The sequence below is a fragment of the Streptomyces sp. NBC_01198 genome (assembly GCF_036010485.1).
Taxonomy (GTDB): Bacteria; Actinomycetota; Actinomycetes; order Streptomycetales; family Streptomycetaceae; genus Actinacidiphila.
Genome location: NZ_CP108568.1, coordinates 6,148,530 through 6,205,565, shown reverse-complemented (window position 1 = coordinate 6,205,565; position 57,036 = coordinate 6,148,530). Strand labels below are relative to the sequence as shown.

General features: G+C 72.3%; 48 protein-coding genes, 1 tRNA gene and 1 pseudogene (2 of these 50 running past the window's edge). 13 read left to right on the top strand and 37 right to left on the bottom strand.

Features of this window, described 5'->3' with window-relative positions:
- A protein-coding gene (hrpB, locus tag OG702_RS27610) for an ATP-dependent helicase HrpB (RefSeq protein ID WP_327293399.1) crosses the window boundary here: on the top strand, positions 1-238 show its 3' end. It extends 2,264 nt beyond the left edge of the window; the window shows 238 of its 2,502 coding nt (coding positions 2,265-2,502); the start codon falls outside the window, past its left edge; it ends in the stop codon at positions 236-238.
- A gap of 63 nt (positions 239-301) precedes the next feature.
- Here hrpB and OG702_RS27605 read toward each other — a convergent pair whose 3' ends face one another.
- A complete protein-coding gene (locus tag OG702_RS27605) occupies positions 302-1,570 on the bottom strand; it encodes a lytic transglycosylase domain-containing protein (RefSeq protein ID WP_327291644.1) in 1,269 nt (422 codons plus the stop codon).
- Positions 1,571-1,895: 325 nt separating this feature from the next.
- On the bottom strand, positions 1,896-4,616 hold the full coding sequence (polA, locus tag OG702_RS27600) for a DNA polymerase I (protein ID WP_327291643.1): 2,721 nt from the start codon (positions 4,614-4,616) through the stop codon (positions 1,896-1,898).
- Between the two features lie 255 nt (positions 4,617-4,871).
- On the opposite strand from polA, the gene OG702_RS27595 reads away from it, so the two are divergent.
- Both OG702_RS27595 and OG702_RS27590 read left to right on the top strand, forming a co-directional pair.
- Positions 4,872-7,157: an FdhF/YdeP family oxidoreductase gene (locus OG702_RS27595; protein ID WP_327293398.1), complete on the top strand. Its 2,286-nt coding sequence runs from the start codon at positions 4,872-4,874 to the stop codon at positions 7,155-7,157.
- A gap of 85 nt (positions 7,158-7,242) precedes the next feature.
- On the top strand, positions 7,243-7,716 hold the full coding sequence (locus OG702_RS27590) for a PaaI family thioesterase (protein ID WP_327291642.1): 474 nt from the start codon (positions 7,243-7,245) through the stop codon (positions 7,714-7,716).
- A gap of 5 nt (positions 7,717-7,721) precedes the next feature.
- Here OG702_RS27590 and OG702_RS27585 read toward each other — a convergent pair.
- Both OG702_RS27585 and OG702_RS27580 read right to left on the bottom strand, forming a co-directional pair.
- A pseudogene (locus OG702_RS27585) lies at positions 7,722-8,470 on the bottom strand (transcriptional regulator).
- Positions 8,471-8,578: 108 nt separating this feature from the next.
- Positions 8,579-8,653: transfer RNA gene (locus OG702_RS27580), tRNA-Leu, on the bottom strand.
- 207 nt (positions 8,654-8,860) lie between these two features.
- Between OG702_RS27580 and OG702_RS27575 the strand changes: the two genes are divergently transcribed.
- Positions 8,861-9,436, top strand: a complete 576-nt coding sequence (locus OG702_RS27575; protein ID WP_442814739.1) for an ANTAR domain-containing response regulator — start codon at positions 8,861-8,863, stop codon at positions 9,434-9,436.
- A 66-nt stretch (positions 9,437-9,502) separates the two neighbouring features.
- On the opposite strand, the gene OG702_RS27570 is transcribed toward OG702_RS27575, so the two are convergent.
- The 6 genes from OG702_RS27570 to pyk all read right to left on the bottom strand — a co-directional run bounded on the left by OG702_RS27570 (position 9,503) and on the right by pyk (position 17,258).
- Positions 9,503-10,219, bottom strand: coding sequence for an ABC transporter ATP-binding protein (locus tag OG702_RS27570; RefSeq protein WP_327291640.1), 717 nt, complete (start codon positions 10,217-10,219; stop codon positions 9,503-9,505).
- Positions 10,216-11,079 carry an ABC transporter ATP-binding protein gene (locus OG702_RS27565; protein ID WP_327291639.1) on the bottom strand — a complete coding sequence of 288 codons (864 nt, stop codon included), beginning with the start codon at positions 11,077-11,079 and terminating at the stop codon, positions 10,216-10,218. Before OG702_RS27565 ends, OG702_RS27570 begins: the two co-directional genes overlap by 4 nt.
- 8 nt (positions 11,080-11,087) lie before the next feature.
- Positions 11,088-12,968, bottom strand: coding sequence for a branched-chain amino acid ABC transporter permease (locus OG702_RS27560; RefSeq protein WP_442814738.1), 1,881 nt, complete (start codon positions 12,966-12,968; stop codon positions 11,088-11,090).
- 5 nt (positions 12,969-12,973) lie between these two features.
- Positions 12,974-13,903: a branched-chain amino acid ABC transporter permease gene (locus tag OG702_RS27555; RefSeq protein WP_327291638.1), complete on the bottom strand. Its 930-nt coding sequence runs from the start codon at positions 13,901-13,903 to the stop codon at positions 12,974-12,976.
- Positions 13,904-14,046: 143 nt separating this feature from the next.
- A complete protein-coding gene (locus OG702_RS27550) occupies positions 14,047-15,312 on the bottom strand; it encodes a branched-chain amino acid ABC transporter substrate-binding protein (RefSeq protein ID WP_327291637.1) in 1,266 nt (421 codons plus the stop codon).
- A 509-nt stretch (positions 15,313-15,821) separates the two neighbouring features.
- Entirely contained in the window at positions 15,822-17,258 is a 1,437-nt protein-coding gene (gene pyk, locus OG702_RS27545) for a pyruvate kinase (protein ID WP_327291636.1), read from the bottom strand.
- Positions 17,259-17,525: 267 nt separating this feature from the next.
- Here pyk and OG702_RS27540 point away from each other — a divergent pair, with 267 nt between their 5' ends.
- Entirely contained in the window at positions 17,526-19,358 is a 1,833-nt protein-coding gene (locus OG702_RS27540) for a bifunctional metallophosphatase/5'-nucleotidase (RefSeq protein ID WP_327291635.1), read from the top strand.
- Here the strand turns inward: OG702_RS27540 and OG702_RS27535 are convergent.
- From OG702_RS27535 to pepN, 3 genes are all read right to left on the bottom strand, one after another.
- A complete protein-coding gene (locus OG702_RS27535) occupies positions 19,327-20,805 on the bottom strand; it encodes a lysine N(6)-hydroxylase/L-ornithine N(5)-oxygenase family protein (RefSeq protein ID WP_327291634.1) in 1,479 nt (492 codons plus the stop codon). The two genes, OG702_RS27540 and OG702_RS27535, sit on opposite strands and share 32 nt — an antisense overlap.
- A 40-nt stretch (positions 20,806-20,845) precedes the next feature.
- Positions 20,846-22,240 carry a pyridoxal phosphate-dependent decarboxylase family protein gene (locus tag OG702_RS27530; protein WP_327293396.1) on the bottom strand — a complete coding sequence of 465 codons (1,395 nt, stop codon included), beginning with the start codon at positions 22,238-22,240 and terminating at the stop codon, positions 20,846-20,848.
- Between the two features lie 367 nt (positions 22,241-22,607).
- Positions 22,608-25,097 (bottom strand): aminopeptidase N, encoded by a 2,490-nt coding sequence (gene pepN / locus OG702_RS27525; protein WP_327291633.1) that lies wholly within the window; start codon positions 25,095-25,097, stop codon positions 22,608-22,610.
- Between the two features lie 83 nt (positions 25,098-25,180).
- On the opposite strand from pepN, the gene OG702_RS27520 reads away from it, so the two are divergent.
- Positions 25,181-26,104 (top strand): hypothetical protein, encoded by a 924-nt coding sequence (locus tag OG702_RS27520; RefSeq protein WP_327291632.1) that lies wholly within the window; start codon positions 25,181-25,183, stop codon positions 26,102-26,104.
- Positions 26,105-26,207: 103 nt separating this feature from the next.
- Here the strand turns inward: OG702_RS27520 and OG702_RS27515 are convergent, their stop codons facing one another.
- The 12 genes from OG702_RS27515 to OG702_RS27465 form a co-directional block, all read right to left on the bottom strand.
- Positions 26,208-27,671 (bottom strand): glutamate synthase subunit beta, encoded by a 1,464-nt coding sequence (locus OG702_RS27515; RefSeq protein WP_327291631.1) that lies wholly within the window; start codon positions 27,669-27,671, stop codon positions 26,208-26,210.
- The gene (gene gltB, locus OG702_RS27510) at positions 27,664-32,238 is read right to left on the bottom strand and encodes a glutamate synthase large subunit (protein ID WP_327291630.1); all 4,575 of its coding nucleotides are present in this window, start codon (positions 32,236-32,238) and stop codon (positions 27,664-27,666) included. Before gltB ends, OG702_RS27515 begins: the two co-directional genes overlap by 8 nt.
- Before the next feature lie 326 nt (positions 32,239-32,564).
- Positions 32,565-33,299: a VIT1/CCC1 transporter family protein gene (locus OG702_RS27505; protein ID WP_327291629.1), complete on the bottom strand. Its 735-nt coding sequence runs from the start codon at positions 33,297-33,299 to the stop codon at positions 32,565-32,567.
- 114 nt (positions 33,300-33,413) lie between these two features.
- Positions 33,414-34,460 (bottom strand): prolipoprotein diacylglyceryl transferase, encoded by a 1,047-nt coding sequence (lgt, locus tag OG702_RS27500; RefSeq protein ID WP_327291628.1) that lies wholly within the window; start codon positions 34,458-34,460, stop codon positions 33,414-33,416.
- A 109-nt stretch (positions 34,461-34,569) separates the two neighbouring features.
- Entirely contained in the window at positions 34,570-35,385 is an 816-nt protein-coding gene (locus OG702_RS27495; RefSeq protein ID WP_327291627.1) for a DsbA family protein, read from the bottom strand.
- 91 nt (positions 35,386-35,476) lie between these two features.
- Entirely contained in the window at positions 35,477-36,295 is an 819-nt protein-coding gene (gene trpA, locus OG702_RS27490) for a tryptophan synthase subunit alpha (protein ID WP_327291626.1), read from the bottom strand.
- Complete coding sequence (trpB, locus tag OG702_RS27485; RefSeq protein ID WP_327291625.1) at positions 36,292-37,539, bottom strand: tryptophan synthase subunit beta; 1,248 nt, start codon at positions 37,537-37,539, stop codon at positions 36,292-36,294. The genes trpA and trpB overlap by 4 nt, the downstream gene beginning before the upstream one ends.
- Positions 37,540-37,726: 187 nt before the next feature.
- Positions 37,727-37,879: a tryptophan biosynthesis modulator TrpM gene (trpM, locus tag OG702_RS35560; protein WP_442814561.1), complete on the bottom strand. Its 153-nt coding sequence runs from the start codon at positions 37,877-37,879 to the stop codon at positions 37,727-37,729.
- Positions 37,880-37,940: 61 nt separating this feature from the next.
- Complete coding sequence (trpC, locus tag OG702_RS27480) at positions 37,941-38,750, bottom strand: indole-3-glycerol phosphate synthase TrpC (protein WP_327291624.1); 810 nt, start codon at positions 38,748-38,750, stop codon at positions 37,941-37,943.
- A 157-nt stretch (positions 38,751-38,907) separates the two neighbouring features.
- Positions 38,908-39,345, bottom strand: coding sequence for a DUF2752 domain-containing protein (locus tag OG702_RS27475; RefSeq protein ID WP_327291623.1), 438 nt, complete (start codon positions 39,343-39,345; stop codon positions 38,908-38,910).
- Between the two features lie 78 nt (positions 39,346-39,423).
- Entirely contained in the window at positions 39,424-39,693 is a 270-nt protein-coding gene (locus OG702_RS27470) for an HGxxPAAW family protein (RefSeq protein ID WP_327291622.1), read from the bottom strand.
- 127 nt (positions 39,694-39,820) lie between these two features.
- Complete coding sequence (locus tag OG702_RS27465; protein ID WP_442814560.1) at positions 39,821-40,561, bottom strand: TIGR02234 family membrane protein; 741 nt, start codon at positions 40,559-40,561, stop codon at positions 39,821-39,823.
- A 350-nt stretch (positions 40,562-40,911) separates the two neighbouring features.
- Between OG702_RS27465 and OG702_RS27460 the strand changes: the two genes are divergently transcribed.
- A complete protein-coding gene (locus OG702_RS27460) occupies positions 40,912-42,120 on the top strand; it encodes a S53 family peptidase (RefSeq protein ID WP_327293394.1) in 1,209 nt (402 codons plus the stop codon).
- 68 nt (positions 42,121-42,188) lie between these two features.
- Here the strand turns inward: OG702_RS27460 and OG702_RS27455 are convergent, their stop codons facing one another.
- Together OG702_RS27455 and hisI are read right to left on the bottom strand one after the other, a co-directional pair.
- Positions 42,189-43,694, bottom strand: a complete 1,506-nt coding sequence (locus OG702_RS27455) for an anthranilate synthase component I (protein WP_327291621.1) — start codon at positions 43,692-43,694, stop codon at positions 42,189-42,191.
- 11 nt (positions 43,695-43,705) lie between these two features.
- Positions 43,706-44,065: a phosphoribosyl-AMP cyclohydrolase gene (hisI, locus tag OG702_RS27450; protein ID WP_327291620.1), complete on the bottom strand. Its 360-nt coding sequence runs from the start codon at positions 44,063-44,065 to the stop codon at positions 43,706-43,708.
- 183 nt (positions 44,066-44,248) lie between these two features.
- Here hisI and OG702_RS27445 point away from each other — a divergent pair, with 183 nt between their 5' ends.
- Together OG702_RS27445 and OG702_RS27440 are read left to right on the top strand one after the other, a co-directional pair.
- On the top strand, positions 44,249-45,151 hold the full coding sequence (locus OG702_RS27445) for a hypothetical protein (protein WP_327291619.1): 903 nt from the start codon (positions 44,249-44,251) through the stop codon (positions 45,149-45,151).
- A gap of 52 nt (positions 45,152-45,203) precedes the next feature.
- Positions 45,204-45,836, top strand: coding sequence for a TIGR03085 family metal-binding protein (locus OG702_RS27440; protein ID WP_327291618.1), 633 nt, complete (start codon positions 45,204-45,206; stop codon positions 45,834-45,836).
- Positions 45,837-45,917: 81 nt separating this feature from the next.
- Here OG702_RS27440 and OG702_RS27435 read toward each other — a convergent pair whose 3' ends face one another.
- Both OG702_RS27435 and OG702_RS27430 read right to left on the bottom strand, forming a co-directional pair.
- On the bottom strand, positions 45,918-47,156 hold the full coding sequence (locus OG702_RS27435) for an MFS transporter (protein WP_327291617.1): 1,239 nt from the start codon (positions 47,154-47,156) through the stop codon (positions 45,918-45,920).
- Between the two features lie 18 nt (positions 47,157-47,174).
- Positions 47,175-47,768 carry a helix-turn-helix domain-containing protein gene (locus OG702_RS27430; protein ID WP_327291616.1) on the bottom strand — a complete coding sequence of 198 codons (594 nt, stop codon included), beginning with the start codon at positions 47,766-47,768 and terminating at the stop codon, positions 47,175-47,177.
- 109 nt (positions 47,769-47,877) lie between these two features.
- On the opposite strand from OG702_RS27430, the gene OG702_RS27425 reads away from it, so the two are divergent.
- Positions 47,878-48,480, top strand: coding sequence for an O-methyltransferase (locus tag OG702_RS27425; RefSeq protein ID WP_327291615.1), 603 nt, complete (start codon positions 47,878-47,880; stop codon positions 48,478-48,480).
- 4 nt (positions 48,481-48,484) lie between these two features.
- Here the strand turns inward: OG702_RS27425 and hisF are convergent, their stop codons facing one another.
- Genes hisF through hisD form a run of 8 tightly spaced genes read right to left on the bottom strand, consistent with a single transcriptional unit; the run spans position 48,485 to position 54,225 of the window.
- Entirely contained in the window at positions 48,485-49,243 is a 759-nt protein-coding gene (hisF, locus tag OG702_RS27420) for an imidazole glycerol phosphate synthase subunit HisF (RefSeq protein ID WP_327291614.1), read from the bottom strand.
- The gene (locus OG702_RS27415; protein WP_327291613.1) at positions 49,240-49,653 is read right to left on the bottom strand and encodes a Rid family hydrolase; all 414 of its coding nucleotides are present in this window, start codon (positions 49,651-49,653) and stop codon (positions 49,240-49,242) included. Before OG702_RS27415 ends, hisF begins: the two co-directional genes overlap by 4 nt.
- A complete protein-coding gene (priA, locus tag OG702_RS27410; RefSeq protein ID WP_327291612.1) occupies positions 49,650-50,375 on the bottom strand; it encodes a bifunctional 1-(5-phosphoribosyl)-5-((5-phosphoribosylamino)methylideneamino)imidazole-4-carboxamide isomerase/phosphoribosylanthranilate isomerase PriA in 726 nt (241 codons plus the stop codon). The genes OG702_RS27415 and priA overlap by 4 nt, the downstream gene beginning before the upstream one ends.
- A 34-nt stretch (positions 50,376-50,409) precedes the next feature.
- A complete protein-coding gene (gene hisH, locus OG702_RS27405; RefSeq protein ID WP_327291611.1) occupies positions 50,410-51,045 on the bottom strand; it encodes an imidazole glycerol phosphate synthase subunit HisH in 636 nt (211 codons plus the stop codon).
- Between the two features lie 9 nt (positions 51,046-51,054).
- A complete protein-coding gene (locus tag OG702_RS27400; protein ID WP_327291610.1) occupies positions 51,055-51,207 on the bottom strand; it encodes a hypothetical protein in 153 nt (50 codons plus the stop codon).
- Positions 51,204-51,797, bottom strand: a complete 594-nt coding sequence (gene hisB, locus OG702_RS27395) for an imidazoleglycerol-phosphate dehydratase HisB (RefSeq protein WP_327291609.1) — start codon at positions 51,795-51,797, stop codon at positions 51,204-51,206. The genes OG702_RS27400 and hisB overlap by 4 nt, the downstream gene beginning before the upstream one ends.
- On the bottom strand, positions 51,794-52,915 hold the full coding sequence (locus OG702_RS27390; protein WP_327291608.1) for a histidinol-phosphate transaminase: 1,122 nt from the start codon (positions 52,913-52,915) through the stop codon (positions 51,794-51,796). Before OG702_RS27390 ends, hisB begins: the two co-directional genes overlap by 4 nt.
- Entirely contained in the window at positions 52,912-54,225 is a 1,314-nt protein-coding gene (hisD, locus tag OG702_RS27385) for a histidinol dehydrogenase (RefSeq protein WP_327291607.1), read from the bottom strand. The genes OG702_RS27390 and hisD overlap by 4 nt, the downstream gene beginning before the upstream one ends.
- A 172-nt stretch (positions 54,226-54,397) precedes the next feature.
- On the opposite strand from hisD, the gene OG702_RS27380 reads away from it, so the two are divergent.
- The 3 genes from OG702_RS27380 to ybaK form a co-directional block, all read left to right on the top strand.
- Positions 54,398-55,921, top strand: coding sequence for an oxidoreductase (locus OG702_RS27380; protein ID WP_327293393.1), 1,524 nt, complete (start codon positions 54,398-54,400; stop codon positions 55,919-55,921).
- Between the two features lie 277 nt (positions 55,922-56,198).
- On the top strand, positions 56,199-56,918 hold the full coding sequence (locus tag OG702_RS27375) for an LON peptidase substrate-binding domain-containing protein (RefSeq protein ID WP_327291606.1): 720 nt from the start codon (positions 56,199-56,201) through the stop codon (positions 56,916-56,918).
- Between the two features lies 1 nt (position 56,919).
- Positions 56,920-57,036 carry the start of a Cys-tRNA(Pro) deacylase gene (gene ybaK, locus OG702_RS27370; RefSeq protein ID WP_327291605.1) on the top strand. It continues 384 nt past the right edge of the window, so only the first 117 of its 501 coding nucleotides appear in the window; its start codon is at positions 56,920-56,922; its stop codon lies off the right edge, out of view.

Here is a 57,036-nt window from a genome sequence, read left to right as displayed (position 1 = left end):
ACTCCAGGAGTTGTTCGGCCTCGCGGACACCCCGCGGATCGCCGGGGTGCCCGTGCTCGTCCACCTGCTGTCGCCCGCGGGCCGCCCGGCCGCGGTGACCGCGGACCTGGCCTCGTTCTGGCGGGAAGGCTACCGGGCGGTCCGCGCCGAACTGCGCGGCCGCTACCCGCGCCACCCGTGGCCCGAGGACCCCTCGACGGCCGCCCCGACCAAGCGCACCAACGCCCGGCGGGGCTAGGCCGTGTCTGACAAAACCCGCCTGGCCCGCGGTGTCTGGCACGGCCTAGGTCGTCAGCCGGGGTCAGTCCGCGTCGGTGGTCGCCTCGGTGGTCACGGTGACGCTGGCCGCCGGGGTCGGGGTGGACGAGCCGGACGGGCTCGGCGTGGGGGTGTCGCACGGGTCGCCGGTGGGCGTGTCCGTGGGCGTGGGCGTGGCGGTCTCGCTCGGGGTGGGGGTCGGCGACTCGGTACCGCAACCGGGGGTGGTCGGCGGGTCGGTGGGCGTCCCGGTCGGCGGGGTCGTCGTCGGGCCGCCCGGCGGGGTGCTGGGCTGACCGGTCGTCGGGGGGATGCTCGGCTTGCCCGGGCTGCTCGGCTTGCCGGGCGCGGCCGGCGGGCGGCTTACCGACGGCCTGGGGCTGGCCGGCGCGGTGGGCGGCGCGGACGGCGTGCCGGTCGGCGTACCTGTCGGTGTACCGGTCGGAGTACCGGCCGACGAGATCGGGTTGCCGCTGCTGCCGGGGGTGCCGGAACGGTCGGGCATCGACACGGCGCCACCCTGCCTGAAGTGGTCGTACCAGGACCTGACCAGGTCCAAGTAGGCCTGCGAGTGGTTGTAGCCGAGGATCGCCCGGTCCATCTCCTTCGGCACGGCCAGGTCGCGGCCGCCCGCGCACAGGTAGTGGGCGGCGGCGAGCGCGGCGTCGTAGACATTGTTGGGGTTGTCGACCCCGTCGCCGTTGCCGTCCACACCCCAGTGCTCCCACGTGGAGGGGATGAACTGCATGGGCCCGACGGCCCGGTCGTGCACCGCGTCGCCGTCGTAACGGCCGCCGTCGGTGTCGGTGATGTCCGCGAAGCCCTTGCCGTTGAGCACCGGGCCCAGGATCGGGGAGTACGTGGTGCCGTTCGCGTCGACCGCGCCGCCGCGGGCCTGGCCCGACTCCACCTGACCGATGGCGGCGAGCAGTTGCCACGGCAGGTGGCAGCCGGGGTCGCTCTCGGCGACGGACGCCTCGGCGCGCTGATACGCCGCGAGCACGGTCGCGGGCAGTCCCGCGCTGCCGCCGGGCAGGTTCACCGAGGTGCCGGGCGTGGTCGGCGGGGTCACCAGCGGCGGGCCGGTCGGGGTGTTCAGCGGCGGCAGGTCGGTGATGTACGGCGAGCCGCCGTCGATGGCCGGGCCGGGCGGCGGCGCGACCGCGGACGGGGCCTCCTGATGCTCGGCTGCGTGGGCGACCGGGAGGAAGCCCGGTGCCTGCGACGCGCTGAGCGCCGCCATCGCTGCGGCGGCGACCGCGGTGCCCGCCGCTCCCCTGCGTAGCCTCCGGCCATACCGCCGCGCTGCCATGGAGCGGTCCCCTCCCAGTACTCGAACGCGCCGTCTCCGGCGCCACAACTTGACCGACCCTACGGCAACTTGCATCACGTGACCACCACAAAGGCGTGCTCAAAATGTGCGCAAACGGGCAGTGCCCGCTTGTCACCGTGCAGCGTTTCCCCCCTGGTCATCCGCACGTCGTCGAAGCGTCCGCGCACCACGGAAGAACGCCGGTCCACCGCCGTACGGGCAGCGTGCGGTGCCCGTACGGCGGGGTCGGCGCGCCCGCACCGGCCCGCGCGGACCCGCACTTTCGGCCACGCCCGCCGGGTGGCGGCCCCCCCGCGTGACCCCCTCAGTGCGCGGCCGACTCCCAGTCCGGGCCGACGCCCACCGACACGTCCAGCGGCGCCCGCAGCGGATACGCCCCGGCCATCTCGCGGCGCACCAGTTCCTCGACCTTCTCCCGCTCGCCGGGGGCGACTTCCAGCACGATCTCGTCGTGCACCTGGAGCAGCATCCGGGAGCTCAGCTGCTCCGCGGTCAGCGCCTCGTCCACCCGCAGCATGGCGATCTTCACGATGTCGGCCGCCGAGCCCTGGATCGGGGCGTTCAGCGCCATCCGCTCGGCCGTCTCCCGGCGCTGCCGGTTGTCGCTGTTGAGGTCGGGCAGATAGCGGCGGCGGCCCAGCAGCGTCTGCGTGTAACCGGTGCCGCGGGCCTCCTCCACCACCCGGTGCAGATAGTCCCGCACCCCGCCGAACCGCTCGAAGTACGTCTCCATCAGCGCCCGCGCCTCGGCGGCCTCGATCCCCAGCTGCTGGGAGAGCCCGAACGCCGACAGGCCGTACGCCAGACCGTAGGACATCGCCTTGATCTTGCGGCGCATCTCCGGGTCGACCGCGTCCCTGCCGACCGCGAAGACCTGCGAGCCGACCGTCGTGTGCAGGTCCTCGCCGGTGGTGAACGCGGCGATCAGGCCCTCGTCCTCGGACAGATGGGCCATCACCCGCAGTTCGATCTGGCTGTAGTCGGCGGTCAGCAGCGATTCGTACCCCTCGCCGACGACGAAGCCGCGCCGGATCGCCCGGCCCTCGTCGGTGCGGATCGGCACGTTCTGCAGATTCGGGTCGGTGGACGACAGCCGCCCGGTCGCCGCCACGGTCTGGCTGAAGCTGGTGTGGATCCGCCCGTCCGGGGCGATCGTCTTGACCAGGCCCTCCACCGTGACCCGCAGCTTGGCCTGCTCCCGGTGCCGCAGCATGATCACCGGCAGCTCGTGGTCGGTCTGCGCGGCCAGCCACGCCAGCGCGTCGGCGTCCGTGGTGTAACCGGTCTTGGTCTTCTTGGTCTTGGCCAGCGCCAGCTCGCCGAACAGCACCTCCTGGAGCTGCTTGGGCGAGCCCAGGTTGAACTCGTGCCCCACCGAGGCGTGCGCCTCGCCCACCGCATGCTGCACCGCGGCGGCGAACTGCTCCTCCAGTCCCTCCAGATGAGCGCGGTCCGCCGCGATCCCGGCGCGCTCCATCCGGGCCAGCAGCGCCGACGTCGGCAGCTCCACGTCGTGCAGCAGCTCGGTCGCGCCGACCTCGGGCAGCCGCTCGCCGAAGACCTCGCCGAGGTCGAGGACCGTACGCGCCTGGACCATCAGCGCACCCGCCGCGGCCGCGCCCTCGTCCTCCTCCTCGCTCTCCTCGCCGAAGGCCAGCTGCCCGCTGCCGGAGTCCACCGGTGCCAGCTCGCGGCCCAGATACTCCACCGACAGCACGTCGAGCGCGAAGGAGCGGCGGCCGGGCTTGATCAGATACGCGGCCAGCGCGGTGTCCATCGACACCCCGGCCACCGACCAGCCGTGCTCGGCGAAGACCCGGGCGACGTTCTTCGCGTTGTGCAGCACCTTGGGGCGCTGCGGGTCGGCGAGCCAGCCGACGAAGGCCTGCTCGTCGGCCTCGTCCAGCTGCGCCGGGTCGAACCACGCGGCGTCCTCCGCGGACGCCAGCGCGACCTGGGTGACACTCCCGGCGCCCAGCCCCCAGGCGTCCACGCTGGCCAGGCCGAGCGGCCCGGCGCTGCGCGCGGCCAGCCACCCGGGCAGGTCACCGGCGGCCAGCACGGTGCCGTCGACGGCGACGCCCGCGGCGACCTCCACCTCCTCCAGCTCTGCGCCGGGATCGGCGGCGAACAGCCGCTCCCGCAGATTCGCGTTGTGGAACTCCAGCACGTCGAGCACCCCGACCAGCGTCTGCCGGTCGTACGGCACCCGCGCCAGGCCCTCGGGGGTCAGCGGCAGCTGGACGTCCCGCACCATCTCGGTCAGCCGCCGGTTGAGCTTGACGGCGTCCAGGTGGGCCCGCAGATTCTCACCCGCCTTGCCCTTCACCTCGTCGACCCGCTCGACCAGCTCGGCGAACGACCCGAACTGGGTGATCCACTTGGCCGCCGTCTTCTCCCCCACGCCGGGAATGCCCGGCAGGTTGTCCGAGGGGTCGCCGCGCAGCGCCGCGAAGTCCGGATACTGCTGCGGGGTCAGTCCGTACCGCTCCTCGACCTTCGCCGGGGTGTAGCGGGTCAGCTCCGAAACGCCCTTGGTCGGGTAGAGCACGGTGACATGGTCGCTGACCAGCTGGAACGCATCCCGGTCGCCGGTCACGATCAGCACGTCGTACCCCAGCTCCTCGGCCTGGGTGGCCAGGGTGGCGATGATGTCGTCCGCCTCGTACCCGTCGACCGCGAAGCGGTTGACCCCCATCGCGTCCAGCAGCTCGCCGATGAGCTCCACCTGGCTGCGGAACTCGTCGGGGGTCTTGGAGCGGGTCGCCTTGTACTCCGGATACTCGTCGAAGCGCCACGTCTTGCGCGACACGTCGAAGGCGACCGCCAGATGCGTCGGCGCCTCGTCACGCAGCGTGTTCGACAGCATGGACGTGAAACCGTAGATCGCGTTCGTCGGCTGGCCCGTGGCAGTGCTGAAGTTCTCCACGGGCAGCGCGTAGAACGCCCGGTACGCCAGCGAGTGCCCGTCAAGCAGCATCAGGCGGGGGCGGTCGTTCGTCGTCTTCGATGCGTTCTTTGCCACACAGGAATCCTCCCACGCCCCACCGACAGTCTTTCTGCCGCCTTCTCGCCTCCGGGCGCTTTTGATCCGGTGTCGACGGTCGATCGTGCTCGATCCCTTCGTTCCTCAGGGACCTCCGCGCGTTCTCCCTTTCGACACCGGCGCGCCCTTTGGCTCGCCGGCTACACCGGGGCAGGTTCGGGCCCGGAGGCGGGAAGGCGGCAAAAACAGCCGGGGTCCGGCAGCGGGGTGGCGGCATAGAGTTGGGCCATGGCCATGGCAAGGAAGCCGCCCGCAGGGGACCCCGTCCAGGACGCGCCGCGGGTCGGTGTGCCGAAGCAGGCTGCCGCCGGGCTGCCGGCGATCGGGCACACCGTCAAGGCGGCCGGGGCGCAGATGGGCGCCAGACGCTCGGCGCTGACACTGCTCAAGGTCAACCAGAAGAACGGGTTCGACTGCCCCGGGTGCGCGTGGCCGGAGCCGGAGCACCGGCACACCTTCGAGTTCTGCGAGAACGGCGCCAAGGCCGTCGCCGAGGAGGCGACCCTGCGCCGGGTCACCCCGGACTTCTTCGCCCAGCACCCCGTCGCCGACCTGGCCGGCCGCAGCGGCTACTGGCTGGGCCAGCAGGGCCGGATCACCCAGCCGATGTATCTCGCCGAGGGCGCGGAACGCTACGAGGCGGTGCCCTGGGAGCGGGCCTTCGAACTGGTCGCCGACGAGTTGCAGGCGCTGGACAGCCCCGACGAGGCCGTCTTCTACACCTCGGGCCGCACCAGCAACGAGGCCGCCTTCCTCTTCCAGCTCTTCGCCCGGGAGTTCGGCACCAACAACCTGCCGGACTGCTCCAACATGTGCCACGAGTCCTCGGGCTCCGCGCTGATCCAGACGCTGGGCGTCGGCAAGGGCAGCGTGCTGCTCGACGACCTCTACCAGGCCGAGCTGATCATCGTCGCCGGGCAGAACCCGGGCACCAACCACCCGCGGATGCTGTCGGCACTGGAGAAGGCCAAGCGCGGCGGCGCGACGATCGTCACCGTCAACCCGCTGCCGGAAGCGGGACTCGAAAGATTCCGCAACCCGCAGAACGCCGCGGGCCTGGTCGGTGCCGGCACCGTGCTGACCGACCTGTTCCTGCCGGTCAGGCTCGGCGGCGACCAGGCGCTCTTCCGGGCCCTCGGCCGGCTGCTCATCGAAGCCGGCGCCGTGGACCGGGAGTTCATAGCCGAGCACACCCACGGCTTCGCCGACTACGAAGCTGCGGCCCTGGCGACCGACTGGACCGAGGTGCTGCGCGCCACCGGCCTGGACCGGGCCGAGATCGACAAGCTGTTCGCGCTGGCCCGCGACGCGAAGAGCATCGTCGTGTGCTGGGCGATGGGCCTGACCCAGCACAAGCACGCGGTGCCCACCATCCGCGAGGTCGTCAACTTCCTGCTGCTGGGCGGCAACGTCGGCCGCCCCGGCGCCGGAGTGTGCCCGGTGCGCGGCCACAGCAACGTGCAGGGCGACCGCACCATGGGCATCTTCGAACGGCCCGCACCGGCCTTCCTCGACGCCCTGTCCAAAGAGTTCGGCTTCGAACCGCCCCGGCAGCACGGCTTCGACGTCGTGCGGGCGATCCGGGCACTGCGGGACGGCGACGCCAAGGTCTTCTTCGCCATGGGCGGCAACTTCGTCGCCGCCTCCCCCGACACCGCGGTGACCGAGGCCGCCATGCGCCGCGCCCGCCTCACCGTCCACGTGTCGACCAAGCTGAACCGCTCGCACGTGGTGACCGGCGCCCGCGCGCTGATCCTGCCGACGCTGGGGCGTACCGAGAAGGACCGGCAGGCCGGCGGCGAGCAGTTCGTCAGCGTCGAGGACTCCATGGGCATGGTGCACGCCTCGCACGGCGGCCTGGCGCCCGCCTCCCCGCACCTGCTCTCCGAGCCGGCCATCGTCTCCCGGCTGGCCCGGGCGGTGTTCGGGGACCGCAGCAACGTGCCGTGGGCGGACTTCGAGGCCGACTACGACCTCATAAGGGACCGCGTCTCGCGCGTCGTCCCCGGCTTCGACGACTTCAACGCCAAGGTGCGCCGCCCCGGCGGCTTCACCCTTCCGCACGCCCCGCGTGACTCGCGCACCTTCCCCACCGCCACCGGCAAGGCCAACTTCACCGCCGCGCCGCTGGAGTACCCCGAGGTGCCCGAAGGGCGGCTGCTGCTCCAGACGCTGCGGTCGCACGACCAGTACAACACCACGATCTACGGCCTGGACGACCGCTACCGCGGCATAAAGGGCGGCCGCCGGGCGGTCCTGGTGCACCCCGACGACGCGGCCGCCGCGGGCCTGGCCGACGGCGAACTCGCCGACCTGGTCAGCGAGTGGACCGACGGCAGCGAGCGCCGGGCCGACGGCTTCCGGGTGGTGCACTACCCCACCCCGCGAGGCTGCGCGGCCGCCTACTACCCGGAGACCAACGTCCTCGTCCCGCTGGACCACACCGCCGACACCAGCAACACGCCCGCGTCGAAGTCCGTCGTCATCCGGCTGGAACGACCCGACCCGGCCCGCGGCTGATCCGGTCGGTGCGGTAGAAAGCCGGGTAGAAAGCTGTCCGGTACACCGAACACCGCAGCACCCGAGGCCGATCGGAGCCGACCGCATGGGCGAGCAGACCGTCACCCAGTTCCCGCAGGAGATCCTGGAGCAGTACGCCGGGCTCGGCATCGACCTGCAGGCGCTCTTCTCCGCCGGGCACCTCGGTGAGCGGATGGGCATCCGCATCCTGGAGGCCTCGCCGGACAAGGTGGTCGGCACGATGCCCGTCGAGGGCAACACCCAGCCGTACGGCCTGCTGCACGGCGGCGCCTCGGCCGTCCTGGCCGAGACCCTGGGCTCGGTCGGCGCGATGCTGCACGGCGGCCCCAGCAAGATCGCGGTCGGCGTCGACCTCAACGCCACCCACCACCGCGGCATGAGCTCCGGCCTGGTGACCGGCACCGCGAGCCCGGTGCACCGCGGCCGCTCCTCGGCCACCTACGAGGTCGTGATCATGGACGACGCCTCCGGCAAGCGCGTCTGCACCGCCCGCCTCACCTGCATGCTCCGCCCCGCCGCCCCGGCGGCGACCGCCTGACCCGGTCAGTGCTTCGGGCCGATGTGCAGGTCCATGAGCGCCACCGACGTCCGCCGGGCGACGGATATGTTGTACGGCTGCCCGCCGCGGCGGGTGACCTTCCACTCGACGCCGACGCGGTCGAGGGTGGTGGAGAAGAGGGTCAGGATGTCCTGGGACTTGTTGGTGAAGAAATACCGCGGGTATTCGTAGCGCCGCAGCTCACCGGCGACCGGCCGGATCGTCCAGTTGGTGATCCGGCAGCCGTCGGAGTGCACGAGCCCCCGGATGAACTCCCACGGATACGCGTCGACGGTCCGCTGCTGCCACGGCTCCAGCGCGATGCGGCGCTCGTGCTTGCGGCCCGGGCCGTGCTGCGGAAGACCGTGGGCCACTGCTTGCTGCAGGCCGTGACCTGGACACAGCCCTGCTGCTGCACGCGGCAGACGGCACCACCGGGGCGGACGGCACGGATGGCGCGCTCACAGGCGTTGATGAGGCCGGGCCAGGAGTCGGCGCAGGCGATGCGTAAGGCGTAGACACCGCGGTGGCCCCTACTGAGGCAGCCGTCGCCCAGATAGAGGCCGAGCAGATACGGGTAGGCGGGGCCGTCGGTGCGCAGCGGTGGCCGGCCGGCACGTGACGACTCGGGGCCGCGCGTGGCCGAGTCGCGGATGGCCGCACGGGATATGCCGGTCGCGCGGCTGGTGGCGTTGAGCGAGTGGCCTTCGGCAAGGAGGGCGAGCGCCCGGCGGCGCGCCTGGAGGTCGTACATACGATCGAGAATGCGCGATCGCACCAGGCGGCGGGGGCGGCCGAACAGAGGTTCACTCTGTTCAGCGATCTTGCTAAAGATGCCTCTACCTTGGATTTGAAGGCGAAGTACCCCGGGTGGGACTCGAACCCACACTGTCGGCTGTTTGAGAGCCGCCTCTCTAACCAATTGGAGTACCGGGGCTCCTTCGAAACAGAGGATAGCCTACCGTTCCGGTACTCAAACTCTACCGGACCTGGGTAGGCTCGTGAGGCAATACCCCGCCGCAGCACGAGGAGCACCGTGAGCGCCCCCGACGAGTCCGCCGCTCGGTCCGAGAAGCAGCCCGATGAGCAGTCCGCCGGGCAGTCAGGGCCGGCAGAGCAGTCCGAGCAGTCGCACGTACCTCCGCTGACCACGCGGGTGGTCATCGCCGAGGACGAGGCGCTGATCCGGCTGGATCTGAAGGAGATGCTGGAGGAGGAGGGGTACTCCGTCGTCGGTGAGGCCGGGGACGGGGAGACAGCGGTCAAGCTCGCCGAGGAGCACCGGCCCGACCTGGTGATCCTGGACGTGAAGATGCCGGTGCTCGACGGGATCTCGGCGGCCGAGCGCATCGCGGGCGAGAAGCTGGCGCCGGTGCTGATGCTGACCGCGTTCTCACAGCGGGAACTGGTGGAGCGGGCCAGGGACGCCGGGGCGATGGCGTATCTGGTGAAGCCGTTCAGCAAGAGCGACCTGGTGCCGGCGATCGAGATGGCGGTCAGCCGGTTCCAGGAGTTGCGGGCGCTGGAGGGGGAGATCGCGGATCTGTCGCTGCGGCTGGAGACCCGCAAGCTGGTGGACCGGGCCAAGAGCGTGCTGCAGACGAAGTACGGGCTGAGCGAGCCGGCGGCTTTCCGGTGGATCCAGAAGACGTCGATGGACCGGCGGATGTCGATGCAGGCGGTGGCGCAGGCCGTGATCGAAGAGGTCACCGACAAGTAGCCGTCCAGACATGCGTGAGGGGCCGCACCCGGTGCCGGGTGCGGCCCCTCACGCGTGGGCGGGCGGTCAGTCCTCGCCGAGGTAGGTCTTGCGGACGCCCTCGTCGTGCAGCAGGTCCTGGCCGGTGCCGGAGATCTTGATGGAGCCGACCTCCATCACGTGGGCCTGGTCGGCCAGCGACAGCGCGGCCTGGGCGTTCTGCTCGACGAGCAGGATGGTGGTGCCCTGGGACCTGAGCTCGACGATGGTGGCCATGATCTTCTGCATCATGATCGGCGAGAGGCCCATCGAGGGTTCGTCGAGCATGAGCAGTTTCGGCCGGCACATCAGGGCGCGGCCCATGGCGAGCATCTGCTGCTCGCCACCGGACAGCGTGCCGGCCGCCTGCCGCCGGCGTTCGCCGAGGATGGGGAAGAGCTCGTAGGCGCGGTCGATGTCCTGGGTGATGCCGGCGGCGTCCTTGCGCAGGTAGGCGCCGAGCTGCAGGTTCTGCTCGATGGTGAGCCGGGGGAAGATGTGCCGGCCCTCGGGCGAGTGGGCCAGGCCGAGGGCGACGATCTTGTGCGGCGGGACCCGGGTGAGGTATTTGCCGTCGAAGACGACCCGGCCGCCGGTGGGCTTGAGCAGACCGCTGAGGGTGCGCAGCGTGGTGGTCTTGCCGGCGCCGTTGGTGCCGATCAGGGTGACCACCTGGCCGGCCTCGACGGCGAAGGAGATGCCCTTGACGGCTTCGATCTTGCCGTACGCGACGCGCAGGTTCTCCACTTCGAGCAGTGCGGTCATCGGTCGTTCTCCTGCTCGCCGGTCGTCTGCGGCCCGTCCTCGGCCGCGCCTTCGAAGGGCTCGCCGAGGTAGGCGGCGATGACCCGTTCGTCCTGCTGTACGACCTCGGAGGTGCCCTCGACCAGCTTCTCGCCCTGGACGAGGACGGCGACCCGGTCGCACAGGTTGAAGATGAACCGCATGTCGTGCTCGATGACGAGGACGGCGACGCCCTGGTCGCGTACGGAGAAGACGAGTTCCTCGGTGGCCCTGGTCTCCTGCGGGTTCATGCCGGCGGTGGGCTCGTCGAGCAGCAGCAGCCCCGGCTCGCTGGCCAGGGCGCGGGCGATCTCCAGCTTGCGCTGCTCGCCGTAGGGCAGGTTGCGGGCCAGGTGCTCGGCCTTGGCGGCCAGGCCGGTGAACTCCAGCAGTTCCATGGCCCTGGCTCGGGAGCGGGCCTCCGCCCGGTGGTAGCCGGGGCCGCGGATGAGCGCGGACAGCAGGCCTTCGCGGGTGCGGGTGTGCCGGCCGACCAGGACGTTCTCCAGCACGGTCATGTTGGCGAACAGCCGGATGTTCTGGAAGGTGCGGGCGATACCGGCCTTGGTGACCAGGTGCGGCTTGGGCGGCAGTACGGTGCCGCGGTAGCTGACGGTGCCTTCGGTGGGGACGTACAGCCCGGTGAGGCAGTTGAAGAAGGTGGTCTTGCCTGCGCCGTTGGGGCCGATCAGGCCGACGATCTCGCCGGTGTTGACGGTGAGGTCGACGTCCCGGACGGCGGTGAGGCCGCCGAAGCGCATGACGACGCCGCTGGCCTGGAGCAGCGGGGTCCCGTCGGGGGCCTGCTCCGGGGTGGGCTGCTGCGGGATGGTGGTGGTCATGGTGTTCCTCACGCCCCTGCCGTGCCGGCCGGGACGGTGTCGTCGCCCAGGGTGCGTTTGCCCGGCGTGGTGGCTTCGTCCTCGTGGAATTCCAGCTGCCGCCGCCGGTTGGCGATGATGCCCTCGGGCCGGAAGCGCATGATCAGGACGAGCGCGATGCCGAAGGCGAAGAGTTCGTACCTGGCGAGGAAGTCGAGCTTCTCCGGGATGACGTAGAGCAGCGCCGCACCGAGGATCGGGCCGCTGACCGTACCCATGCCGCCGAGGACGACGGCGGCGAGCAGGAAGGCGGAGTTGGGCGGTACGGAGCCGGAGAAGACGTACGGGTCGGGCACCACGCTGTTGGTGACGTGCGCGCTGACGGTGCCGGCCAGGCCGGCCAGCGAGGCGCCCAGCGCGAAGGCGACCAGCTTGACCCGGAAGCCGTTGATGCCCATGGCGGTGGCGGCGGTCTCGTCCTCCCGGATGGCGATCCAGGAGCGGCCGATCCGGGAGTCGGAGGCCCGGGTGAAGACCAGCACCACGATCACGGTGATGACCAGCATGAGCAGGTAGTAGTTGGCGAACCGGCCCAGGGTGTACGAGCCGATCTCGTGCGTGTCGCCGAGGTTGTACCCGAAGATCGACAGGTCGGGGATCTGCGCGATGCCGTTGGGGCCGTTGGTGACCTCCGGGCCGCTGACGCCGTCGAGGTTCTTCACGACGATGCGGAAGATCTCTCCGAAGCCGAGGGTGACGATCGCCAGGTAGTCGCCGCGCAGCCGCAGGGTCGGGGCGCCGATGAGGATGCCGAAGACCAGGGCGGCGGCGGCGCCGGTGAGGGCGGCGGCCCAGAAGGGGAACTGCACGCCGGACCAGATGGAGTACTGCGAGCCGGAGACCAGTGCCGCGGTGTAGGCGCCGACGCCGAGGAAGGCGACGTAGCCGAGGTCGAGCAGGCCGGTGAGGCCGACGACGATGTTCAGGCCGAGCGCGACGGTGCCGACGATCAGCACGCTGACCCCGAGGTTGGCCCAGTGCTCGTTGTTCTGGGCGAAGGGGTAGGCGATGGCGGCCACGATGCCGACGCTGGAGGAGAAGACCCGGTTCTCCCGGGTGATCTGCTGGAACTGCCGCAGCAGGCCGCTGGCGCCCAGGCCCCAGAAGGTGAAGGCGACCACGATGAGGTAGCCGATGAAGATGTCGCTGTAGCTGGTCGCCAGGCCGAAGGTGAGGACCTTCAGGCCGGCGGCGTAGACCGCGACGACGGCCAGCCGCTGCAGCCAGACGTTGAGCGCGCGCGGGTCGGAGACTTTGAGGTCGCCGTGGTTGAAACGCAGTTCGCGCAGCCGGCGGTAGGCGCCGACGGCCAGGTCGGAGCTGCCGAGGGCGCCGAGTTCGATGTATTCGGCGTCCTCCTCCTCGCGCGGGTGGCGGTCGATCGGCAGCGCGAGGGCGCCGGCGAAGAGCACCAGGCTGCCGACGGCGGCGACGAAGGCGCCGGGGTCGAGGTTGGCCAGGCCGCCGAGCTTGGCGGCGATGTCGATCACCGTGTACCAGGTGGTGGCGAGCGTGCCGAGGGCCAGCAGCAGCACCGAGTTGTACGAGCGGCTGGGGTTGAGCCAGGCCAGGCCCTTGAGCTTGAAGGCGCCGAGGGCGACGACACCGGTGATGATGGCGCCGATCAGCGTCATGACCTGGAGGCCGCCGGGGTACCCGCTGACGGTGAGGTCACCGGGGAAGTCGGTGGTGTAGGTCCAGGACATGAACGTCGAGGCGGTCGTGGCGACCGCGCCGACCAGGGTCACCAGTTTGGCGACGGGCAGCGACAGCGGGAGGTACTGCTCGGTCCTGCGGGCGCCGGGGGCGGCGGTGGTCATGGACGCGGCGTTCGTGGAGAGGTCGGTCATCGCCATCACGCCCTGTCCGCGACGCGCTCGCCCAGCAGGCCCTGGGGCCGTACCAGCAGGACGACGATGAGCAGCACGAAGGCCCACACGGTGTTCCAGCTGCCGCCGCCGAGCTGTTCCATGCCGGGGATGTCGGAGATGTACGCGGAGGCGCAGGATTCGGCGATGCCGAGGACGAGGCCGCCGAGCATGGCGCCGTAGATGTTGCCGATGCCGCCGAGCACGGCGGCGGTGAAGGCCTTCAGGCCGGCCTGGAAGCCGATGTCGTACTTGATCTGGCCGTATTTGAGGCCGGAGGCGAGGCCGGCGACGGCGGCGAAGAAGCCGCCGATGGCGAAGGCGATCACGATGATGCGGTTGGTGTCGATGCCCATGAGCTGCGCGGTGTCCGGGTCCTGCGCGGTGGCCTGCATGGCGCGGCCGGTGCGCGAGGTGCGGACGAAGGCGGCGAGTGCCGCCATGCAGACCACGGCGGCGACGACCAGGAAGATGTCACCGCTCTGGATGTCGACGGATCCGACGTGGAAGGGGCCGCCGGGCAGTTGCGGGAAGCTCTTGCCGCTGGTGGCGTTCGGATACCACAGGAAGACTGCCTGCTGCAGGGCGAGCGAGAGGCCGATGGCGGTGATCAGCGGGGCCAGCCGTGGCGCGTGCCGCAGCGGGCGGTACGCGAGTCGCTCGGCGCCCACGGCGATCAGCACGGACACGATGGCGCCGCCGGCCAGCATGAGGGGCAGGGCGGCCCAGATGGACATGCCGTCCGGGAGGTTCGTGTAGACCGCGAGGGCGCCGAAGGCGCCGGTCATGTAGATCTCGCCGTGGGCGAAGTTGATGAGCTGGACGATGCCGTACACCATCGTGTAGCCGATGGCGATGAGCCCGTACATCGAGCCGATGAACAGCCCGTTGGCCAGCTGTTGCGGCAGGGTGTGCACCGCATGGCCTCCATGTCGCTGGGAGCAGGTGGGGAGAGCGGGGACGGTGGTGCGGCGCACCCCCGGGGGGACACGCGGGTGGGGATCGAAGGGCCGCGCGGCCGGAGGTCTCCGGCCGCGCGGCACCGGGTGGTGCGGTGAGGTCAGCCGCTGTAGGTGCCGGACTTGACGGCGACCCACTTGCCGCCCTTGACCTGGTACACGGTCAGCTGCTTGTTGGTGGTGTCACCGAACTCGTCGAAGGACACGTGGCCGGCCACGCCGTCGAAGTCGGTCTTCTGCACGGCGTCGATCAGCGACTTGCGGGCGTCGGGGATGGCCGGCAGCTTGCCGCCGTTGGCGTCCATGACGACCTTGACGGCCTTGATGATCGCGGTGGTGGCGTCGTAGGTGTAGCCGCCGTAGGTGCCGTAGTCACCGGCGTAGTGCTTGGCCTTGTAGGTGTTGATGAAGTCGGTGGCCGTCTTCAGCGTGGTGACGGGGACGCCGACCGAGGTGACCAGGTCGCCTTCCGCGGCGGCACCGGCGGTCTTGATGTAGGTGTCGGAGTACATGCCGTCGCCGCCCATCAGCGGGATCTTGACGCCGGCTGCCTTCAGCTGCTTGGTGATCAGCTCGGACTCGTCGTACTGGCCGCCGTAGTAGACCAGGTCGGCGTGCGAGTTCTTGATCTTGGTGACCAGGGTGGAGTAGTCGTTGTCACCGGTGTTGACATGGTCGGTGCCGGCGATCTTGCCGCCGAGGCTGCTGAACTTCTGCTTGAAGATGGCCGCGAGGCCGGCGCCGTAGGTCTGCTTGTCGTCCACGACGAAGGCGTTCGTCTTCTTGATCGTGTTGAAGGCGTAGTCGCCCGCGAAGCCGCCCTGGTTGGCGTCGGTGGTGGCGGTGCGGAAGTAGGTCGGGAACGGCCGGGTCTTCTTGCCGGTCGCCCAGTCCTTGCCCTGGGTCAGCGCCGGGTTGGTGTTGGCCGGCGAGATCTCCACCATGTTGGCGCTGGCGAACACCTGCTGCATCGACTGGGCGACGCCGGAGTTCAGCGGGCCGACCGCGGCGATGATGCTGTTGTCCGAGGTGAAGGCGGTGGCGTTCTGCTGGCCGGTGGCCGGCTGCGCCTTGTCGTCCTTCGCCTGGATCTTGAAGGTCACGCCGGGCACGAGGTTCTTGGCGTTGGCGTCGTCGGCCGCGATCTGGGCGCCGAACTGCAGCCCCAGGCCGGTGGCCGAGTTCGGGCCGGTCAGGGGTGCGTCGACGCCGATCACCACGGTGACGTTGTTCTTGGCACTGGTGGCACTGCCCGAACCGCCGGAACTACCACCCTTGTCGTCGTCGCTGCGCGAACCGCAAGCGGTGAGGGTAAGGGCCCCTGTGGTGAGTACGGTGGTCAGAATCAGCAAGGAACGGTGTCGCACGGTCAGTCCTTTCCCCTGGCGCGGCCGTCTCTGATGAGCGGCCGAGTCGTGCGCTGGAACCCGAACTGACAAATCCGGTGGCGCGGTGACTGGCCGTGACTCTAAGCCCGGTTCGGGGAGTGAGGCAGAGGTGCGGGGAAGAGTGTGACTGTCTTGTTATGCCAAACGGAAACTCTTGAGCTTCTCTTGAGACTGCGCACGGCTTTTGGGTACATTGCTCCCCCGTCCGGATGCTGAGAACCCGCACTTCCGGTGCCGCGTAGCCGACTTGTCGCCGGTCAACCGGTCGATCCCGGCGGAACCCGGCGGATCGGGGCGGCAGGGAATACCGGCGGGCGCCCCGGGCACGGAGCGCGCACGACCGGGACCGCGATTCCCCTATTGCGCGCGTGTTACGCAGCGTTAATTACGGTCGAAAGACATTTTCCACGGCTCAGGAAAGGCCGCGCCCCCGGCGGCGGGTGCCGTCGGGGGCGCGATGATGTCAGGACCAACACCGCAGTGACGCATTACGCCTTCGGCGCGTCGTCCTCGCCGATGTGGTGGACCCGGACCATATTGGTGGTGCCGGGCATTCCCGGCGGCGACCCGGCGGTGATGACGACGACGTCGCCCTTCTTGCAGCGGCCGATCCGCAGCAGCTCCTCGTCCACCTGCTGCACCATCTCGTCGGTGGTCTGCACCGTGGGGCCGAGGAAGGTCTCCACGCCCCAGGTGAGGTTCAGCTGCGAGCGGGTGGCCGGCTCCGGGGTGAAGGCCAGCACCGGGATCGGCGAGCGGTAGCGGGACAGCCGGCGGACGGTGTCGCCGGACTGGGTGAAGGCGACCAGGAAGCGGGCGCCGAGGAAGTCGCCCATCTCGGCGGCGGCCCTGGCGACCGCGCCGCCCTGGGTGCGCGGCTTGTTGAGGTCGGTGAGCGGCGGCAGCCCGGCGGTCAGCATGTCCTCCTCGGCGGCGACCACGATCCGCGACATGGTCTTGACCGTCTCGATCGGGTACTTGCCGACGCTGGTCTCGCCGGAGAGCATCACCGCGTCGGTGCCGTCCATCACCGCGTTGGCCACGTCGCTGGCCTCGGCGCGGGTGGGGCGGGAGTTGTCGATCATCGACTCCAGCATCTGGGTGGCGACGATCACCGGCTTGGCGTTGCGCTTGGCGAGCTTGACCGCCCGCTTCTGCACCAGCGGGACCGCCTCCAGCGGCATCTCGACGCCGAGGTCACCGCGGGCGACCATGATGCCGTCGAAGGCGTCCACGATGTCTTCGAGGTTGTCGACCGCCTGCGGCTTCTCGATCTTGGCGATCACCGGGACCCGCCGGTTCTCCTCGGCCATGATCCGCAGCACGTCCTCGACGTCCCGCCCGGAGCGGACGAAGGACAGCGCGATGACGTCGGCGCCGGTGCGCAGGCCCCAGCGCAGGTCGCGGATGTCCTTCTCGGACAGCGCGGGCACCGACACCGCCACGCCCGGCAGGTTCAGCCCCTTGTTGTCGGAGACCATGCCCCCCTCGATGCACATGGTGTGCACCCGGGCCCCGTCGACGTCGGTGACCTCCAGGGTGACCCGGCCGTCGTCGACCAGGATGCGCTCCCCGCGCGCCACGTCCGCGGGCAGCCCCTTGTAGGTGGTGCCGCAGATCTGCTGGTCACCCTCGATGTCGTCGGTGGTGATGGTGAACTCGTCACCGCGTTCAAGCAGTACCGGCCCTTCGGCGAAACGGCCGAGCCTGATCTTCGGGCCCTGAAGGTCCACCAGGATGCCGACGCTGCGGCCGGTCTCGTCGGACGCCTTGCGCACCCGTCGGTAGCGGTCCTCGTGCTCGGCGTAGCTTCCGTGGCTCAGGTTGAGCCGTGCCACGTCCATCCCGGCCTCGACCAGTGCCTTGATCTGGTCGTAGGAGTCGGTGGCGGGCCCCAGGGTGCAGACAATTTTCGCTCGGCGCATGTGTCGAGCGTATGACTTACTCGTTGGTAGCCATGACCACTGGATGCAACTGCCCAACGACGACTGGGTTAACGGTTGTTGACAACTCTCGAAGTGGCGCGTGTCCGCTCGGATGAGCGTTCCGGCGGGCGCCGGCGGTGTTCCGGGTGGCCGGGGAGGCGGCGGACGGCCGTCGTTAACCTGTGGGGTCTGTTGCGCGAGCACCTGCCTGGTCCAGAATCTACGCGCGTTGTGCCCTCAGCACGCCCGTGACGTCAAGGAGACGAGATGCCGCTCAACCGCAGGGACTTCATCAACCGCTCGGCCGCCACCGGCGCCGGCGTGGCGCTGGCGGGCACCGCGGGCGCGGTCGCCGCGGCCGGTCCCGCGCAGGCCGCCGAGCAGGGCCACGGGCACGGCCACGGCCGGCCGGAGCGGACCTTCAGCCTGCGGGTGCTGGGCACGACCGACCTGCACGGCCACGCGCTGAACTGGGACTACTTCACCAACGCCGAGTACGACGACGCCACCCACAACGACGTCGGCCTGGCCAAGGTCGCCACCCTGGTGGAGCAGGCCCGCGCCGAGAAGGGCCACGACCGCACGCTGCTGATCGACGCCGGCGACATCATCCAGGGCACCCAGCTGTCCTACTACTACGCCCGGGTGGAGCCGATCACCGGCGCCCGGCGCGGCCCGCGGCACCCGATGGCGCTGGCCATGAACCACATGAAGTACGACGCCGCCGCACTCGGCAACCACGAGTTCAACTACGGCATCCCGCTGCTGCGCGCCTTCCAGGACCAGTGCGACTTCCCGCTGCTCGCCGCCAACGCGGTGGACGCCACCACCCTCAAGCCCGCCTTCCCGCCCTACCTGGTCAAGGAGATCGCGGTGCACGGCGGCCGGCCGGTGAAGGTCGGCATCCTCGGCCTGACCAACCCCGGCATCGCCATCTGGGACAAGGCCAACGTGCAGGGCAAGATGTCCTTCCCCGGCCTGGTCGAGCAGGCGAAGATCTACGTGCCCAAGCTGCGCGCGCTCGGCTGCGACGTGGTGATCTGCACCGACCACTCCGGCCTGGACGGCTCCACCAGCTACGGCGACGCGGTGCCCTACCCGGAGAACGCCTCGTCGCTGGTCGCCGCACAGGTGCCGGGCATCGACGCGATCCTGGTCGGCCACACCCACGTGGAGCGCCCGCAGACCCTGGTCGTCAACGAGCAGACCGGCAAGACCGTGGTGCTGTCAGAGCCGCTGATGTGGGGCATGCGGCTGTCGGTCTTCGACATCGACCTGACCTTCGACCGCGGCCGCTGGCACGTCTCCTCGGTCACCGCCGAGGTGCGCAACGCCAACACCGTCGCCGAGGACCCGCACGTCGCCAAGCTGGTGCGCGAGGAGCACCAGAAGGTCGTGGACTACGTCAACCAGGTCGTCGGCACCTGCACGGTCGCGATGTCCGCGGCGGAGTCCACGTACAAGGACACCCCGATCATCGACTTCCTCAACCTGGTGCAGTCCGACACGGTGAAGGCGGCGCTGGCCGGCACCGCCTACGCCGGGCTGCCGGTGCTGTCCGAGGCGTCGCCCTTCTCGCGGACCGCCGCGATCCCCGCCGGCCAGGTCTCGCTGCGGGACGTGGCCGGGCTCTACGTCTACGAGAACACCCTGGAGGCCAAGCTGCTGACCGGCGCCCAGGTCAAGGACTACCTGGAGTGGTCGGCGGCGTACTACGTGCAGACCGCGCCGGACGCCCCGGTCGACGTCACGAAGATCACCAACGCCGACAACACCCCCGACTTCAGCTACGACGTACTCAGCGGCGTGTCGTACGACATCGACATCGCGCAGCCGGCCGGCTCGCGGATCGTGAACCTCACCGCGGGCGGCGCGCCGATCGACCCGGCCGCGCAGTTCGTGCTCGCGGTGAACAACTACCGCTCAAGCGGCGGCAGCAACTACCCGCACGTGGCCGCCGCCCAGCAGGTGTGGTCCAGCTCCGACGAGATCCGCAACACGATCATCGCCTGGGTGCAGGCGCACGGCACGATCGACCCGTCGGCCTTCGGCGGCGACCAGTGGCGGCTCACCCGCGCCGGAGTGCCGCTGTTCTCGTAGGCACGTCGCAGGCGGCGGCGCCGTCAAGACCGAAGGTGGTGAAGGCGGTCCTGGCCGGCAGCGGATAGTGCTCCGCGCCGGTCAGCAGCCCCGTCAGGTCGTTCAGCACGACGGCGGACCGCCAGGCGGCCAGGCCCAGGTCCGGGGCGCCGACGCCGTGGGTGTGGCGTTCGGCGTTCTGGACGTAGACCCGGCCGGTGATCCGCCGGTCGAGCTCCAGCCGGTGCCGCGCGTCGATCCGCGGCCGGCCCGCCGAGTCCCGCAGCATGTACGGGTGCAGCGGGGCGAGCAGCTGGTCGAGCGGTCGCTCGCGGTAGCCGGTGGCGAGCACCACCGCGCTGGTCACCAGGCGGGTGCGGGTGCCCTGGTCGGCGTGCTCCAGATGCAGTTCGACGCCGGTGGTGCCGATCCGGCCGGCGGTGCGCACTGTCACGCCGGGGGTCAGCACCGCGTCGGGCCAGCCGCCGTCCAGGGTGCGGCGGTAGAGCTCGTCGTGGATGGCGGTGATGGTCTCGGTGTCGATGCCCTTGTGCAGCTGCCACTGCTGCGGCACCAGCCGGTCGCGCACCTGCTCGGGCAGGCCGTGGAAGTAGCGGGTGTAGTCGGGCGTGAAGTGTTCCAGGCCGAGCCTGCTGTACTCCATCGGCGCGAAGGCCGGGGTGCGCGCCAGCCAGGTGATCGCCTCCCGGCCCGCGGGCCGGGACCGCAGCAGGTCCAGGAAGACCTCGGCGCCGGACTGCCCGGAGCCGATCACGGTGATGTGCTCGGCGGCCAGCAGCCGCTCGCGCTGCGGCAGGTAGTCGGCGGAGTGCACCACGGGTACGGTCGGCGCCTCCGCCAGCGGCCGCAGCGGCTCGGGCACGTAGGGCGCCGTGCCGATGCCCAGCACCAGATGCCTGGCGTAGGTGCGGCCCAGGGCCTCGGCCTCGCCGTGCAGGTCGAGCTGGGTGTGGTCGACCTCGAAGCGGGCGCGTGCGGCGTCCCAGCGGACCGTGTCGACCTGCTGCCCGAAGTGCGTGGACGGCAGCGCCTCGGCGACCCAGCGGCAGTAGGCGTCGTATTCGGCCCGGTGCACGTGGAAGCGCTCGGCGAAGTAGAACGGGAAGAGCCGTTCGCGGGTCTTGAGGAAGTTCAGGAACGACCAGCGGCTGGCCGGGTCGGCGAGCGTCACCAGGTCGGCGAGGAAGGGCACCTGCAAGGTGGCGCCGTCGACCAGCAGCCCGGGGTGCCAGTGGAAGTCCTGCCGCTGGTCGTAGAAGGCCGCGGTCAGACCCGGCACGGCGTCGGCGAGCGCGGCCAGCGACAGGTTGAACGGGCCGATGCCGACGCCCAGCAGGTCGAAGGGCTCCTGGTCCTGGGCTTGGGCTTCGTCCTGGCCGGCTTCCTGGGCCTGGCCGGCCTCCTTGTCCTTCTCCGGTTCGTTCTCCGGTGCGGTCGGGGCGTTCATCGGTGCTGAACCTTCCTGGTCGGGTACGGCGCCGGGCGCGTCACGGTGCCGCCTGGGTCTGCCTGGCCTGCGCGTCGGTCACCAGCCGGAGCAGGGCGTCCAGGTCCTGCTGGCGGATGTGCGGGTTGAGCAGGGTCGCCTTGAGCCACAGCCGGCCGCCCGCCGCCGCGCGGCCGAGCACCGCCCGCCCCTCGTACATCAGCTCCCGGCGCAGCGCCGCCACCTGCTCGTCGTCGGCGCCCGCCGGACGGAAGAGCACGGTGCTGATCACCGGCTGCCCGTGCAGGTCGAGCGCCGGGTGCCGGTCGACGGCGGCGGCCAGCTCCTGCGCGTGCCCGCAGACGGTGTCCACCAGGGCGCCGAGGCCTTCGCGGCCCAGCGCCCGCATGGTGACGGCGATCTTCAGCACGTCGGGGCGGCGGGTGGTGCGCAGCGAGCGGCCCAGCAGGTCGGGCAGGCCCGCCTCGGTGTCGTCGGTGGCGTTCAGATAGTCCGCCTGATGGCCCAGCGGGCGCAGGGCGGCGCCGTCCGGTACGGCGAGCAGGCCGGCCGCGACCGGCTGCCAGCCGAGCTTGTGCAGGTCGAGGGTGACGGAGACGGCCGACTGCAGCCCGTCGAGCTTGCCGGCCTCGTGCCGGCTGAACAGCAGCGGGCCGCCGTAGGCCGCGTCCACGTGCAGCTCGGCGCCGTGCCTGGCCGCGGTCTGCGCCAGCTGCGGCAGCGGGTCGATCGCGCCGGTGTCCGTGGTGCCCGCGGTCGCCACGAGCATGGCGCGGCCCGGCAGTTCGTCCAGCGCGGCGTCCACGTCCGCGGGGTCGAGCACACCGCTGGGGGTGTCCACGACGACGGGGCTCGGCAGGCCGAGCAGCCAGGCGGCGCGCTGCACGCTGTGGTGCGCATTCGCCCCGCACACCACCTGCACGCGGGGTCCGCCGGCCGCCCGCTCCCGCGCCAGCAGCAGGGCGAGCTGGTTGGACTCCGTCCCGCCGGTCGTCATCAGCGCGTCGGGGGCCGGCAGGTCGGGATAGACGACCGCCGCCAGCGCGGCGGCGGCCCGCGCCTCGATCTCGGTGGCGGCCGGTGCCTGGTCCCAGGAGTCCAGCGACGGATTGAGCGAGGCCGCGGCCAACTCCGCTGCCGCGGCCAGGGCGAGGGGCGGGCAGTGCAGGTGGGCGGCGCAGTAGGGGTCCGCCGGGTCGGCGGCCCCCCGGGCCATCTCGCGCACCAGCGTGTGCAAAGCCTCGTGGGCGCCGGTGCCCATGCCTGGCAGGGGCCGGCCCACGGCGCCGGCCACCCGGCGCGCGGTCTCCTTCGGCCCGCCCGCCGGCATCGGGCCGCCCCGGGCGGCGGCGCCCTCCTCCAGGGCGGTCAGCACGGTGTCGACCAGGGGTCGCAGTTCCGCCGGGCCTTGCCGGCCACCCGCCAGGCCGGGCATCTCCTTCAACCGTCCTCCACGTGTTCTTTTCCCTCCCCCAGCACAACGACCCACTCCCCATGGCGGGCACGCCCCATTTCCCCGGGGAGTTGGGGGGTGGGTGCCACTTGCGGTGGCGTTCGCCGTTTCCCCGCCGTCGTGGCTGAGCGCGCCATTCCGCGCGCCTCTGAGGGGGCTGCCACTTGCGGTGGCGGCGCAGCTTTCCCAGCGCCGTGGTTGCGCGGGCAGTTCCTCGCGCCCCTGGAAAACGCTCACCCTCCGTGCGGAGGGCACCCCCAGGGGCGCGGGGAACTGCGCGACAAGCCACCCGCCGGGGCGCAGGCAAGCCGCCACCGCAAGGGGCGATCAGCGCGGCCCCGGAAAAAAACTACGCGCGGATGCGCAGCGTGCGGGAGAGGTCGTCCAGGCGGTCGGTCAGGGCGCGGTGGAGGGCTGGGGTGATGGAGGGGGTGGAGAGGCAGGCGTGGCCGAGGGCGAGGGTGGTGGTGGAGACCGCCGTCGCCGGGAAGGCCGTGCGCCCGGCCGCCTCCGCGATCGCGGTGCCGCGGCGGGCCGCAAGCGGCACCACCTCGGGGAAGTACCGCTCGACGTACTCCGCGGTGAGCGCGACGTGCTCGGGGTGCCAGAAACCCTGCGCGTTGGCCGTGAAGAGGTAGTTCGACTGCGAGTCGTCGTGGAACATCGCCTCCCACGCGGCAGCCTTGGCCGCGGCGTCCGGCAGCGCGGCCCGGCACCTGGCCGCGCCCTCGCGCCCGACGGCGCTGGGGTCGCGTGCGAGCTCCGCGTCGATGTCGGCGCGGCCGGCCGCGCCGAGTACCGCGAGCCGCAGCAGCATCCGCCAGCGCAGCTCGGGGTCCAGGGGCGGGCCCCCGGGGATCTCCCCGCCGTCGTACCAGCCGCGCAGCTCCCCGGCGTCGAGCGCCGCGTCGACCAGCGTGCGGGTGGCGCTGAGCCGGGTGCCGTCGAGGCCGGCGGCGAGCAGTGCGCGGGCGACCTCCGCGAGGGTGCGCAGCGCGTCGGGGCGCAGCGCCGGGTCGAGGTACTGGTCGGCGAGCGGCCCGCGGGCGAAGGTGAGGACGGCGTCGACGATGCCGGGCTCGGCCTCCCCCGGCAGGTGTGCGGCGGTCAGCGCCAGATATTCGGCCGGGGCGATGGCCCCGTCGCGTACGAGGTCGCGTGCCGCGTTCCAGACCACTGCCCGGCCGAGCGGGTCGGGCAGCCCGCCGAGGGTGTCGCGCAGTGTCGCCCAGGAGTGCGGGTCGAAGCGGACCTTGGCGAAGGTCAGGTCGCCGTCGTTGAGCAGGATCACGTCGGGCCGCGGCCCGGCCAGTTCGTGGTGTTCGGCGACCGAGTCGGCGGCGATGTCGACGGTGAGCCGGTCGCGCAGCACGAGCGTGCCGGGGGCGGTGACGGCCCGGTCGTAGAGCCCGACCTCGATCCGGTGCGGGCGCTGCCCGCGGTGGTCGATCTCCAGCCGCCAGCCGCCCTCGGGCCCGCCGGGCCCCACCGCGGGGGTCAGCGTGTCCAGGCCCGAGGTGCGCAGCCAGGCCGCAGCCCAGCCGGGGACGTCGCGGTCGGTGGCGGAGCCGAGGGAGTCGAGGAAGTCGGCGAGCGCGGCGTTGCCGAAGCGGTGCCGGGCGAAGTGCGTGTTGAGCCCGGCGGTGAAGGCCTTGGGCCCGAGCCAGGCGACGAGCTGGCGCAGCGCGGAGGCGCCCTTGGCGTAGGAGATGCCGTCGAAGTTGTTCATCGCGGACGCGGTGTCCGGCACCGCTTCCGGGTCGGGGGCGACGGGGTGGGTGGAGGGGCGCTGGTCGGCGTCGTAGCCCCAGGCCTTGCGGGCGATCGCGAAGTCCGTCCAGGTACCGGTGAATCCGGTGGCCTCGGAGAGCACCTGGCAGCCCATGTACTCGGCGAAGGACTCGTTCAGCCAGATGTCGTCCCACCAGCGCAGCGTGACGAGGTTGCCGAACCACATGTGCGCCATCTCGTGCGCGATGACCACCCCGCGGAACTGGGCCTCGACCGGGGTGACGGCCGAGCGGTGCACGAAGTCCTCCCGGAAGGTGACAAGACCCGGGTTCTCCATCGCCCCGGCGTTGAACTCCGGGACGAAGGCCTGGTCGTAGGAGTCGTAGGGGTACGCCTCGCCGAACAGCTCGTGGTAGCGGTCGTAGCAGCGCCGGGTGATGCCGAGGATCGCCGGGGCGTCGTGGTCGAGGTGGCGGGCCATCGAGCGGCGGCAGTGCAGGCCGAACGGCAGGCCGGCGTGCTCGGTGCGCACCGAGTGCCAGGGGCCCGCGGCGACGGCGACGAAGTAGGTGGCCAGCGGCGGGGTGGTGGCCAGCTGCCAGCGGCCGGGCGCGGTCCTGGTGGCGATGCCGTTGCCGAGGACGGTCCACTCCCGCGGGGCGCTGACGCTGACGTCGAAGACGGCCTTGAGGTCGGGCTGGTCGAAGGACGCGGCGACGCGCTGCATGTCGTTCATGAACAGCTGGGAGTAGACGTACGCCTCACCGTCCTCGGGGTCGGTGAAGCGGTGCATGCCCTCGCCGGTGCGGGAGTAGGACATGTCCGCCTCGACGCGCAGCTCGTGCTCGCCCGCGGCCAGGCCGGCCAGCGCGATCCGGTTGTCGGACAGCAGGCCGGGGTCGAGCTCGCGGCCGTCGAGTACGACGCGGCGCAGGGCGGCGGGCCGGATCTCGGCGAAGGTGTCGCAGTCGCGCAGGGCCAGGAACCGGATCACGGTCGTCGAGCCGAACGCCTCGTCACCTCCGGTCAGGTCGAGGTCGAGCGCGTAGTGGTGAACGGTGAGGTCGCGGGCACGGGTCTCGGCCTCCGCGTGGGTCAGAACAGGCATGCCGCACATGCTGCCGCAAGCCGTGCCACCGGGGACAGGCGCCCACGGCGGCGCGTAGGCTCGTCCGTCACGGGGAGGTGGTCATGGCCGAGTACGCGGAGCCGGGGGCGTCGACCGCGGGAGGCGGGGCCATCGTGCACGGTTTCCCGCACCTCGACACGGTACGGGCGGCGCTCACCGCGCTGTACCGCAGGCTGTCCGGCGACGGGGTGCAGCGCTTCCCGAGCAGCGTGCACCCGGAACTGGTGGACTTCCCGCCCGACGAGGACCTGTATCTGGGCGCGCAGCGGGTCGCCCGGGTGATGGTGCAGCACTTCCGGCTGCCTGACGCCCGTATGGTCGTCGGCTTCCGCGACATGGTGCACGCGGGGAACGTCGAACTGGCCGCGGGCCCCGAATACTTCATCGAGCTGCACTCGCGGTTCAGGACCGACAGGCGCGACGTGGGCGCGGCGCTGGCGCACGAGGTGACGCACGTCTATCTGCACCGGCTCGGCCTGGAGTTCCCCGGCACCCGGGACAACGAGATCCTGACCGACACGGTGACGACGTATCTGGGCGCGGGCTGGCTGCTGCTCGACGCCTACCGCGAGGAGGCCGCGATCCGCGGCGAGCGGCTGATGATGTCGGCGTACAAGCTGGGCTATCTGACGCCGGAGGAGTTCGGCTACGTGCTGGCCAAGCGGGCGCGGGCCTTCGGCGACGACGTGGAGCCGTGGTTCCGCAGCGCGCAGGCGCGTGACGCCTACCGGGAGGGCCTGGCCCGCGCCGAGCACGACCTGCGCCGCGCGCCGCTGGCCGCGGCGGGCTGGGCGGCCCGGCGCCGTTACGCCAAGGACCGCAAGGCGCTGGCGGCGGGGCCCGACTACTCCTTCGAGGCCGCGGGCCCGACGGTACGGGTCGCCTTCCCGTGCCCCACGTGCTTCCAGCGCATCCGGCTCCCCTGCCGCGGGCGCCTGCGGGCCCGTTGCGCGCTGTGCCACACCGAACTCGACGTCGACACCTGACGCCGCCCCCGGTGGGCGCCGACGGCACAGCGCCCGCCTTCGGTCGGGGAGGCGGGCGCTGCTGGCGTTCCGCACGCCGTTGTGCGGGACATTCGGGGGGCCGTCAGACGGTCAGCGGCCGGTCCGTGGGGCGGATCGGGGCGTGCAGGGCGGACGGGAGGCCGGTGAGGTACGCGTCGACGGCCTTGGCCGCCGAGCGGCCTTCGGCGATGGCCCACACGATGAGCGACTGGCCGCGGCCGGCGTCGCCGGCGACGAAGACGCCGTCGACGTTCGTGGCGTAGGAGCGGTCGCGGGCGATGTTGCCGCGGGCGTCCAGGGCGAGGCCGAGCTGCTCGACCAGGCCGTTGGACTGGTCGGTGCCGGTGAAGCCCATGGCGAGGGTGACCAGTTCGGCCGGGATGACCCGCTCGGTGCCCTCCTGCGGCACGAAGCGGCCGTCCTGGAAGACGACCTCGACCAGGTGCAGCTCGCGGACGTTGCCGTCCTCGTCGCCGGTGAACTTCACGGTGTTGACGGCGTAGACCCGCTCGCCGCCCTCCTCGTGCGCCGAGGTGACCTTGTAGACGGCCGGCATCGTCGGCCAGGGCTGGCCGACCGTGCGCTCGTCCGCGGGGCGCGGCATGATCTCCAGCTGGGTGACCGAGCGGGCGCCCTGCCGGTGGGCGGTGCCGACGCAGTCCGCCCCGGTGTCGCCGCCGCCGATGACGACGACGTGCTTGCCCTCGGCGGTGATGGGGGGCGCCACGAAGTCGCCCTCCTGTACCTTGTTGGCCAGCGGCAGGTACTCCATCGCGAAGTGGATGCCGTTCAGCTCCCTGCCGGGGGCCGGCAGGTCGCGGGAGACGGTCGCGCCGGCCGCGATGACGACGGCGTCGTACCGCTTGGCGAGCTTGCCGGCGTCCAGGTCGGTGCCGATCTGCACGCCGGTGCGGAACTTGGTGCCCTCCGCGCGCATCTGCTCGATGCGCCGGTTGATGTGCCGCTTCTCCATCTTGAACTCGGGGATGCCGTAGCGCAGCAGCCCGCCGATCCGGTCGGCCCGCTCGTAGACCGCGACGGTGTGCCCGGCCCGGGTGAGCTGCTGGGCGGCGGCCAGGCCCGCGGGGCCCGAGCCGATGACCGCGACGGTCTTGCCGGACAGCCGCTCGGGCGGCTGCGGGGTGACGTCGCCGGCGTCCCACGCCTTGTCGATGATGGTGACTTCGACGTTCTTGATGGTGACGGCGGGCTGGTTGATGCCGAGCACGCACGCGGACTCGCAGGGCGCCGGGCACAGCCGCCCGGTGAACTCCGGGAAGTTGTTGGTGGCGTGCAGCCGCTCGGAGGCGGCCTGCCAGTCCTCGCGGTAGGCGTAGTCGTTCCACTCGGGGATCAGGTTCCCCAGCGGACAGCCGTTGTGGCAGAACGGGATGCCGCAGTCCATGCAGCGGCCGGCCTGCTTGCTGATGATCGGCAGCAGCCCGCCGGGGACGTAGACCTCGTTCCAGTCCTGCCTGCGCTCCTCGACCGGGCGCGTCGGGGCGGTCTCGCGGCCGGTGGTGAGGAAGCCCTTGGGGTCAGCCATTCGCCGCCTCCATCATCTTCGCGGTGGTCTCGGACTCGGAGAGTCCGGCCTGCTCGGCGGCGTTCTTGGCGGCGAGCACTGCCTTGTAGTCCCTCGGCATGACCTTGCCGAAGCGGGTGAGGGCGGCGCCCCAGTCGGCGAGCAGCCGCTCGGCGACGGTGGAGCCGGTCTCCTCGGCGTGACGGCGCACCACATCGTGCAGCCACGTGATGTCGTCGGCGTCGAGCGCCTCGACCCCGACCATGCCGGGGTTGACGGCGGCCGGGTCCAGGTCGAGGACGTAGGCGATGCCGCCGGACATGCCGGCTGCGAAGTTGCGCCCGGTGGCGCCGAGGACGACGGCGCGGCCGCCGGTCATGTACTCGCAACCGTGGTCGCCGACGCCTTCCGCGACGACGGTGGCGCCGGAGTTGCGCACGCAGAAGCGCTCGCCGGTCCTGCCGCGCAGGAACAGCTCGCCGCCGGTGGCACCGTAGGCGATGGTGTTGCCCGCGATGGTGGAGTATTCGGCGAGGTGGTCGGCGCCGCGGTCGGGGCGGACGACGACCCGGCCGCCGGACAGGCCCTTGCCGACGTAGTCGTTGGCGTCGCCTTCGAGCCGCAGGGTGATGCCCGCGGGCAGGAACGCCCCGAAGGACTGGCCCGCGGAACCGGTGAAGGTGATGTCGATGGTGCCCTCGGGGAGCCCCGCGCCGCCGTACTTCTTGGTGACCGCGTGGCCGAGCATGGTGCCGACGGTGCGGTTGACGTTGCGGATCGGCACCTGGGCGCGGACCGGGGCGCCGCTGTCCAGGGCGTCGGCGGCGAGCCGGATCAGCTCGTTGTCCAGGGCCTTGGCCAGGCCGTGGTCCTGCTCGGTGGTGCGGTGCAGCGCCGCGCCCTCGGGCAGGTCGGGGACGTGCAGCAGCGGGGCCAGGTCCAGGCCCTGCGCCTTCCAGTGGTCGACGGCGCGGGCGGCGTCGATGACGCCGGCGTGGCCGACGGCCTCCTCGATGCTGCGGAAGCCCAGCTCGGCCAGGATCTCCCTGACCTCCTCGGCGATGAACTCGAAGAAGTTCACCACGAATTCGGGCTTGCCGGTGAAGCGGTCGCGCAGCACCGGGTTCTGGGTGGCGACGCCGACCGGACAGGTGTCCAGGTGGCACACCCGCATCATGACGCAGCCGGAGACCACCAGCGGCGCGGTGGCGAAGCCGAACTCCTCGGCGCCGAGCAGCGCGGCGATCACCACGTCGCGGCCGGTCTTGAGCTGGCCGTCGGTCTGCACGACGATACGGTCGCGCAGCCCGTTGAGCAGCAGCGTCTGCTGGGTCTCGGCCAGGCCGAGCTCCCAGGGGCCGCCGGCGTGCTTGAGCGAGGTCAGCGGGGAGGCGCCGGTGCCGCCGTCGTGCCCGGAGATCAGGACGACGTCGGCGTGCGCCTTGCTGACGCCGGCCGCGACGGTGCCGACGCCGACCTCGGAGACCAGCTTGACGTGGACCCGCGCCTTGGGGTTGGCGTTCTTCAGGTCGTGGATGAGCTGGGCGAGGTCCTCGATGGAGTAGATGTCGTGGTGCGGCGGCGGGGAGATCAGGCCGACGCCGGCGGTGGAGTACCGGGTGCCGGCGATCCACGGGTAGACCTTGTGGCCGGGCAGCTGGCCGCCCTCGCCGGGCTTGGCGCCCTGGGCCATCTTGATCTGGATGTCGTCGGCGTTGACCAGGTATTCGGAGGTGACGCCGAAGCGGCCGGAGGCGACCTGCTTGACGGCGCTGCGCCGGGCCGGGTCGTACAGCCGCTCGGCGTCCTCGCCGCCCTCGCCGGTGTTGGACTTGCCGCCGAGCTGGTTCATGGCGATGGCCAGCGTCTCGTGCGCCTCGCGGGAGATCGAGCCGTACGACATGGCGCCGGTGGAGAACCGCTTGACGATCTCGCTGACCGGCTCGACCTCGTCGATGGCGATGGGCTCGCGCTCGGACTTCAGGCCGAACAGGCCGCGCAGCGTCATCAGCCGCTCCGACTGCTCGTTCACCCGCTCGGTGTACTGCTTGAAGATGTCGTAGCGGCGGGTGCGGGTGGCGTGCTGGAGCCGGAAGACGGTGTCCGGGTCGAACAGGTGCGGCTCGCCCTCGCGCCGCCACTGGTACTCGCCGCCGATCTCCAGCCGGCGGTGCGCGGCCTGGATGCCGGAGACCGGGTAGGCCTTGGCATGCCGGGCGGCGACCTCGGCGGCGATGACGTCGATGCCGACCCCGCCGATCTTGGTGTCGGTGAGGTGGAAGTAGGTGTCCACGAACTCGGCTTCGAGGCCGATGGCCTCGAAGACCTGGGCGCCGCGGTAGGAGGCCACGGTGGAGATGCCCATCTTGGACATGACCTTGAGCACGCCCTTGCCGAGCGCCTTGATCAGGTTGCGCAGCGCCGCCTCGGCCTCTATTCCGCCGAGGAAGGTGCCGGCCACGGCCAGGTCCTCGACGGACTCCATGGCCAGGTAGGGGTTGACGGCCGCGGCTCCGTAGCCGATCAGCAGCGCCACATGGTGCACCTCGCGGACGTCGCCGGCCTCGACCAGCACGCCGACCTGGGTGCGCTGCTTGGTACGGATCAGGTGGTGGTGCACCGCTGAGGTGAGCAGCAGCGAGGGGATCGGGGCGTGCTCGGCGTCGGAGTGCCGGTCGGACAGCACGATCAGCCGGGCGCCGTCCTCTATGGCGGCGTCGGCCTCGGCGCAGATCTCGGCCAGCCGGGCGGCGAGCGCCTCGCCGCCGCCGGTGACCCGGTACAGGCCGGAGAGGGTGGCGGCCTTCATGCCGGGCATGTCGCCGTCGGCGTTGACGTGGATCAGCTTGGCCAGCTCGTCGTTGTCGATCACCGGGAAGGGCAGGGTGATGTTGCGACAGGAGGCCGGGTTGGGCTCCAGCAGGTTGCCCGACGGGCCGATGGTGGAGATCAGCGAGGTGACGAGCTCTTCGCGGATCGCGTCCAGCGGCGGGTTGGTGACCTGCGCGAACAGCTGGGTGAAGTAGTCGAACAGCAGCCGGGGGCGGTCGGACAGCGCGGCGATCGGCGAGTCGGTGCCCATCGAGCCGAGCGGTTCGCCGCCGGTCCTGGCCATCGGGGCGAGGAGGACCCGCAGCTCCTCCTCGGTGTAGCCGAAGGTCTGCTGGCGCCGGGTGACCGAGGCGTGGGTGTGCACGATGTGCTCGCGCTCGGGCAGGTCGGCGAGGTCGATCAGACCGGCTTCGAGCCAGTCGGCGTAGGGGTTCTCGGCCGCGATCCCGGCCTTGATCTCGTCGTCCTCGACGATCCGGTGCGAGACGGTGTCGACCAGGAACATCCGGCCGGGCTGCAGCCGGCCCTTGCGGACGACCTTCTGCGGGGCGATGTCCAGCACGCCGGACTCGGAGGCCAGCACCACCAGGCCGTCGTCGGTGACCCAGTAGCGGCCCGGGCGCAGACCGTTGCGGTCGAGGACCGCGCCGACGAGGGAGCCGTCGGAGAAGGTGACGCAGGCCGGGCCGTCCCAGGGCTCCATCAGCGTGGAGTGGTACTGGTAGAACGCCCGCCTGGCGGGGTCCATGGACTCGTGGTTCTCCCACGCCTCGGGGATCATCATCAGCACGCTGTGCGGCAGCGAGCGGCCGCCCAGGTGCAGCAGTTCCAGCACCTCGTCGAAGGACGCGGTGTCGGACGCCTCGGGGCTGCAGACCGGGAAGATCCGCTCGATGTCACCGGAGAACAGGTCGCTGGCCAGCTGCGACTCCCGGGCCCGCATCCAGTTGCGGTTGCCCTTGACGGTGTTGATCTCGCCGTTGTGCGCGACGAAACGATAGGGGTGTGCGAGCGGCCAGCTCGGGAAGGTGTTCGTGGAGAAACGCGAGTGCACCAGCGCGATGGCGGTGGCGAAGCGGCGGTCCGACAGGTCGGGGAAGAACGGCTCCAGCTGCCCGGTGGTGAGCATGCCCTTGTAGACCAGGGTGCGGGCGGACAGCGACGGGAAGTAGACGTCGGCCTCGCGTTCGGCGCGCTTGCGCAGCACGAAGGCGGGCCGGTCCAGGTCGATGCCGGACAGCGCCCTCGCGTCGTCCCCGGCCCCCGCGGCCAGGGGGGCGCCGCCGGCCACGAAGAGCTGGGAGAAGTACGGCATGGTCGAGCGGGCGGTGGAGCCCAGCAGCTCGGGGGCGATCGGGACCTCGCGCCAGCCCAGGACGGTCAGGCCCTCCTCGGCGGCGATCCGCTCGATGGCGTCGACGGCCTTGGTGCGGTCCTCGGTCTCGACGGGCAGGAAGGCCAGTCCGACGGCGTAGTGCCCGGCGGCGGGCAGCTCGAAGCCGACGGTGTCACGCAGGAACGCGTCAGGGACCTGGAGCAGCATGCCCGCGCCGTCGCCCGAGTCGGGTTCGGCGCCGGTGGCCCCGCGGTGCTCCAGGTTGCGCAGGACGGTGAGGGCCTGCTCCACCAGGGCATGGCTCGCCTCGCCGGTGAGGGTGGCCACGAAGCCGACACCGCAGGCGTCGTGCTCGTTGCGGGGGTCGTACATCCCCTGCGGGGCGGGGCGCCCGTCCATGAACGCGGAACGCGAACGCATGGCTCTCCCGTCGTCGTCTTTGGCTTGTATGCATTGCCTGTTTCCAGGCATGAGCAACAGGGACGACGTTGGCCCTCTGCGATTTCGTGCAGGTTACATGATGGCCGAGTGTTCGAGAAGCGGATACTCAATTCCAGCATGTGGACGAACCAGGGGGGTGGAGCAGCCAATTCAGGCCAGCGTCTGACCGGGTGTTGACCGACGATTCCGGCGCGTGCCCTGGCGGCTCCGCCGGTGCGTTACCGAGTGATGCCCCGTGCGGTGGCGGCTGAAACGGCAGGGAAACACGAGGCTTGGTGACTGTCTGCTTGCTGTGGGGTGCCGGCTCAGCCTGTGGCGGTGCCGATGAGCGCGCCCAGTACAAAAGTAACTCCGCCGGCCGCCGCGCCCAAGGCCAGCTGCCGCAGTCCGCCGAACCACCAGGACCGCGCGGTCACCCGCGCCACCGCGGCCCCGCAGCCGAACAGTCCGGCCAGCGCCAGCAGTACCGCCGGCCACAGCACGTCGGCGCCCAGCAGGTACGGCAGCACCGGCAGCAGGGCGCCCAGCGCGAAGGACACGAAGGACGAGCCCGCCGCGAGCAGCGGCGAGGGCAGGTCGGTCGGGTCGACGCCCAGCTCCTCGCGGGCGTGGATCTCCAGCGCCTGCTCCGGGTCGGCGGACAGCTGCCTGGCCACCTCGTGCGCCAGCCGGGGCTCCACCCCGCGCGCCACGTAGAGCGCGGCCAGCTCGCGCAGCTCGTCCTCGGGGTGCCGGTCCAGCTCGATCCGCTCGATGTCCAGCTCGGCCTGCACCAGCTCGCGCTGCGAGGCCACCGAGGTGTACTCGCCGGCCGCCATGGAGAAGGCGCCGGCGGCCAGTCCCGCGAGGCCGGTGACCACCAGGGTGCGGGAGCTCACGTCGCCGCCGGCCACCCCGGTCATCAGCGCGAGGTTGGAGACCAGGCCGTCCATGGCCCCGAAGACCGCGGGCCGCAGCCACCCGCCGGTCACGTCCCGGTGCACATGGTGGGGGACGTGGTACGGCGTGGCGGCGGCCTTCTCGACGGCGGCGCTTGTCATACGGTTCACCCTCCCCCGCGCGGCCCGGTGGCCGCGTCCTTCGGAAACGGGTTCGACCGTACCTGCGGACGCGAGTGCCCGCCAGCAAGGAAAGGCTGACCTGACCTGCGGAAACTAGGGGGTGACCGGTCCGCCGGCCGGTCCGGCGCCGGCCTTGGACGGCTCGCCGTCGCCCTGCTCGGCGTCCGCGGACGGCTCCGCGGGATCACCGGGCGCCTTCGCCGCGGAGTCGGCCGGGGCGTCCGCCGCGGGCTCGCCCGCCTGGTCAGCCGGTGTCCCGTCGGCGCCGGCCGGGGTGTCCCCGGCCTCGTCGGCGTCCATCGGCGCGTCCCCGGCGGCCACCGGTTCCACGACCGCCTCGCGGCCGGGGCGCAGCCGGGCGGAGAGCACCAGGTAGGTGACGGCCCCGATGAAGACGAGGATCGCTGTCCAGTCGTTGAGACGCATGCCGAGGAACTGGTGCGCGTAGTCGACCCGCATGTGCTCGATCCAGGCCCGGCCCACCGTGTAGGCGGCGACGTAGAGCGCGAAGGCCCGCCCGTGCCCGAGCTTGAAGCGGCGGTCGGCCCAGATCACCAGCAGCGCGACCCCGACGCACCACAGCGACTCGTACAGGAAGGTCGGGTGGTACGTGGCCAGGTCCGGCGTGTTGTCAGGCCGGTGCGCGGCGTCGATCTTCAGGCCCCACGGCAGCGTGGTCGGGCCGCCGTACAGCTCCTGGTTGAACCAGTTGCCCCAGCGGCCGATGGCCTGCGCGAACGCGATGCCCGGCGCGATGGCGTCGGCGTAGGCCGGCAGCGCGATACCGCGACGGCGGCAGCCGATCCAGGCGCCCAGCGCGCCCATGGCGATGGCGCCCCAGATCCCGAGTCCGCCCTGCCACACCTTGAAGGCGTCGACCCAGTCCTTGCCGTCGGTGAAGTACAGCTCGTAATCGGTGATCACGTGGTAGAGCCGGCCACCGACCAGGCCGAACGGCACCGCCCACACGGCGATGTCGGCGACCGTGCCGGCCCGCCCGCCGCGGGCGATCCAGCGCTTGTTGCCGTACCAGACGGCAACGAAGACGCCGATGATGATGCAGAACGCGTAGCCGCGCAGCGGGATCGGTCCGAGATGGATGACGCCGTGCGCGGGGCTGGGGATGAATGCGAGTTCCATGGCAATGTCCGACGCTACCGTGCCGGACGGGTACACGGCAGCCCGCCCGGCTACGTCTGGGTAACGGCCGGGCGCGCAGCGTCGTCCCCCGGGCGGTGCCCGGGGGCGGTCAGGACGGCGTGGCGGTGACCTTCCCCGGCTGCTTGCCCTTGTTCGCGGCGCTGACCATCTGCTGGAGGCTGTCCGGGGTGAGCGCGGGATTCTGCCCGAAGATGCTCTTGCCGTTCAGCAGGATCGTCGGTGTCGCGTTGAAGCCGGAATTGCCGAAGGCGGCGTTGGACTTCTTCACCCAGGAGTCGTGGGTGCCGTTGTTCACACAGGCGGTGAAGGCGGCCGTTTTCAGGCCGGGGACCTTGCCGGCGAGGGTGAGCAGGGTCTTCTTGTCGGAGAATTCGTCGTTCTGCTCGTCGGGCTGGTTGCTGTAGAGGACGTCGTGGTAGGCGCGGAATTTCCCGGCGTCCTGGGCACAGGCGGCGGCATTGCCGGCGTTCAGCGAGCCGCTGCCGCCCAGGTTGCCGTCGATCAGCGTGACCAGGTGGTATTCGGTCCTGATCTGCCCGCTGTCCTCCAGGGTGTGGATCGTCGGGGTGAACTGCTTCTCGAACGCGTCGCACGCCGGGCAGCGGAAGTCCTCGTAGATGGTGAGCGTCGAGGGCGCGTCGGCCGCGCCCACCGGGATCACCAGGTCGTCCTTGCCGGCGGCGCCGGTGGGTGCCGCGGCCGGGGTGCCGGTGGCGCTGCTGTCGGTGCTGTCGTTGTTGTCGGCGACCACCACGCCGATCACGGCGCCCACGGCGAGGACGCCCACCACCGCGCCGGCCACCACCAGCGTCCGCTTGTGCCTGGCCCGGGCCTGCTCCCTGGCACGCTGTTCCTGCAGGGCCTCGCGGGCGCTGCGCTTTCCGTCTCGGTTGCGTTCACTCACGCACAGCGCAACGGTGGGAGGCGGCGCTCAGCGCCTCCCCCCACCGTTTTTCGCTCGCGGGAGTGACAAATCCCGCTCCCACGGGTGAGCGTCAGGCCCGCTTGCGCACGCCTTCGGCCAGTTCGGCGGCCAGCGCGCGCACCCCGGCGAGGCCGGCGGCCTCGTCGTCGCCGGCGTCCAGCATGCGCTTGACGAAGGCCGAACCGACGATCACACCGTCGGCGAAGGCGGCGACCTCGGCGGCCTGCGCGGCGTTGGAGACGCCGAGGCCGACGCAGACCGGCAGCCCGGTGGTGGCCCGGGTGCGCCCGACCAGTCCGGCCGCCTGCTCGCCGACGCTGACCCGGGTGCCGGTGACGCCCATCAGCGAGGCCGCGTAGACGAAGCCGGAGCCGGCCGCGGTGATCCGGGCCAGCCGCTCGTCCCTGCTGGACGGGGCGACGACGAAGACGGTGGCCAGGCCGTGCTCGTCGGCCGCCTTCCGCCACCCCGCGGACTCCTCGACCGGCAGGTCGGGCAGGATGCAGCCGGCGCCGCCCGCCTCGGCCAGCTCGGCGGCGAAGCGCTCGACGCCGTAGCGGTCCACCGGATTCCAGTACGTCATCACCAGCACCGGCTTGCCGGTCGCCGCGTGCGCCTCGCGGACCGTGCGCATCACGTCGGCGATGCGCACACCGTTCTTCAGCGCGATGTCGTCGGCGGTCTGGATGACCGGGCCGTCGAGCACCGGGTCGCTGTGCGGCAGGCCCACCTCGACGATGTCGGCGCCGCCGTCGAAGGCCGCCTTGACCGCCTCGATTCCGCCGTCGACGGTGGGGAAGCCGGCCGGGAGGTAGGCGATGAGGGCGGCGCGGTCCTCGGCTCTCGCCGCCGCGAGCACCTCCTGCAGCAGTGCGATGGTCCCGCTCACTTGGCCGCCCCCTCGGTGTCGTACAGCCCGAAGTAGCGGGCCGCGGTGTCCATGTCCTTGTCGCCGCGTCCTGAGAGGTTCACCAGCAGCAGCGCGTCCGGGCCCAGCTCGCGGCCCAGCTCCAGGGCGCCGGCCAGCGCGTGGGCGCTCTCGATGGCCGGGATGATGCCCTCGGTCCCCGACAGCAGCCGCAACGCCTGCATGGCCGCGTCGTCGGTCACGGCGCGGTATTCGGCCCGGCCGCTGTCCTTGAGGTACGCGTGCTCCGGGCCGACCCCGGGGTAGTCCAGCCCCGCGGAGATCGAGTACGGCTCGGTGATCTGACCCTCGTCGTCCTGCAGGACGTACGAGCGCGAGCCGTGCAGGATGCCCGGGTCGCCCGCGGTCAGGGTGGCCGCGTGCTCGCCGGTCTCCACGCCGTGGCCGGCCGGCTCGCAGCCGACCAGCCGGACGCCGGCGTCCGGCAGGAAGGCGTGGAAGAGGCCCATGGCGTTGGAGCCGCCGCCGACGCAGGCCACGGCGGCGTCGGGCAGCCGCCCGGTGCGCTCCAGCAGCTGCCGGCGCGCCTCGACGCCGATCACCCGGTGGAAGTCGCGCACCATCGCGGGGAAGGGGTGCGGGCCCGCGACGGTGCCGAACAGGTAGTGCGTGCGGTCGACGTTCGCGACCCAGTCGCGGAAGGCCTCGTTGATCGCGTCCTTCAGGGTGCGGCCGCCGGACGTCACCGACACCACCTCGGCGCCCAGCATGCGCATCCGCGCGACGTTCAGGGCCTGGCGCCGGGTGTCGATCTCACCCATGTAGATCGTGCACTCCAGGCCGAACAGCGCGCACGCCGTGGCCGTGGCCACGCCGTGCTGGCCCGCGCCGGTCTCGGCGATGACCCGGGTCTTGCCCATCCGCCGGGTCAGCAGGGCCTGGCCCAGCACGTTGTTGATCTTGTGGGAGCCGGTGTGGTTCAGGTCCTCGCGCTTGAGGAAGACCCGCGCGCCGCCCGCCTCCGCGGCGAACCGCGGCACCTCGGTCAGGGCGCTGGGGCGGCCGGTGTAGTTGGCCATCAGGTCGTTGAGCTCGGCGGCGAAGGCGGGGTCGGCCTTCGCCTTCTCGTACTCGGCGGCGACCTCGTCCACGGCGGCGACCAGCGCCTCCGGGATGAATTTGCCGCCGAACGCGCCGAAGTAGCCCTCGGCGCTGGGGCTGAGACCCTCCGGGTCCGGGAGGAAGAAGTCAGGCTTTTCTGGCATGGGGTGTCCCCTGCTCGGTCATGGGTGAACTCGGCCGGTCGGCTCCGCCGGTGGGCGCATGTGTGCGGCTCGCGCCGGCGGGGGGTGACCTTGTCTGCGGCGGTACGGCCCGTACGGGGATACGGCTGTACGGCTCGTACGGCCTTGCGCGGCCGCGTGGTCCGCTCGCGCGGGATGGGAACGCGGCTCAGCCGCGGGGCCATCGCCTGCCGTTGACCTGGCCGGGCTCGCATCCGATCACGTACCGCACGCGGCGCCCCAGCACGCGGCGCGCGGGGGCGCGGCAGCCGCGCGGGCGGCAACCGGGTCCAAGACGTGATCCCAATGACACGCCCCGCATCCTACTACCCCGGGCCCCGGGCCCGGCCCCCCGCACCCCGCGCCCCGCGCCCCCGAGGGGGTTAGTCGCGGCCCGGGCGGAGGGCCGGGTGGGCGCCGGCGGCGACGAGGTCGGCGACGGCGGTGCGGGGGTCGCGGCCGGTGACCAGGGACTCGCCGACCAGCACGGCGTCGGCGCCGTCGTTCGCGTAGGCGATGAGGTCGTGGGGCCCGCGGACACCGGACTCCGCGATCTTCACGATGTGGTCGGGGATCTCGGGCGCGATGCGCCCGAAGTTCCCCCGGTCGACCTCCAGCGTCTTCAGGTCGCGCGCGTTCACGCCGATGATGCGCGCGCCCGCGTCCACCGCCCGGCCGACCTCCTCCTCGTCGTGGACCTCGACGATCGGGGTGAGCCCGATCGACTCGGCCCGCTCGATGAGCGAGACCAGCGCGGGCTGGTCGAGCGCGGAGACGATCAGCAGCGCGAGGTCGGCGCCGTACGCGCGGGCCTCCCACAGCTGGTAGGCGGTGACGATGAAGTCCTTGCGGAGCACCGGGATGTCGACCTTGGCGCGCACCGCTTCGAGGTCGGCGAGCGAGCCGCCGAAGCGGCGCTGCTCGGTGAGGACGCTGATGACCGCCGCACCGCCGGCCTCGTAGTCCGCGGCCAGGCCCGCGGGATCGGCGATCGCGGCGAGCGCGCCCTTGGACGGGCTGGACCGCTTGACCTCGCAGATGACCTTGACGGCCTCGCCGCGCAGCGCGGCGACCCCGTCCTTGGCGTCCCGCGCCTTGGCGGCGCGCTCCTTGAGGTCGTCGAGGGAGACCCGGGCCTGCCGCTCGGCGAGGTCTGCGCGGACTCCGTCGATGATCTCGTCGAGCACACTCACGCGAGAGCTCCCCTTCCGGCCGGCCGTGCAGTGAAATGTTCGGGTCGGTGGCGGAAACCACCGGCACTGCGATGGTATCGGGCGGCGGCCCGGCACCTCGCATCCGGTGATCGGCGGTCCCACCACCTGGACAATCTTGCCCCGCCCGGCGGGCGGTTCAGGGCGCCAGCACCGCCCCGAACGGCAGGTTCCTGACCACGGTGAAGGCCAGCAGCAGCCCGCAGAGGGCGTAGAGCGCGCGCGGCGGCAGCGCGGGGTCGAAGGCCCTGCCGCGCAGGGTGCGGGTGAACCAGATCGTCCAGACGACGGCGAAGACGGCGTATCCGGCGACGGCGACGGCGTTGCAGCCCAGCGCGGTGCCGAGGTGGCCGTGGGCCAGGGCGTGGGCGCCGCGCAGGCCGCCGCAGCCGGGGCAGTAGACGCCGGTGTAGTACAGCAGCGGGCACGCCGGGTAGTGGCCCGGCTGCCCGGGGTCGACGGCCGCGACGTAGCCGAAGCCCGCGGCGACGGCGCCGAGCACGCCGAGCGGTACGGCGGCCGCGCGCAGCGTGCCCCGCGGGCCTGAGGGGGCCGCCGCGGCCCGGTAGGTGGTCACGGCGACGATTCTGCCCCGGCACGCACGAAGGCGCAGCGGGTCGCTGCGCCAGGTGGCGGGGCTCGGACGGGCCCTGGGTCAGGCGCCGGCGTGCGCGGCGGCTTCCTTCTGCGGCTCCTCGGTGCGGACCGCGGGGGTGGCCACGTGCCCGTCCTCCTTGCGGCCGAGGCCCATCATCTTCATGATGCCGCCGACCAGCGGGCCGAGCAGGATCACGCCGACGCTGGCCCAGAAGGGGCCGGGCTGCGCGGCGACCATGAAGCCGCCGCCGGCGCAGAAGCCGACGAAGGAGATGATCACTCCGGTCCAGGCGGCCGGGGTGTGTCCGTGGTCGTGGTGGGCCGCCATGAATACTCCCTGATGCTCCCGGTGGGAGGCGACCGTCGCCTTCCACGTCGTCATCCATTGTTGCGCGTATCGGAGCAGGACCACGCACGGGGGTCCGGCGCACCGCCGCAGGGCTCCCACCAGCGACTCAGGACGCCTGGGTGGGGTCCTCACCGCGGTCGAGGGCCTTCCACAGATCCTCGGCGCGATCGGGGTCGACGGGCACCGGCCGGCCGGCCGCGGCGGCGGAGGCCGCCGCCCTGGCGCGGACCGGGCGGCGCGTGCCCGGCCGGTCGTAGCGGCTGGACATCGCGGGCCAGGCGGGCCCGTAGCGCAGCGCGAGCAGCCCGGCGACGAGCAGCAGGGCGCCGCCGACGGCGGAGACCAGCGGCCAGGAGGTGGCGGAGGTGTGCTCGGCGGTGGCGTGGGCCAGGCCGACGGCGGTCCCGGCGGCGGAGTCGATCGCCGCGTGGTCGCCGCGCCTGGCCAGCGCCATGACGACGACGCCGAGCCCGCTGAGGGCGAGCAGCGCGGCGACGGCGTAGCGGCCGGCCCGGCGGACGGCGAAGACGGCGACCAGCGAGGCCAGCCCGACCAGCGCGAGCGCGCCGGGCAGCGCGGTGGTGTCGGTGCCGGTGGCGTGCACCGGCAGGTGGGTGTCGCCGAAGGCGGCGGACCCGCGCGACCAGGTCTTGCCCGCGGCCACCAGCACCAGGCTCGCCCCGATCGCCCCGGCGGGCAGCGCGGCGGCCAGCGTCCTGACGCCGCGGCGCCGGGACGCGGCAGCCACCTCGGACGCAGCGGGCGCGCCGGGCGCGGGGGACGGCCCGGCGTCCTGCTCTGCTGCGGGGGCCGGTGCCGGGTGGGGCTGCTGCGGGACGGAGGTCACCTGTCCACTATCCCCTGCCGGTGGCCGGCCGCCTCGACCGGGGGACCCCCGGGGCGTCGCGTAACGGGCGGGAGGCGGCCGTACCGGGCGCGGCGGGACAAGCCGATTCCATGCCTCCCTGATGGTCATGAGCAGGTCATGAAGACGCCAACTCCCGCCAGCGGCAGGTAAAGCGGCGGTATAGCTTCCGGTCCCGCCGGTGACCCGCCTTGTTGACGTGCGCGGGTCACCATACGTTCTCGGCCATCCCCCTGCTCCCCCAATGGACGCAGAGGCATCACGCGTCACACTCCCCCCACAGGAGGCAACACTTGCACACCCCCCGTCCCACCCGCCGCGCCACCAGCCATATGTGGCCGGCCCTCGTCGCGGTCGCCGGACTCGCCGCCACCGGGCTGGTCGCCCTCGCCCCGACCGCCGGCGCGCAGCCGCAGCCGGCCCCCGCGCACCGGCTGACCACGGCACGCTCCTGCGCGGTCAGCACCGCCCCCGACGTGATGGCCTGCAAGGCGCTCAAGGTCACCAGCGGCGCCGACTCCCTTGCGCCCTCGGCGCGTTCCGCGCACCCGGCGGCCATCCCGTCGGGTTACGGACCCGCCGACCTGCGCAGCGCCTACGCCGTACCCGACGCCGGCGGCTCGGACGCCACCGTGGCGATCGTGGACGCCTACGACAATCCGAACGCCGAGGCGGACCTGGCCACGTACCGCACCCAGTACGGCCTGCCGGCCTGCACCACCGGCAACGGCTGCTTCCGCAAGGTCGGCCAGAGCGGCACGTCGGCGCTGCCGGTGCCCGATCCGGGCTGGGCCGAGGAGATATCCCTCGACCTGGACATGGTCAGCGCGGTCTGCCCGGCCTGCCACATCCTGCTGGTCGAGGCGGACTCCTCGGTCATGACCGACCTCGGCGAGTCCGTCAACACCGCGGTGGCGCTGGGCGCCAGGTACGTGTCCAACAGTTACGGCGGCGGCGAGTCCGGCGCGGACACCGGCTACGACAGCCAGTTCTTCGACCACCCCGGCGTGGCCATCACCGTCAGTTCCGGCGACGCCGGCTACGGCGTGGAGTACCCGGCGGGTTCGCGGTACGTGACCGCGGTCGGCGGCACCTCGCTGCGGCAGGACGGCGGTTCGCGCGGCTGGACGGACACCGGGTGGGGCGGGGCGGGCTCCGGCTGCTCGGCCTACGACCCCAAGCCGGCCTGGCAGCAGGACGCCGAATGCGCCGGCCGTACCGTCGCCGACGTCTCCGCGGTCGCCGACCCGGCCACCGGTGTCGCGGTCAACGACACCTACGGCAACGACACCGGCTGGGAGGTCTTCGGCGGCACCAGCGCCTCCGCGCCGATCATCGCCTCGCTCTACGCGCTGGCCGGGACGCCGTCCGAGGGCTCCTATCCGGCCTCGTTCCCCTACGCGCACACCGGCGCCCTGAACGACGTGCTGAGCGGGACGAACGGCGAGTGCGCCGGCTCGTACCTGTGCACGGGCACGGCCGGTTACGACGGCCCGACCGGTCTCGGCACCCCGGACGGCGTGGCCGCCTTCACCGGCTGACCCGCGGGCCGGGGGCGGGGGGCGGGGCGGGCGTGACGGCCGCCCCGCCCCCGCGTGCCCGCGGCCGGTCAGCCGTGCATCACGTTGGCCGTCGCGACCGCCCGCAGCACCGCGGCGGCCTTGTTGCGGCACTCGGCGTCCTCGGCGACCGGGTCGGAGTCCGCGACGATGCCCGCGCCGGCCTGCACGTACGCGACACCGTCGCGCAGCACGGCCGTACGGATCGCGATGGCGGTGTCGGAGTCGCCGGCGAAGTCCAGATAGCCGATGCAGCCGCCGTAGACCCCGCGCCTGGTCGGCTCCAGCTCCTCGATGATCTGCATGGCGCGCGGCTTGGGCGCGCCGGACAGCGTGCCGGCCGGGAAGCACGCGGTCAGCACGTCGAAGGCGGTCCTGCCGGGCGCGACCCGGCCGGTGACGGTGGAGACGATGTGCATCACGTGCGAGTAGCGCTCCACCGACATGAAGTCGACCACCTCGACGCTGCCCGGCTCGCACACCCGGCCCAGGTCGTTGCGCCCCAGGTCGACCAGCATCAGGTGCTCGGCGCGTTCCTTGGGGTCGGCCAGCAGCTCCTCGGCGAGCGCCGCGTCGGCCTGCGGGGTCGCCCCGCGCGGCCTGGTCCCGGCGATCGGGTGCAGCATGGCCCGGCCGTCCTCGACCTTGACCAGCGCCTCGGGGCTGGACCCGACGACGTCGAAGCCGTCGAAGCGCAGCAGGTACATGTACGGCGACGGGTTGGTGGTCCGCAGCACCCGGTAGACGTCCAGCGCGCTGGCGGAGCACTCGGTCTCCAGCCGCTGGGAGGCGACGACCTGGAAGGCGTCGCCGGCGTGGATGCGCTCCTTGATGTCCTCGACGGCGGCCATGAACTGCTCGCCGCCCCAGCTCCAGCTGACGTCGAAGTCCACCGACTCCGGCAGCGCGACGGGCTGCTGCGGTACGTCCCTGGCCAGGTCCGCCTCCATCGCGTCCAGCCGGGCGACCGCGTCGGCGTAGGCCTCGTCGACGCCGGTGTCCTCGTCGTTGTGGTTGATCGCGTTGGCGATCAGCAGCACGGTGCCGTCCCAGTGGTCGAGCACCGCGAGGTCGGAGGTCAGCAGCATGGTCAGTTCCGGCAGCCGCAGCGTGTCCTGCGTGCTGTCGCCGATGCGTTCCAGCCGGCGCACGATGTCGTAGCCGAGGTAGCCGACCATGCCGCCGGTGAAGGGCGGCATGCCCGCGGTCAGGTCGCGCGGGGTGTGCAGCGCCTCGACGGTGGCGCGCAGCGCGGCCAGCGGGTCGCCGTCGACCGGGACGCCGACCGGCGGGGTGCCCCGCCAGTGGGCCTGCCCGTCGACCGCGGTCAGCGCGGCGGCGGAGCGCACGCCGACGAAGGAGTAGCGCGACCAGGACCCGCCGCTCGCACCGCTGTTGGAACTGGTGTCGGCCGACTCCAGCAGGAAGGTGCCGATCCGCTCGTTCGCGAGCTTGCGGTACAGCCCGACCGGCGTGTCGCCGTCCGCGAGGAGCCGGCGGCTGACCGGGATGACGCGGCGGTCGACCGCCAGCTTGCGGAACGTATCGAGGTCCATGGCCGCAGACATTACTGGCCCGCGGCGGGCAGCAGGAGGTCGGAATCGAAGCAGGTGCGGTCGCCGCTGTGGCAGGCCGCGCCGACCTGGTCGACCTTCACCAGCACGGTGTCGCCGTCGCAGTCCAGCGCGACCGACTTCACGTGCTGGACGTGCCCGGAGGTGTCGCCCTTGACCCAGTATTCGCGCCGGCTGCGGCTCCAGTACGTGCAGCGGCCGGTGGTCAGCGTGCGGCGCAGCGCCTCGTCGTCCATCCAGCCCAGCATCAGCACCTCGCCGGTGTCGTACTGCTGGGCGATGGCGGGCACCAGGCCGTCGGGGGTGCGCTTGAGCCGGGCGGCGATGGCGGGATCGAGCGGGGTCGCGGGCATGCGTCCATCATGCCGCCGGACCCGGCGCGGGCGGAAATACGGTGTCCGGGTGCCGGACCGATACGCCGGCGGGCCGCGGCACATCGCCGTGAACCGCGCGAGCGGGTAAGGGGGTTGAGCCGTCATCCACCTGTCGCTGGCTCGTTACCCACCGGCGTCACCCGTATGGGGCATCCTTCCACCATGGGTTTTCCTCCACCGCCGCACGACGGTCCGCCGCAGCCTCCCGGGCAGGGCGGCGGTTTCGGCCCACCGCCGCAGGGCTTCGGGCCGCCGCCCCCGCCGGCGCCGGCGGACGGATTCGGGCCGCCGCCCGCGCCGGCGGACGGCTACGGCCACCCGAGGCAGGGTGGCGGCTACGGGCCGCCCGTGCCGCCGGGACACCCGGTCCCGCCCGGCGGCTACGGCCACCCCGGCGGTCACCCGGGCGGCGGCTGTCCGCCGCGGCCGCCGCAGAAGCACACCGGGCGCAAGGTGTGGATCGCGGTCGGAGCCGTCGTCGTGGTCGCCGCGATCGTCGGCGTCGTCGCCGTGTCCAGTGACGGCGACCGGAGCGAGCCGAGCGCGAAGGACTCCGCCGCGGTGCCGTCGCTCACCGCGCTGCCGGCACTGCCCACGCTGCCGACCGTGCCAATTCCCAGCTTCACGCTGCCCACGGACTTCCCGAGCCTGGACCTGCCGAGCGACTTCCCGTCGGACAGCGCCTCGCCGGATCCGTCCGCCAGCGACGGGGAGGAGATGCCGTACGTGGTCGTCGATCCCGGCAAGTGCTTCAACATGCCGTCGATGACGCCCGGCATCCACACCGTCGAGACCGTGCCGTGCGACTCGGCCCACGACGCCCAGTCGATCGCCGACAAGACGCTGTCCGGGACCTTCACCACCAAGGACCAGATCGAGAAGAAGGCGTTCTCGCTGTGCGAGGCCGACGCCACCAGGCGCGCGCCGGCCGGCGGGGACTACTACTCGTACGTGCTCTTCCCGGAGCTGATCACGTATCAGGTGCAGGGGCGCAGGACCGTGACCTGCGCGCTCACCCTCAACGACGGGTCGAACGGCAGAAAGCTGCACAGCAAGCTCGGCTGAGGGCCGGGCGGGGGAAGCGGACGTGGCGGCCGCGGGTCGTTAACCTGGCGGTATGACGACCCATGCACAGCGTGAACGTCTGCTCCTCGCCGACCTCCTGGAACGCTCGGGGCCCGATGCGCCCACCCTCTGCGAGGGCTGGACCACCCGGGACCTGGCCGCGCACACCGTGGTGCGCGAGCGCCGCGGTGACGCCGCCGCCGGGCTGATCGTCCCGCGCCTCGCGGACCGGCTGGAACGGGTGCGCGGCGAATACGCGCGGCGGCCGTACGAAGAACTGATCCGGCTGATCAGGACCGGGCCGCCGCGGCTGTCGCCCTTCGCGCTCAAGCAGTTGGACGAGGCGTCGAACACGGTGGAGTTCTACGTGCACACCGAGGACGTGCGGCGCGCGCAGCCGGACTGGACGCCGCGGGAGATCGACCCGGTCTTCGGGGACGCGCTCTGGTCGCGGGTGGAGCGGGCCGCGCGCATGCTCGGGCGGCGCAGCACCGTCGGCCTGGTGCTCCGCCGGCCCGACGGCCAGACCGCGGTGCTCCACCGCGGCTCCCCCGTCGTGACGGTCACCGGCGAGCCCGCCGAGCTGACCCTCTTCGCCCTCGGCCGCCAGGCGGCGGCGAATGTGGTGGCTGAAGGGGACAAGGCCGCGGTGGCGGCGGCGTACGAAGCCAGCCTGGGCTTCTGACCCCCACCACCGGGGGCCCGGGGGCTTCCCCCGACCGTGGCTGGGCGCGCCGTTCCTGGCGCCGCTGGGGAACGTGGTGGGTCAGGTGGGGAGTTCGGCGTGGCGGATGGCGGGGAGGAAAGCGGTGAACGCGCCGCCAAGGGCGGCGAGGGCGGCGCTGGTGAGGAAGACGGGGGCTGCCCCGAACGCTCCGACGGCCGTGGCGAAGAGGGGGTAGACCAGGGGCGCCAGGCCGAAGCCCGTGAGGCTCATCACTGACGTGACCCGGCCGAGATAGGCCGGCTCGGTCGCCGTCTGGATGAGCGCGGTGGCCAGGCCGCCGCAGACGCCGCAGATGAGGCCGGACAGGAAGGCCACCGCGACGGCGACCGCCAACTGGTGGGCGACACCGATGAAGCCGATGCCCACGGATCCCACGAGCAGCGTGCCGATCTGCACCGCGCCGGCCCGCCGTATTCGCCCGTGCACGGCCAGCAGCAGCGCGCTGACCGCGGAGCCGACGCCGAACCCGGCGATGATCCAGCCGTATCCCGCGGCGCCCCAGCCGCGCTCGTCGGCGAGCAGCACCATGCCGACGTTGAGCGGGCCGACCAGGCCGAGTTCGCACAGCGCGCCGGACAGGACCAGCGGGCCGACCACCCGGTGGCGGCGGATGTAGGCCAGCCCGTCGCGCAACTCCCGCCCGGCGGGCGCGCGTTCGGCGGGGGGCAGCGACGCGATCCGGGTGCCGATCAGCAGCGGGACGGAGGTGGCGAAGAGCAGGCCGGCCACCGTGAAGGCCGCGGCGCCCCCGCCGAGTCCCATCGCGAGCCCGCCGACCGGCGGCCCCACGACGGTGCCGAGGCGTACCGACAGCGCGCGCAGCCCCTGGAGGCGTACGAGCTGGTCGGGCGTGGTGATCCGGGGCGGCAGCGCGCCGACCGCGGGCATGAACAGCGCGTCGACGACGCCGAAGACCAGGGCGACGGCGACCAGCAGCCACAGCCCTGGTGACGCCAGCGCGAGCGCCGCGGCCGCCGCGAGGATCAGCGCGCAGCGGACGGTGTCGCTGCCGATGACGACCAGGCGCGGGCCGAAGCGGTCGGCGACCACTCCCCCGCCGAGCATCAGGATGGCGCGCGGCACCGCGCCGGCGGCCATCACCAGCCCGACCTGGGCGGGTGGGGCGACCTTGGCGGCAGCGAAGCCGAGGGCGACGAAGTAGACGGAGTCGCCCAGCAGGGACGCGGTGTAGGCGGTGAGCCAGCGCAGGACGTTGCCGTCGCGGTACGCGGGCCTGCCGCCGGCGGGTCGGGCGGTCGCGCTCGCTGTCGTGGTCATGGACCGGCCTTCCTGTGCTCAGGGACGGAAGGGGAAGCCGTACATCTGGACGGCCACGTGCTCGCGGCCCTCGGTGTCGCCCGAGTCCTCCGCGGTCCTGCCGCGGTCGGTCCAGCGCTGCATCAGCTCGACGATCTCGTCGGCCATCTGCTGCAGTTCGTCCGCGGTGAGCAGCGGCATGAACTCGCTGGAGAAGGCGGCGCTGGTCCACTCGCGGGACCACGCGGCCTGCTCGTCCAGATACTGCTGGTAGCGCTCGGCCCTGGTGGCAAGCAGCTGCCTGGTGACCTGCGCGAGGACGGCCGCGCCTTCCGGCCGGTCGTCGAAGTCGGCGTTGCGGAAGGAGAATCCGCGCTCCGCCGAGACCGTCCACCAGCGTTCCCGGCCGTCCGTGCCGTGGCCGGGGTCCTCGACGATGAAGCCGTGCGCGGCCATCTTCCGCAGGTGGTAGCTGACCAGCGAGACCGCCTCGTCGACCTGGTCGGCCAGGTGCGAGGCGGTCGCGGACCGGGCGGTGAACAGCGCGCGGTAGAGCCGGATGCGCAGCGGGTGGGTGAAGACCTTGAGTGCGTCGAGGTCGGTGATGCGCTGGGAGCGGTCCTTGTCGGTCACATCGTCCAGGCTAGATGTGCAACTAAATTTGCGCAACTAGATTTGTGCAAACTTTCTTTCTCACCTGATCGCCCTCTTCCGCCGCCGCCGCACTGGCAGGATGACCCGCATGTCCCTTGACGGCACCCGTGCGCACCTCACCGGCTCCGGTGATCTGCCGCCGCTGGTGGAACGCGCCGCCCTGACCGCGACCCGGCTCGACTTCCCCTACTCCTGCCGCCCTGAGCAGGGTCGGCTGCTGTACGCGCTGGCCGCCGGCGCGGAACGTATCGGCGAGACCGGCACCGGCTGCGGGGTGGGGCTGGCCTGGCTGGTCTCCGGCATGCGCGGCGGGGCCACGGCGGTGAGCGTCGAGACGGACGCCGACCGTGCCGCGGTCGCGGCCGGGCTCTTCGGCGCGCTCGCCCCCTCGGTCACCGTGCGGCACGCCGACTGGACGGCCATCGCCGAGGACGGCCCCTTCGACCTGCTCGTCCTCGACGGCGGCGGCCAGGGCAAGGGGGACGGGCGCCCGGCCGACCCGGTCGCCCTGCTCCGGCCGGGCGGGGTGCTGGTCATCGACGACTTCACCCCGTCGCAGGGGCGGCCCCCCGTCCACGGCGGGCGGCCGGACACCGCACGGCTGCACTGGCTCGACCACCCGGCGCTGCGCGCGGTGGAGGTCCCGCTGGCCCCGGACCTCGCGGTGCTGCTGTGCACCAGGTCCGGCTGACCGCTCAGCGCACGGGGTGCCCGGCGGAGCGCAGCGCCGACTTGACCTGGGGGATGCGGAGGTCGCCGAAGTGGAAGACGGACGCCGCGAGCACCGCGTCCGCCCCGGCGGCGACCGCCGGTGCGAAGTCGTCGAGCCGCCCGGCGCCGCCGGAGGCGACGACCGGCACCGACACCCGCGAGCGGACGGCGGCGATCATCTCCGTGTCGTAGCCGTCCTTCGTGCCGTCCGCGTCCATGGAGTTGAGCAGGATCTCCCCGGCGCCGAGCTCCGCCGCCCGCTCGGCCCACTCGACGGCGTCGATCCCGGTGCCGCGCCGGCCGCCGTGCGTCGTGACCTCGAACCCCTTGCCGGAGGCCGCCCGCCGCGCGTCCACGGACAGCACGAGCACCTGCCGCCCGAAGCGCTCGGCGATCTCGCGGATCAGCTCCGGGCGGGCGATGGCCGCGGTGTTGACGCCGACCTTGTCGGCGCCGGCCCGCAGCAGCCTGTCGACATCGTCGGCGCTGCGCACCCCGCCGCCTACGGTCAGCGGGATGAAGACCTGCTCTGCGGTGCGGCGGACCACGTCGTAGGTGGTCTCCCGGTCGCCGGAGGACGCGGTGATGTCAAGGAAGGTCAGCTCGTCGGCGCCCTCGGCGTCGTAGAGCCTGGCCATCTCGACCGGGTCGCCCGCGTCCCGCAGGTTCTGGAAGTTGACGCCCTTGACGACCCGTCCCGCGTCCACGTCGAGGCAGGGGATGACGCGCACCGCGAGGGTCATGGGGTGTCTCCTCCGACTTCCCGGAAAGCTTCGATCTCGACCTCCACCAGCACCCGGGAGTCCATGAAGCCGGCCACCACGACCATCGTCATCGCCGGGCGGACGGCGCCGAACAGCTCGCGGTGGGCGCGGCCCACGTCGTCGGCGTCCCTGGCGTGGCTCATGTACATGCGGGTGCGGATGACGCTGTCCGGTCCCAGGCCGAACGGCTCCAGGGCGGCCAGCGCGTTGCCGAACGCCAGCAGCGCCTGCTCGTACGGGCTGCCCTCGCCGCGTACTTCACCGTCGACCAGCGGCATGGTGCCGGAGACCAGCACCATGTCCCCCGCGGCGACGGCCCGGGCGAAGCCGATGGTCTCCTCCAGCGGGCTCTCGGACTGATCGCGCCGTACTGCGGGGGTTGTGGTCATCGTGACACTGCCTCCAAGGCCTCTTCGAGGGTGAACGCCTTCGCGTAGAGCGCCTTGCCGACGATCGCGCCCTCCACACCCTGCGGAACAAGAGACGCGATCGCGCGCAGATCGTCAAGGCTGGAGACACCGCCGGACGCCACGACCGGGCGGTCGGTGGCGGCGCACACGCTCGACAGCAGCTCCAGGTTGGGTCCCTGCAAGGTGCCGTCCTTGGCGATGTCGGTGACGACGTAACGGGCGCAGCCTTCCGAGTCCAGCCGTGCCAGCGTCTTGTAGAGGTCGCCGCCGTCCCGGGTCCAGCCGCGGCCGCGCAGGGTGGTGCCGCGCACGTCCAGGCCGACCGCGATCCGGTCGCCGTGCCGGGCGATGACCTTGGCCACCCACTCCGGGGTCTCCAGCGCGGCCGTGCCGAGGTTGACCCGCGTGCAGCCGGTGTCCAGGGCCGCGGCGAGCGTGTCGTCGTCGCGGATGCCGCCGGACAGCTCGACCTTGATGTCCATGGTGCGGGCCACCTCGGCGATCCGCGCCCGGTTGTCGCCGGTGCCGAAGGCGGCGTCGAGGTCCACCAGATGCAGCCACTCGGCGCCCGCGCCCTGCCAGGCGAGCGCCGCGGCGAGCGGGTCGCCGTACGAGGTCTCCGAGCCGGACTCGCCGTGCACGAGGCGGACGGCCTGGCCGTCCCTGACGTCGACGGCGGGAAGCAGTTCGAGCTTGGTCATCGGATCGCGTTCCTCGCGGGTGGGTTCGGTGGGTCTAGAGGGTGTCGAGCCAGTTGGCGAGCAGCAGGGCGCCGGCCTCGCCGGACTTCTCCGGGTGGAACTGGGTGGCCCACAGCGGCCCGTTCTCCACCGCGGCGACGAACGGCTCGCCGTGGGTGGTCCAGCTGACCTTCGGGCTGCTCATGCGTTCGCTCTGCGACTCCAGGTCCCAGCTGTGGACGGCGTAGGAGTGCACGAAGTAGAAGCGGGCGTCCTCGTCCACGCCCGCGAACAGCCGGGAGTCCTCGGCGGCCTCGACGGTGTTCCAGCCCATGTGCGGCACGACGGGGGCCTTGAGCGGCCCCACCGTGCCGGGCCACTCCTCCAGGCCCTCGGTCTCGACACCGTGCTCGATGCCGCGGGCGAAGAGGATCTGCATGCCGACGCAGATGCCGAGCACCGGCCGGCCGCCCGCGAGCCGGCGCCCGACGATCCAGTCGCCGCGCACGCCCTTGAGGCCGGCCATGCACGCCTCGAACGCGCCGACGCCGGGCACCAGCAGGCCGTCGGCCCGCATCGCCCGGTCGAAGTCAGCCGTGATCTCGACGTCGGCGCCGGCGTGCGCGAGGGCCCGCTCGGCCGATCGGACGTTGCCGAATCCGTAGTCGAGGACGACGACGCTCTTGCTCATCCCGGCTCCCTAGAGCTGCAGCAGACCGGTGACCAGGGCCATCACCGATCCGATGGCCAGCAGCGCGATCAGGCTCTTGGAGTGCTTCTGCTGCCAGAAGGAGTAGACGCCTCCGGCGAGGAAGAGCCCCAAGAGGATGAAGAGGGTCGATCCCTTGCTCACAGTGCGCCCTTCGTAGACGGCAGGATTCCCGCGGCGCGCGGGTCGCGCTCGCTGGCGTAACGCAGCGCCCTGGCAAGGGCCTTGAACTGGCACTCCACGATGTGGTGCGCGTTGCGCCCGTACGGCACGTGGACGTGCAGGGCGATCTGGGCCTGGGCGACGAAGGACTCCAGGATATGCCGGGTCATCGTGGTGTCGTACGAGCCGATCATCGGCGCCATCTGCTCCGGCTCGGTGTGCACCAGATACGGGCGGCCGGAGAGGTCCACGGTGACCTGGGCGAGCGATTCGTCCAGCGGGACCGTGCAGTTGCCGAAGCGGTAGATGCCGACCTTGTCACCGAGCGCCTGCTTGAAGGCGGCGCCCAGCGCGAGGGCGGTGTCCTCGATGGTGTGGTGGGTGTCGATGTGCAGGTCGCCCTCGGTCTTCACCGACAGGTCGAACAGCCCGTGCCTGCCCAGCTGGTCCAGCATGTGGTCGTAGAAGCCGACGCCGGTGGACACGGACACCTGCCCGGCGCCGTCGAGGTCGATCTCGACGACCACCGAGGTCTCCTTGGTGGTGCGCTCGACGCGGCCCACGCGGGTCATACCTGCTCCTCCGTAGTGCTGTGCTCCTTGAAGACCGCTCGCGCCGCGTCCAGGAACGCGTCGTTCTCGGCGGGGGTGCCGACCGAGACCCGCAGCCAGCCGGGCACACCGTTGTCCCGTACCAGCACGCCGTGCGCGAGCACCGCCTCCCAGGCGGTGTGGCTGTCGGCGAACCGGCCGAACTGCACGAAGTTGGCGTCCGAGTCGACCACCTGGTAGCCGGTGGCACGCAGCTCCCGGACCAGCCGGTCGCGTTCCGCCTTCAACTGCTGGACGTAGCCGAGCAGCGTGTCGGTGTACTCCAGCGCGGCCAGCGCGGTCGCCTGGGTGACGGCGGACAGGTGGTAGGGCAGCCTGACGATCTGCACGGCGTCGACCACCGCGGGGTCGGCGGCCAGATAGCCGAGCCGCAGCCCGGCCGCGCCGAAGGCCTTGGACATCGTGCGGGTCAGCACCAGACGGGGCCGGCCCTCGATCAGCGGCAGCAGCGACGGCCGGTGCGAGAACTCGCCGTAGGCCTCGTCCACCACGACCAGCGACGGCCGGGCGGCCTGCGCGGCCTCGTAGAGCGCCACGACGGTGGCGGCGTCCACCGCGGTGCCGGTCGGGTTGTTGGGCGAGCAGATGAACACCACCTCGGGGCGGCGCTCGGCGATCTCCCGCACGGCGGCGGCCACGTCGATGGTGAAGTCGGTGGCCCGCGGCCCGGAGATCCAGCCGGTGCCGGTGCCGCGGGAGATGAGCGCGTGCATCGAATACGACGGCTCGAAGCCCATCGCGCTGCGGCCGGGGCCGCCGAAGGTCTGCAGCAGCTGCTGGATGACCTCGTTGGAGCCGTTCGCCGCCCACACCTGGGCCAGGCCGACCGGGTGGCCGGCTGTCCTGGTCAGATACGCCGCGAGCGCGGTGCGCAGCTCGACCGCGTCCCGGTCCGGGTAGCGGTTCAGGCCCCGGGCCGCCTCGGCGACCCGCTCGGCGATCCTGGCCACCAGGGCGTCGGGCAGCGGGTACGGGTTCTCGTTGGTGTTCAGCCGCACCGCGACATCGAGCTGCGGGGCCCCGTAGGGGGACTGGCCGCGCAACTCGTCACGGATGGGCAGGTCCTCGACGCCCGTCACGCGAGGTCACCGCCGAACCGCACGCGTACGGCCTCCCCGTGCGCCGGCAGGTCCTCGGCGTCGGCCAGCGTCACCACGTGGGCGGCGACGTCGGCCAGGGCGTCGCGCGAGTAGTCCACGACGTGGATGCCGCGCAGGAAGGACTGCACCGACAGGCCCGAGGAGTGGCAGGCGCAGCCGCCGGTGGGCAGCACGTGGTTGGACCCGGCGCAGTAGTCGCCGAGCGAGACCGGGGCGTGCGGGCCGACGAAGACCGCCCCCGCGTTCCGCACCCGGGCGGCGACCGCGGCGGCGTCCCTGGTCTGGATCTCCAGGTGCTCGGCGGCGTAGGCGTCCACCACGGCCAGACCCTGGTCGAGGGTGTCGACGAGCACGGTCGCGGACTGCCGTCCTGACAGTGCGGCGGTGATCCGCTCGCGGTGCCGGGCGGCGGGGACCTGGACGTCCAGCTCCTTGCCGACCGCGTCGGCCAGCTCGGGCGAGGTCGTGACCAGCACCGCGGCGGCCAGCGGGTCGTGCTCGGCCTGGCTGATCAGGTCGGCGGCGACGAAGGCGGGGTCCGCGGCGTCGTCGGCGAGGATCGCGATCTCGGTGGGCCCCGCCTCGGCGTCGATGCCGATCCGGCCCTTGAGCAGCCGCTTGGCGGCGGCGACGTAGATGTTGCCGGGCCCGGTGACCAGGGTGACCGGGCGGCAGTCCTCGGTGCCGTAGGCGAACATCGCGACCGCCTGGGCGCCGCCCGCGGCGTAGACCTCGGTGACGCCGAGCAGGGCGCACGCGGCCAGGATGGCGGGGTGCGGCAGGCCGCCGAAGTCCTTCTGCGCGGGCGAGGCCACCGCGATGCCCTCGACGCCGGCCTCCTGGGCGGGCACCACGTTCATCACCACGGACGACGGGTAGACCGCGAGGCCGCCCGGCACGTACAGCCCGACCCGCTCGACCGGCACCCAGCGCTCGGTGACCGTGCCGCCCGGCACCACCTGGGTGGTGACATCGGTGCGGCGCTGCTCGCGGTGCACGATCCTGGCCCGCCGTACCGACTCCTCCAGCGCGGCCCTGACCGCGGGGTCGAGCTCGGCGAGCGCGGACGCCAGCGCCTGCTCGGGGACCCGCAGCGAGGCGGGGCGCACCCCGTCGAACCGCTCCCCGTGATCGAGCACCGCCACCGAGCCCCGATGCCGGACGTCCTCGCAGATCGGCCGCACCGTCTCCAGGGCGGCCTCCACGTCGAAGTCGGCACGGGGCAGCAGGTCGCGGTCGATCCCGCCCTCGGGGAAGGCGGCACCGCGCAGATCGATTCGGGAGATCACGCTGCCAAGTGTAGAGACCCGGGCATGCGGGACGTTCCAAGGTTCCACTCCGTGATACGCCGCCGTCGCACCGACCCGCTACGGTGTGCGGCGCGACGACGGGGAGGGGAATCGGGTGGCAGCGACGGCCGGCGGGACACCGCCACGGGACTGGACACCGGTCGAGCGGCGCATGTGGCAGGCCTTCAGGGAGGGCCGCACCTGCGATCTGCGCACCGGGCGCGCCGACGAGGACGAGCCGCTGGCCGGACCCGAATGGGGCGCGGACCGTACGGTACGGGCGCAGGCCGTCGCCGAGCTGCTGCTGGACGGGCCGGCCGCGGTGCCCGGGCGGGTCACGGCGCTGAAACTCGCCGGGGTGCGGATCACCGGGCGCCTCATGCTGGCCGGCGGCACCGTCACGCCGTACGTCCAGCTGGACGACTGCCGCTTCGACGACCCGCTGATGCTCCAGGAGTGCCGGGTCGGCAGCATGCGCCTGGTGCGCTGCCGGCTGCCCCGGCTCGACGCCGCCAGGCTCCAGGTCGGCGGCGACCTCCACCTGCCGCAGTGCCTGGTCACCGGGGGCGTGCGGATGGCCGACGCGCACATAGGGACCGACCTGCTGCTCAACCAGCTCACCGTCCGCCGCGGCCGGGCCGCCCAGGCCTTCGCCGCCGACGGGCTCACCGTCGGCCAGGACGTGGACGCCGAACTCGTCGACATCACCGGGGAGTTCAGCCTGCGCAGCGCCCGCATAGGCGGCCGGCTCAGCCTGCGCGGCGCCACCCTGCGCAACCCCGGCGGGAGGCAGGCGCTCAACGCCGCCCGGATAGCGGTCGAGCACACGCTGTACCTGTCCGGCGGCTGGAACCCGCGGGGCGGCGGCGCCGGGTCCGCGCCGCCGCCGGACGGAGTCGGCGTGCGGGACTTCACCTGCCACGGCGGGCTGCGGCTCGACGACGGGCGGTTCGGCAACGCGGTGATCATCAGCCGGGCGCGTTTCCTGCTCACCGGCGAGCAGCAGGTCTCGCTGCGGCGCATCCAGACGCCCGAGCTGTGCTTCACGCTGCCGCGGGCGCCGGACGGGGCGGTCGTCCTGTCCGGCGCGAGGGTCGGCAAGCTCAACGACGCGCGCAGCGCCTGGCCCGGGGCCGGGCGGCTGAGGATGACCGGCTTCAGCTACGACACCCTCACCCCCCTCGCCGAGTTCCCGCTGCGCGGGCGGCTGGCCTGGCTCCAGGCCGCCACCCCCGAATTCCGGCCCGAGCCGTACGAGCGGCTGGCGGCGGCGCTGCGGGCCGCGGGCGAGGACGCGGAGGCCCGCGAGGTGCTGCTGGCCCGGCAGCGGCGGCGCCGCGAGACGCTGCCGGCCGCCGGGCGGGTGTGGGGCTGGCTCCAGGACATCACCGTCGGCTACGGCTACCGGCCGGGCCGGGCCGCGGTCTGGATGGCGGTGCTGTGGGCGCTGGGTGCCACGTATTTCGCCCTCCACCACATACCCGCGGCGGCGGACCCGGGGGGTTACCGGCCGCACTGGAGTCCGGCGCTCTACGCCCTCGACCTGCTGCTCCCGGTCATCGACCTGGGCCAGGACAACGCGTGGCGCGAGGCCGGGCTCGCGCAATGGGTCGCCTCGCTGCTCACCCTCCTCGGCTGGATGCTCGCCACGACGGCTGCCGCCGGCGCCACCCGCCTCCTCCGCCGCACGTCGTAGCCCCGACGGCCCGCCAACCACGGACCCCGCGCAGTTCCCCGCGCCCCTGCGGGGTTGCTCTCCGCGCGGAGGGTGAGCGATTTTCAGGGGCGCGGGGAACTGCGCGACAGGCCACGACGACCCCGCAGGCAAGCGCGCGGCGCAAGGGGCAAGCACCCAGGGGCGCGGGGAACGGCGCGGCAGGCCACCCCGCCGGGGGAAGGTCCCGGGGAGCGGGGAGGGGCAGCCCGGGGGGAAGCCGCGTAACCCCCGGCCGGAGGCCGTACGCTGGCTCACTGTGACCGATCGGATTCCGCTCTTCCCCCTGGGCGCCACCCTCTTCCCCGGCCTCGTACTCCCGCTGAACGTCTTCGAAGAGCGCTACCGCGCCCTGGTCGCGGATCTGCTGGCGCTTCCGGAGGACGCCCCGCGCCGCTTCGGCGTGGTCGCGATCAAGAACGGCCAGGAGGTCGCACCCACGGGCCAGGAGGGCAGGAGCGCGGGTCCGGCCGCGGGCCTGGGCGAGGACCCGCTCGCCGCCCTCCACGCCATCGGCTGCATCGCGGACGCGACCGGCATCGCCGAGCGCGACGACGGCGGCTACGAGCTCGTCGCCACCGGCCTGCTCAAGTTCAAGCTGCTCTCGCTCGACGTCAGCGGCCCGTATCTGACCGCGGAGATCGAGGAGATCCAGGAGGACCCGGGCGGCGGCGCGGGCGCGCTGGCGTCCGAGGTCACCCGGGTGTTCAGCACGTACCAGAAGCGGCTGGCGGGGGCGCGGGAGCGCACCCTGGCTCCGGGCCAGGAGTTCCCCGACGATCCGACCGTGCTGTCCTACCTGGTGGCGGCCGCGCTGATCGCCGAGACGGCGGTGAAGCAGGCGCTGCTCGAGGAGCCGGACAGCGCGGCCCGGCTGGCCGCGGAGCTGCGGCTGCTGCGCCGCGAGTCGGCCGTGATCGACAAGCTGCCGTCGCTGCCCGCGGTCGACCTGACCAGCCAGCCGATCAGCGCGAACTGACGTGGCCAGGAAGAAGACCGGCGCCGCCGGGGGCACGCCGGCCACCGTCGCGCTGGAGAAGGCGGGCGTGCCCTTCACCGTGCACGCCTACGAGCACGACCCGGCGTCCGGGCTGTCG

Bases quoted from the DNA above. Each gene is read 5' to 3' on its own strand.
- OG702_RS27530 (WP_327293396.1), bottom strand. From the start codon at position 22,240: ATGCCCGGCCTGGCGGGTGGCCGGCAAGGCCCGGCGGAACTGCGACCC.
- hisH (WP_327291611.1), bottom strand. From the start codon at position 51,045: ATGAGCAAGAGCGTCGTCGTCCTCGACTACGGATTCGGCAACGTCCGA.
- OG702_RS27445 (WP_327291619.1), top strand. From the start codon at position 44,249: ATGGGTTTTCCTCCACCGCCGCACGACGGTCCGCCGCAGCCTCCCGGG.
- OG702_RS27570 (WP_327291640.1), bottom strand. From the start codon at position 10,219: ATGACCGCACTGCTCGAAGTGGAGAACCTGCGCGTCGCGTACGGCAAG.
- gltB (WP_327291630.1), bottom strand. From the start codon at position 32,238: ATGCGTTCGCGTTCCGCGTTCATGGACGGGCGCCCCGCCCCGCAGGGG.
- hisF (WP_327291614.1), bottom strand. From the start codon at position 49,243: ATGACCCTCGCGGTGCGCGTCATCCCCTGCCTCGACGTGGACGCGGGA.
- trpB (WP_327291625.1), bottom strand. From the start codon at position 37,539: ATGCCAGAAAAGCCTGACTTCTTCCTCCCGGACCCGGAGGGTCTCAGC.
- OG702_RS27540 (WP_327291635.1), top strand. From the start codon at position 17,526: ATGCCGCTCAACCGCAGGGACTTCATCAACCGCTCGGCCGCCACCGGC.
- OG702_RS27590 (WP_327291642.1), top strand. From the start codon at position 7,243: ATGGGCGAGCAGACCGTCACCCAGTTCCCGCAGGAGATCCTGGAGCAG.
- pyk (WP_327291636.1), bottom strand. From the start codon at position 17,258: ATGCGCCGAGCGAAAATTGTCTGCACCCTGGGGCCCGCCACCGACTCC.
- hisI (WP_327291620.1), bottom strand. From the start codon at position 44,065: ATGCCCGCGACCCCGCTCGATCCCGCCATCGCCGCCCGGCTCAAGCGC.
- OG702_RS27415 (WP_327291613.1), bottom strand. From the start codon at position 49,653: ATGACCACAACCCCCGCAGTACGGCGCGATCAGTCCGAGAGCCCGCTG.
- OG702_RS27470 (WP_327291622.1), bottom strand. From the start codon at position 39,693: ATGGCGGCCCACCACGACCACGGACACACCCCGGCCGCCTGGACCGGA.
- OG702_RS27460 (WP_327293394.1), top strand. From the start codon at position 40,912: ATGTGGCCGGCCCTCGTCGCGGTCGCCGGACTCGCCGCCACCGGGCTG.
- OG702_RS27380 (WP_327293393.1), top strand. From the start codon at position 54,398: ATGTGGCAGGCCTTCAGGGAGGGCCGCACCTGCGATCTGCGCACCGGG.
- OG702_RS27535 (WP_327291634.1), bottom strand. From the start codon at position 20,805: ATGAACGCCCCGACCGCACCGGAGAACGAACCGGAGAAGGACAAGGAG.
- OG702_RS27595 (WP_327293398.1), top strand. From the start codon at position 4,872: ATGGCAAGGAAGCCGCCCGCAGGGGACCCCGTCCAGGACGCGCCGCGG.
- OG702_RS27605 (WP_327291644.1), bottom strand. From the start codon at position 1,570: ATGGCAGCGCGGCGGTATGGCCGGAGGCTACGCAGGGGAGCGGCGGGC.
- priA (WP_327291612.1), bottom strand. From the start codon at position 50,375: ATGACCAAGCTCGAACTGCTTCCCGCCGTCGACGTCAGGGACGGCCAG.
- OG702_RS27565 (WP_327291639.1), bottom strand. From the start codon at position 11,079: ATGACCACCACCATCCCGCAGCAGCCCACCCCGGAGCAGGCCCCCGAC.
- OG702_RS27560 (WP_442814738.1), bottom strand. From the start codon at position 12,968: ATGACCGACCTCTCCACGAACGCCGCGTCCATGACCACCGCCGCCCCC.
- OG702_RS27425 (WP_327291615.1), top strand. From the start codon at position 47,878: ATGTCCCTTGACGGCACCCGTGCGCACCTCACCGGCTCCGGTGATCTG.
- OG702_RS27455 (WP_327291621.1), bottom strand. From the start codon at position 43,694: ATGGACCTCGATACGTTCCGCAAGCTGGCGGTCGACCGCCGCGTCATC.
- hisB (WP_327291609.1), bottom strand. From the start codon at position 51,797: ATGACCCGCGTGGGCCGCGTCGAGCGCACCACCAAGGAGACCTCGGTG.
- OG702_RS27515 (WP_327291631.1), bottom strand. From the start codon at position 27,671: ATGGCTGACCCCAAGGGCTTCCTCACCACCGGCCGCGAGACCGCCCCG.
- pepN (WP_327291633.1), bottom strand. From the start codon at position 25,097: ATGCCTGTTCTGACCCACGCGGAGGCCGAGACCCGTGCCCGCGACCTC.
- lgt (WP_327291628.1), bottom strand. From the start codon at position 34,460: ATGGAACTCGCATTCATCCCCAGCCCCGCGCACGGCGTCATCCATCTC.
- OG702_RS27435 (WP_327291617.1), bottom strand. From the start codon at position 47,156: ATGACCACGACAGCGAGCGCGACCGCCCGACCCGCCGGCGGCAGGCCC.
- trpM (WP_442814561.1), bottom strand. From the start codon at position 37,879: ATGCGGGGCGTGTCATTGGGATCACGTCTTGGACCCGGTTGCCGCCCG.
- OG702_RS27520 (WP_327291632.1), top strand. From the start codon at position 25,181: ATGGCCGAGTACGCGGAGCCGGGGGCGTCGACCGCGGGAGGCGGGGCC.
- OG702_RS27440 (WP_327291618.1), top strand. From the start codon at position 45,204: ATGACGACCCATGCACAGCGTGAACGTCTGCTCCTCGCCGACCTCCTG.
- OG702_RS27505 (WP_327291629.1), bottom strand. From the start codon at position 33,299: ATGACAAGCGCCGCCGTCGAGAAGGCCGCCGCCACGCCGTACCACGTC.